The 57,671-nt window shown below is 58.7% G+C and carries 50 protein-coding genes and 1 pseudogene (1 of these 51 running past the window's edge); 32 read left to right on the forward strand and 19 right to left on the reverse strand.

From position 1 onward, the window contains the following. The first annotated feature begins 324 nt into the window (after window positions 1-324). From ppc to E3W21_RS05530, 7 genes are all read left to right on the forward strand, one after another. Entirely contained in the window at window positions 325-2,955 is a 2,631-nt protein-coding gene (gene ppc, locus E3W21_RS05500) for a phosphoenolpyruvate carboxylase (RefSeq protein WP_134418736.1), read from the forward strand. Between the two features lie 289 nt (window positions 2,956-3,244). Next, on the forward strand, window positions 3,245-3,895 hold the full coding sequence (adk, locus tag E3W21_RS05505; protein WP_134418737.1) for an adenylate kinase: 651 nt from the start codon (window positions 3,245-3,247) through the stop codon (window positions 3,893-3,895). 93 nt (window positions 3,896-3,988) lie between these two features. Then, on the forward strand, window positions 3,989-4,663 hold the full coding sequence (gene tsaB, locus E3W21_RS05510) for a tRNA (adenosine(37)-N6)-threonylcarbamoyltransferase complex dimerization subunit type 1 TsaB (protein WP_095128123.1): 675 nt from the start codon (window positions 3,989-3,991) through the stop codon (window positions 4,661-4,663). Between the two features lie 232 nt (window positions 4,664-4,895). Next, on the forward strand, window positions 4,896-5,201 hold the full coding sequence (locus E3W21_RS05515; RefSeq protein ID WP_008156859.1) for a hypothetical protein: 306 nt from the start codon (window positions 4,896-4,898) through the stop codon (window positions 5,199-5,201). Further along, window positions 5,198-6,058 carry a DUF72 domain-containing protein gene (locus E3W21_RS05520; protein ID WP_134418890.1) on the forward strand — a complete coding sequence of 287 codons (861 nt, stop codon included), beginning with the start codon at window positions 5,198-5,200 and terminating at the stop codon, window positions 6,056-6,058. The genes E3W21_RS05515 and E3W21_RS05520 overlap by 4 nt, the downstream gene beginning before the upstream one ends. A 33-nt stretch (window positions 6,059-6,091) precedes the next feature. Beyond that, the gene (locus tag E3W21_RS05525; protein WP_129441571.1) at window positions 6,092-6,913 is read left to right on the forward strand and encodes an oxaloacetate decarboxylase; all 822 of its coding nucleotides are present in this window, start codon (window positions 6,092-6,094) and stop codon (window positions 6,911-6,913) included. A gap of 2 nt (window positions 6,914-6,915) precedes the next feature. Then, window positions 6,916-7,611, forward strand: a complete 696-nt coding sequence (locus tag E3W21_RS05530; protein ID WP_134418738.1) for an extensin family protein — start codon at window positions 6,916-6,918, stop codon at window positions 7,609-7,611. 17 nt (window positions 7,612-7,628) lie between these two features. Here the strand turns inward: E3W21_RS05530 and E3W21_RS05535 are convergent, their stop codons facing one another. Next, window positions 7,629-8,249, reverse strand: a complete 621-nt coding sequence (locus E3W21_RS05535; protein ID WP_134418739.1) for an energy transducer TonB — start codon at window positions 8,247-8,249, stop codon at window positions 7,629-7,631. Between the two features lie 93 nt (window positions 8,250-8,342). On the opposite strand from E3W21_RS05535, the gene E3W21_RS05540 reads away from it, so the two are divergent. After that, window positions 8,343-9,125: a class I SAM-dependent methyltransferase gene (locus tag E3W21_RS05540; RefSeq protein ID WP_033056325.1), complete on the forward strand. Its 783-nt coding sequence runs from the start codon at window positions 8,343-8,345 to the stop codon at window positions 9,123-9,125. A 124-nt stretch (window positions 9,126-9,249) separates the two neighbouring features. On the opposite strand, the gene E3W21_RS05545 is transcribed toward E3W21_RS05540, so the two are convergent. Next, window positions 9,250-9,894 (reverse strand): TetR/AcrR family transcriptional regulator, encoded by a 645-nt coding sequence (locus tag E3W21_RS05545; protein WP_129441577.1) that lies wholly within the window; start codon window positions 9,892-9,894, stop codon window positions 9,250-9,252. Window positions 9,895-9,988: 94 nt separating this feature from the next. Here E3W21_RS05545 and E3W21_RS05550 point away from each other — a divergent pair, with 94 nt between their 5' ends. From E3W21_RS05550 to E3W21_RS05560, 3 genes are all read left to right on the forward strand, one after another. Further along, the gene (locus tag E3W21_RS05550) at window positions 9,989-11,089 is read left to right on the forward strand and encodes an efflux RND transporter periplasmic adaptor subunit (protein ID WP_134418740.1); all 1,101 of its coding nucleotides are present in this window, start codon (window positions 9,989-9,991) and stop codon (window positions 11,087-11,089) included. A gap of 6 nt (window positions 11,090-11,095) precedes the next feature. Then, complete coding sequence (locus E3W21_RS05555) at window positions 11,096-14,167, forward strand: efflux RND transporter permease subunit (protein ID WP_134418741.1); 3,072 nt, start codon at window positions 11,096-11,098, stop codon at window positions 14,165-14,167. 96 nt (window positions 14,168-14,263) lie between these two features. Continuing rightward, window positions 14,264-15,610, forward strand: a complete 1,347-nt coding sequence (locus E3W21_RS05560) for a Fic family protein (protein WP_134418742.1) — start codon at window positions 14,264-14,266, stop codon at window positions 15,608-15,610. A gap of 111 nt (window positions 15,611-15,721) precedes the next feature. Here the strand turns inward: E3W21_RS05560 and E3W21_RS05565 are convergent, their stop codons facing one another. The 4 genes from E3W21_RS05565 to plsB all read right to left on the reverse strand — a co-directional run bounded on the left by E3W21_RS05565 (window position 15,722) and on the right by plsB (window position 20,142). Then, window positions 15,722-16,411, reverse strand: coding sequence for a DUF4197 domain-containing protein (locus E3W21_RS05565; protein ID WP_129441585.1), 690 nt, complete (start codon window positions 16,409-16,411; stop codon window positions 15,722-15,724). Between the two features lie 29 nt (window positions 16,412-16,440). Then, window positions 16,441-16,839: a YbaY family lipoprotein gene (locus E3W21_RS05570; RefSeq protein ID WP_129441587.1), complete on the reverse strand. Its 399-nt coding sequence runs from the start codon at window positions 16,837-16,839 to the stop codon at window positions 16,441-16,443. Window positions 16,840-16,945: 106 nt separating this feature from the next. Then, a complete protein-coding gene (locus E3W21_RS05575; RefSeq protein ID WP_134418743.1) occupies window positions 16,946-17,572 on the reverse strand; it encodes a hypothetical protein in 627 nt (208 codons plus the stop codon). 86 nt (window positions 17,573-17,658) lie between these two features. Next, window positions 17,659-20,142, reverse strand: a complete 2,484-nt coding sequence (plsB, locus tag E3W21_RS05580) for a glycerol-3-phosphate 1-O-acyltransferase PlsB (RefSeq protein ID WP_134418744.1) — start codon at window positions 20,140-20,142, stop codon at window positions 17,659-17,661. Window positions 20,143-20,307: 165 nt separating this feature from the next. Here plsB and E3W21_RS05585 point away from each other — a divergent pair, with 165 nt between their 5' ends. Further along, window positions 20,308-20,517: a cold-shock protein gene (locus tag E3W21_RS05585; RefSeq protein WP_008146705.1), complete on the forward strand. Its 210-nt coding sequence runs from the start codon at window positions 20,308-20,310 to the stop codon at window positions 20,515-20,517. Window positions 20,518-20,652: 135 nt separating this feature from the next. Here the strand turns inward: E3W21_RS05585 and E3W21_RS05590 are convergent, their stop codons facing one another. The 4 genes from E3W21_RS05590 to E3W21_RS05605 form a co-directional block, all read right to left on the reverse strand. Further along, window positions 20,653-21,030, reverse strand: a complete 378-nt coding sequence (locus E3W21_RS05590; RefSeq protein ID WP_008146702.1) for a hypothetical protein — start codon at window positions 21,028-21,030, stop codon at window positions 20,653-20,655. An 84-nt stretch (window positions 21,031-21,114) separates the two neighbouring features. Beyond that, window positions 21,115-21,924: a putative RNA methyltransferase gene (locus E3W21_RS05595; RefSeq protein ID WP_134418745.1), complete on the reverse strand. Its 810-nt coding sequence runs from the start codon at window positions 21,922-21,924 to the stop codon at window positions 21,115-21,117. Next, the gene (dapE, locus tag E3W21_RS05600; protein ID WP_134418746.1) at window positions 21,924-23,075 is read right to left on the reverse strand and encodes a succinyl-diaminopimelate desuccinylase; all 1,152 of its coding nucleotides are present in this window, start codon (window positions 23,073-23,075) and stop codon (window positions 21,924-21,926) included. Before dapE ends, E3W21_RS05595 begins: the two co-directional genes overlap by 1 nt. Before the next feature lie 240 nt (window positions 23,076-23,315). Beyond that, window positions 23,316-25,907 carry a glycosyltransferase gene (locus tag E3W21_RS05605; RefSeq protein ID WP_134418747.1) on the reverse strand — a complete coding sequence of 864 codons (2,592 nt, stop codon included), beginning with the start codon at window positions 25,905-25,907 and terminating at the stop codon, window positions 23,316-23,318. Window positions 25,908-26,196: 289 nt separating this feature from the next. On the opposite strand from E3W21_RS05605, the gene tcdA reads away from it, so the two are divergent. Further along, window positions 26,197-27,015, forward strand: coding sequence for a tRNA cyclic N6-threonylcarbamoyladenosine(37) synthase TcdA (tcdA, locus tag E3W21_RS05610; RefSeq protein WP_371927044.1), 819 nt, complete (start codon window positions 26,197-26,199; stop codon window positions 27,013-27,015). A gap of 92 nt (window positions 27,016-27,107) precedes the next feature. On the opposite strand, the gene E3W21_RS05615 is transcribed toward tcdA, so the two are convergent. From E3W21_RS05615 to E3W21_RS05635, 5 genes are all read right to left on the reverse strand, one after another. Then, complete coding sequence (locus tag E3W21_RS05615) at window positions 27,108-27,515, reverse strand: SufE family protein (RefSeq protein ID WP_134418748.1); 408 nt, start codon at window positions 27,513-27,515, stop codon at window positions 27,108-27,110. Then, on the reverse strand, window positions 27,512-28,717 hold the full coding sequence (locus E3W21_RS05620; protein WP_134418749.1) for an aminotransferase class V-fold PLP-dependent enzyme: 1,206 nt from the start codon (window positions 28,715-28,717) through the stop codon (window positions 27,512-27,514). Before E3W21_RS05620 ends, E3W21_RS05615 begins: the two co-directional genes overlap by 4 nt. A 139-nt stretch (window positions 28,718-28,856) precedes the next feature. After that, on the reverse strand, window positions 28,857-29,891 hold the full coding sequence (dapD, locus tag E3W21_RS05625) for a 2,3,4,5-tetrahydropyridine-2,6-dicarboxylate N-succinyltransferase (RefSeq protein WP_123365799.1): 1,035 nt from the start codon (window positions 29,889-29,891) through the stop codon (window positions 28,857-28,859). Between the two features lie 33 nt (window positions 29,892-29,924). Continuing rightward, entirely contained in the window at window positions 29,925-30,287 is a 363-nt protein-coding gene (locus tag E3W21_RS05630) for an ArsC family reductase (protein ID WP_134418750.1), read from the reverse strand. 594 nt (window positions 30,288-30,881) lie between these two features. Continuing rightward, window positions 30,882-31,364, reverse strand: a complete 483-nt coding sequence (locus E3W21_RS05635) for a hypothetical protein (protein ID WP_256661530.1) — start codon at window positions 31,362-31,364, stop codon at window positions 30,882-30,884. 422 nt (window positions 31,365-31,786) lie between these two features. Here E3W21_RS05635 and E3W21_RS05640 point away from each other — a divergent pair. Then, window positions 31,787-32,113: pseudogene (locus E3W21_RS05640) on the forward strand (Na+/H+ antiporter); the annotation flags it as partial. A gap of 39 nt (window positions 32,114-32,152) precedes the next feature. Here the strand turns inward: E3W21_RS05640 and E3W21_RS05645 are convergent. The 4 genes from E3W21_RS05645 to map all read right to left on the reverse strand — a co-directional run bounded on the left by E3W21_RS05645 (window position 32,153) and on the right by map (window position 37,817). Further along, window positions 32,153-32,884, reverse strand: a complete 732-nt coding sequence (locus E3W21_RS05645; protein WP_134418751.1) for a M12 family metallopeptidase — start codon at window positions 32,882-32,884, stop codon at window positions 32,153-32,155. Between the two features lie 159 nt (window positions 32,885-33,043). Continuing rightward, complete coding sequence (gene dapC / locus E3W21_RS05650) at window positions 33,044-34,243, reverse strand: succinyldiaminopimelate transaminase (RefSeq protein WP_134418752.1); 1,200 nt, start codon at window positions 34,241-34,243, stop codon at window positions 33,044-33,046. Window positions 34,244-34,286: 43 nt separating this feature from the next. Further along, the gene (locus E3W21_RS05655) at window positions 34,287-36,989 is read right to left on the reverse strand and encodes a [protein-PII] uridylyltransferase (protein WP_134418753.1); all 2,703 of its coding nucleotides are present in this window, start codon (window positions 36,987-36,989) and stop codon (window positions 34,287-34,289) included. Window positions 36,990-37,034: 45 nt separating this feature from the next. Beyond that, window positions 37,035-37,817, reverse strand: a complete 783-nt coding sequence (gene map / locus E3W21_RS05660; RefSeq protein ID WP_123365851.1) for a type I methionyl aminopeptidase — start codon at window positions 37,815-37,817, stop codon at window positions 37,035-37,037. Window positions 37,818-38,190: 373 nt separating this feature from the next. On the opposite strand from map, the gene rpsB reads away from it, so the two are divergent. From rpsB to tilS, 18 genes are all read left to right on the forward strand, one after another. Then, window positions 38,191-38,928, forward strand: a complete 738-nt coding sequence (gene rpsB / locus E3W21_RS05665; protein ID WP_003219330.1) for a 30S ribosomal protein S2 — start codon at window positions 38,191-38,193, stop codon at window positions 38,926-38,928. Between the two features lie 192 nt (window positions 38,929-39,120). Beyond that, window positions 39,121-39,984 carry a translation elongation factor Ts gene (gene tsf / locus E3W21_RS05670; protein ID WP_129441615.1) on the forward strand — a complete coding sequence of 288 codons (864 nt, stop codon included), beginning with the start codon at window positions 39,121-39,123 and terminating at the stop codon, window positions 39,982-39,984. A gap of 210 nt (window positions 39,985-40,194) precedes the next feature. Then, the gene (pyrH, locus tag E3W21_RS05675; protein ID WP_003172271.1) at window positions 40,195-40,938 is read left to right on the forward strand and encodes a UMP kinase; all 744 of its coding nucleotides are present in this window, start codon (window positions 40,195-40,197) and stop codon (window positions 40,936-40,938) included. Then, on the forward strand, window positions 40,935-41,492 hold the full coding sequence (gene frr, locus E3W21_RS05680) for a ribosome recycling factor (RefSeq protein WP_033056300.1): 558 nt from the start codon (window positions 40,935-40,937) through the stop codon (window positions 41,490-41,492). Before pyrH ends, frr begins: the two co-directional genes overlap by 4 nt. Before the next feature lie 13 nt (window positions 41,493-41,505). Continuing rightward, on the forward strand, window positions 41,506-42,261 hold the full coding sequence (uppS, locus tag E3W21_RS05685; protein WP_129441617.1) for a polyprenyl diphosphate synthase: 756 nt from the start codon (window positions 41,506-41,508) through the stop codon (window positions 42,259-42,261). Beyond that, window positions 42,261-43,067 carry a phosphatidate cytidylyltransferase gene (locus tag E3W21_RS05690; RefSeq protein ID WP_129441619.1) on the forward strand — a complete coding sequence of 269 codons (807 nt, stop codon included), beginning with the start codon at window positions 42,261-42,263 and terminating at the stop codon, window positions 43,065-43,067. The genes uppS and E3W21_RS05690 overlap by 1 nt, the downstream gene beginning before the upstream one ends. Continuing rightward, window positions 43,064-44,254, forward strand: coding sequence for a 1-deoxy-D-xylulose-5-phosphate reductoisomerase (gene ispC, locus E3W21_RS05695; protein WP_129441621.1), 1,191 nt, complete (start codon window positions 43,064-43,066; stop codon window positions 44,252-44,254). Before E3W21_RS05690 ends, ispC begins: the two co-directional genes overlap by 4 nt. 53 nt (window positions 44,255-44,307) lie before the next feature. After that, window positions 44,308-45,660: a sigma E protease regulator RseP gene (rseP, locus tag E3W21_RS05700; RefSeq protein ID WP_129441623.1), complete on the forward strand. Its 1,353-nt coding sequence runs from the start codon at window positions 44,308-44,310 to the stop codon at window positions 45,658-45,660. Window positions 45,661-45,734: 74 nt separating this feature from the next. After that, on the forward strand, window positions 45,735-48,125 hold the full coding sequence (gene bamA / locus E3W21_RS05705) for an outer membrane protein assembly factor BamA (protein ID WP_134418754.1): 2,391 nt from the start codon (window positions 45,735-45,737) through the stop codon (window positions 48,123-48,125). A 45-nt stretch (window positions 48,126-48,170) separates the two neighbouring features. Further along, a complete protein-coding gene (locus tag E3W21_RS05710; protein WP_008028980.1) occupies window positions 48,171-48,674 on the forward strand; it encodes an OmpH family outer membrane protein in 504 nt (167 codons plus the stop codon). Window positions 48,675-48,676: 2 nt separating this feature from the next. After that, the gene (gene lpxD / locus E3W21_RS05715; protein WP_129441628.1) at window positions 48,677-49,732 is read left to right on the forward strand and encodes a UDP-3-O-(3-hydroxymyristoyl)glucosamine N-acyltransferase; all 1,056 of its coding nucleotides are present in this window, start codon (window positions 48,677-48,679) and stop codon (window positions 49,730-49,732) included. Between the two features lie 107 nt (window positions 49,733-49,839). After that, a complete protein-coding gene (gene fabZ, locus E3W21_RS05720; protein ID WP_128607522.1) occupies window positions 49,840-50,280 on the forward strand; it encodes a 3-hydroxyacyl-ACP dehydratase FabZ in 441 nt (146 codons plus the stop codon). Then, window positions 50,277-51,053, forward strand: a complete 777-nt coding sequence (lpxA, locus tag E3W21_RS05725; protein WP_134418755.1) for an acyl-ACP--UDP-N-acetylglucosamine O-acyltransferase — start codon at window positions 50,277-50,279, stop codon at window positions 51,051-51,053. Before fabZ ends, lpxA begins: the two co-directional genes overlap by 4 nt. Window positions 51,054-51,055: 2 nt before the next feature. Then, on the forward strand, window positions 51,056-52,186 hold the full coding sequence (gene lpxB, locus E3W21_RS05730; protein ID WP_134418756.1) for a lipid-A-disaccharide synthase: 1,131 nt from the start codon (window positions 51,056-51,058) through the stop codon (window positions 52,184-52,186). A gap of 11 nt (window positions 52,187-52,197) precedes the next feature. Continuing rightward, entirely contained in the window at window positions 52,198-52,824 is a 627-nt protein-coding gene (gene rnhB / locus E3W21_RS05735; RefSeq protein ID WP_161990825.1) for a ribonuclease HII, read from the forward strand. Window positions 52,825-52,907: 83 nt separating this feature from the next. Further along, on the forward strand, window positions 52,908-56,429 hold the full coding sequence (gene dnaE / locus E3W21_RS05740) for a DNA polymerase III subunit alpha (RefSeq protein WP_129441635.1): 3,522 nt from the start codon (window positions 52,908-52,910) through the stop codon (window positions 56,427-56,429). Between the two features lie 150 nt (window positions 56,430-56,579). After that, window positions 56,580-57,527 carry an acetyl-CoA carboxylase carboxyltransferase subunit alpha gene (locus tag E3W21_RS05745; protein WP_008154040.1) on the forward strand — a complete coding sequence of 316 codons (948 nt, stop codon included), beginning with the start codon at window positions 56,580-56,582 and terminating at the stop codon, window positions 57,525-57,527. 126 nt (window positions 57,528-57,653) lie between these two features. Beyond that, a protein-coding gene (gene tilS, locus E3W21_RS05750) for a tRNA lysidine(34) synthetase TilS (RefSeq protein WP_134418757.1) crosses the window boundary here: on the forward strand, window positions 57,654-57,671 show its beginning. Its footprint extends 1,311 nt past the window's final position; the window shows 18 of its 1,329 coding nt (coding positions 1-18); the start codon lies at window positions 57,654-57,656; its stop codon lies off the right edge, out of view.

Raw genomic sequence — 57,671 nt, forward strand, 5'->3', positions numbered from 1 at the left:
GCTTCCTTCCCACACTCGGTCGCCCTCATGCAGTTGCGCTTCGCTTCATTCGCTGTGGCCAGCTCAAGAGAGGACTTTCACCTCTAGGATGGCGCCCATGCTGGGCGCACAAGTGAGTCGCTGTAAAAGCGAAACCGTAATCAGCCATCACCGCAGAAACGGATATGTACCCACCAACCCCAATCCCCAATCCCCAATCCCAAAACTTTCTCAGGCGAACAGCATTCCCATCGTCGTCTGCTTGTAAGAACCGCTTTACAGCGGCACTCTCTAACTCAAGAGCATGGACACCAAGTCACCCGGATTTTCGCTGGAGAACTGCTGATGACCGATATTGATGCACGCTTGCGCGAGGATGTTCACCTGTTGGGTGAGCTGTTGGGCAACACCATTCGCGAGCAGTACGGGGACGGTTTTCTCGACAAGATCGAGCAGATCCGCAAAGGCGCCAAGGCCGACCGTCGCGGTTCGATGGACGCTGAACTGAGCGCCAGCCTCAACCAATTGAGCGAAGAAGAGTTGCTGCCGGTGGCGCGGGCGTTCAACCAGTTTCTCAACCTGGCCAATATCGCCGAGCAATATCAGCTGATTCACCGTCGCGAAGAGTCGCAGCCTGCACCGTTCGAGGCGCGGGTACTGCCGGAACTGCTCGCCCGCCTGAGTGCTGAAGGTCATGGCGCCGAATCCCTGGCCCGGCAACTGGGACGGCTGGAGATTGAGTTGGTCCTCACCGCTCACCCGACCGAGGTGGCGCGCCGCACGCTGATCCAGAAATACGACGCGATTGCCGCACAACTGGCCGCCCAGGACCATCGCGACCTGACCACCGCCGAACGCGAGCAGATCCACACGAAGTTGCAGCGCCTGATCGCCGAAGCCTGGCACACCGAAGAAATCCGCCGCACCCGCCCTACGCCGGTGGATGAAGCCAAATGGGGCTTCGCGGTGATCGAGCATTCGCTGTGGCAGGCGATCCCCAACTATTTGCGCAAGGCCGATAAAGCCCTGCATGACGCCACTGGCCTGCACCTCCCACTGGAGGCAGCGCCGATTCGCTTTGCCTCGTGGATGGGCGGTGACCGCGATGGCAACCCCAACGTGACCGCTGCCGTAACCCGTGAAGTCTTGCTGCTGGCGCGGTGGATGGCCGCGGACTTGTACCTGCGCGATGTCGATCGCCTGGCGGCCGAGTTGTCGATGCAGCAGGCCAGCGACGACTTGGGGGCCAAGGCCGGGGACAGCGCCGAACCTTACCGTGCGGTGCTTAAACAGCTGCGTGAACGCCTGCGCGCGACGCGTAACTGGGCTCACGCCTCCTTGACGACGACCACGCCGGCACCCGCCGATGTGTTGCAAAACAATCGCGAGCTGCTCGATCCGCTGGAGCTGTGCTACCACTCGCTGCATGAGTGCGGCATGGGCGTGATCGCTGATGGGCCGCTGCTCGATTGCCTGCGCCGGGCGGTGACGTTCGGGCTGTTCCTGGTGCGGCTCGATGTGCGTCAGGACTCGACGCGACATACCGCGGCGATGACCGAGATCACCGATTACCTGGGCCTGGGGCGCTACGAGGACTGGAGCGAGGAAGAGCGCATCGTCTTCCTGATGCGTGAGCTGAACAACCGCCGGCCGTTACTGCCGGCGTACTTCAAGCCATCGGCCGACACCGCTGAAGTGCTGGCGACCTGCCGGGAAATCGCTGCGGCACCGGGTGCATCGCTCGGTTCTTATGTGATCTCCATGGCCGGCGCCGCTTCCGACGTGCTGGCCGTGCAACTGCTGCTCAAAGAGTCTGGCGTGTTACGGCCGATGCGCGTGGTGCCGCTGTTCGAAACCCTTGCCGACCTCGACAACGCCGGCCCGGTGATTGAAAAGCTCTTGCTACTTCCGGGTTATCGCGCGCGCTTGCAAGGGCCGCAGGAAGTGATGATCGGCTACTCCGACTCGGCCAAGGATGCCGGCACTACCGCGGCGGCCTGGGCGCAGTATCGGGCGCAGGAGCGCTTGGTCGACATCTGCCGCGAGCAGCAAGTGGAACTGCTGTTGTTCCACGGTCGCGGTGGCACCGTGGGTCGCGGCGGCGGCCCGGCACACGCGGCGATTCTGTCGCAACCGCCGGGTTCGGTGGCGGGGCGTTTCCGTACCACCGAGCAGGGGGAAATGATTCGTTTCAAATTCGGCCTGCCGGACATCGCCGAGCAGAACCTCAATCTGTACCTGGCAGCGGTATTGGAAGCGACCTTGTTGCCGCCGCCGCCACCGGAGCCAGCCTGGCGCAATCTGATGGACGAATTGGCCGCCGACGGTGTCAGCGCTTATCGCGCCGTGGTGCGGGAAAATCCGCAATTCGTTGAGTATTTCCGCCAGTCCACTCCAGAGCAGGAACTGGGACGCTTGCCGTTGGGCAGTCGCCCGGCCAAGCGCCGCGCTGGCGGGATTGAAAGCCTGCGGGCGATCCCGTGGATCTTCGGCTGGACCCAGACGCGTCTGATGTTGCCGGCGTGGCTCGGCTGGGAAGCGGCGCTGAGCAAGGCGCTGGAGCGCGGCGAAGGCGAGCTGCTGGGGCAGATGCGCGAGCAGTGGCCGTTCTTCCGCACGCGCATCGATATGCTGGAAATGGTGTTGGCCAAGGCCGATGCCGATATCGCCCGGTCTTACGATGAGCGTTTGGTCGAGCCGGATCTGCTCCCTTTGGGGGCGCATTTACGCGACCTATTGTCGCAGGCGTGCTCGGTGGTCCTGGGGCTGACCGGTCAGTCGCAGCTACTGGCACATAGCCCAGCCACGCTTGAATTCATCCGCTTGCGCAACACTTACCTCGACCCTCTTCATCTATTGCAGGCTGAGTTGTTGGCGCGTTCGCGACAACAGGAAGTGGCACAGGGCAGTCCGGTAGAACAGGCGCTACTGGTGTCTGTGGCGGGGATTGCCGCCGGTTTGCGTAATACCGGCTAAGGTTTTCGTCGTGGGGCAAGGCACTCGGCGCGAGCGTCGAGTTGCCTGTGGGCGAGGGCTTGAAAAGTGCTGCCAGGCGACAGTTAGTGATGGGGTTGCGACTAGGGTTACCCCGACGAAAGGCCACATCAGGCGTGGGTTTCTCCGACTTTCGGCGGCTTGTGTGGTCCGGGCCTGCTGTGTATCTTGATCAGCCTTTGACCGTTTGGGCGGTCACGACCCTTTTATTGAGATTGGCCCCACGAGGCGAATCTGACGTTATCTATATAAAAAATTGAGGAGCACATCGATGCGCGTCATTCTGCTGGGAGCTCCCGGGGCCGGTAAAGGTACTCAGGCTAAGTTCATCACCGAAAAATTCGGTATCCCGCAAATCTCCACCGGCGACATGCTGCGTGCCGCGGTCAAGGCCGGCACCGAGCTGGGCCTGATCGCCAAGAGCGTCATGGACAGCGGTGGTCTGGTTTCCGATGACCTGATCATCAATCTGGTCAAGGAACGCATCAGCCAGGCCGATTGCGCCAACGGTTTCCTGTTCGACGGTTTCCCGCGCACCATTCCTCAGGCTGAAGCCCTGGTGAAAGCCGGCGTGGAGCTGGATCACGTGGTCGAAATCGCCGTCGACGACGAAGAAATCGTTCAGCGTATCGCTGGTCGTCGCGTTCACGAGGCCAGCGGCCGCGTGTACCACACCGTCTACAACCCGCCGAAAATCGCCGGCAAGGACGACATCACCGGTGAAGCACTGGTGCAGCGCAAGGACGACACCGAAGAAACCGTGCGTCATCGCCTGTCGGTTTACCATTCCCAGACCAAGCCTCTGGTCGAGTTCTACCAGACGCTGTCTGCTGCTACTGATGGCAAGCCGAAGTACAGCCACATTGCGGGCGTCGGCTCGGTTGAAGTGATCACCGGCAAGGTGCTTGAAGCACTGAGCTGAAAAGTCTGAATCGCTTCATCTTCTACGGCCCGCTTGCGGGCCGTAGTTGTTTATACTGGCGCACTTTTTCTGACCTCTCTTACGGAAACATCGATGAGCACCTTGCTGGCCCTGGACACCGCGACTGAAGCTTGCTCCGTTGCCTTGCTGCATGACGGCAAAGTCACGAGCCATTACGAGGTGATCCCGCGCCTGCATGCGCAGAAGCTGCTGCCGATGATTCAGCAGTTGCTGGCGGATGCCGGGACCACCCTGCAAGCGGTCGATGCCATCGCTTTCGGACGTGGTCCGGGTGCGTTCACCGGCGTGCGGATCGCCATCGGCGTGGTGCAGGGGCTGGCGTTTGCGCTGGATCGTCCGGTGTTACCAGTATCGAACCTGGCCGTGCTGGCGCAGCGGGCTTATCGCGAACACGGCGTGAGCCAGGTGGCGGCCGCCATCGATGCGCGCATGGACGAAGTGTATTGGGGTTGCTACCGCGAAACGGCGGGGGAGATGCGGCTGGTTGGCAATGAAGCCGTGCTGCCGCCGGAAGTGGCCGCGTTGCCGGCAGACGCCAGCGGTGAGTGGTTTGGCGCGGGCACTGGCTGGGGTTATGCCGAGCGAATCGCCGTCAGCCTGACCGGGCAGGATGCGGGCATGCTGCCTCACGCCGAGGACCTGCTGACCCTGGCGCGTTTTGCCTGGGCGCGTGGCGAGGCGATCGTGGCTGATGAGGCTCAGCCGGTTTATTTGCGGGATAAGGTTGCGACCCCGAAGGCGCGTTAATTCATTGCAGCGAGTTGGCCCCATCGCGAGCAAGCTCGCTCCCACAGGGTTTACGCTAACCCCTGTGGGAGCGGGCTTGCCCGCGATGGCGGACTGCGCAACGCAGCCAATCGTCACTTTATGCCCCAGCTTTTAAACCTTTTCGCTTTTATGTGTTCTAGTTATCACTCGGCAGTTTGCGAAGCGGGCCATGCGCCACTAAACTGCCACCATTGATCCCGGACATGTACTCATGCGTATAGACGGCGTTCCCTCCCAGTCCTACCCCATCAAACGCAAGCCTCGCAAAGGCCCTGTGGCGGATGACGACTACGTCGATATTGACGGCGAGCTGGAAATTCCATCCGAAGAGCAAATGGCTGCCCGCGCTGCCAAAGCCTCTGCACAACGCTTGAGCAATCTTCCCGCCCGTCAACAAGACATGCTTTATCACCGTGCCATGAGCAGCAGTGTCGCGAAGGCCCTGGCCAGCTACCTGAGCACCGCCGGTTTTGTCGATTGGGATTCGGATGTGCTGGGCCTCGACCTGTACATCTGATGCTGCCTTACTACCTGGGCTGTCCGTCCTGGAGTGAAAACGCCTGGCGCGATTATCTTTATCCGACAGACGCCAAACCCGCTGAGTTTCTGAATCTCTATTCCCAAGTATTCAACGCCGTGGAAGGCAATACGACCTTCTACGCGAGCCCGGCTGCGACTACTGTGCAACGTTGGGCCGAGACCATGCCCGAACACTTTCGCTTCACTGCCAAGTTCCCCGGTGACATCAGCCACAGCGGTGACCTGCGCGAACAATTGACCGCTGCCGAAACCTTCCTGCAATTGCTCAGCCCCCTCGGCGAACGGGTTTCACCGCTGTGGCTGCAACTGTCCAAAAGCTTTACGCCGCAGCGACTGTCGGAGCTTGCCGGTTTTATCGATGCTGTGGACCGGCCTCTGGCGGTTGAAGTGCGGCATGACGAGTTCTTCGCCAAGGGCGATGCCGAGAGAATGCTCAATCGCCTGCTACTGGATCGCGGTGTCGAGCGTATCTGCCTTGATCCCCGCGCGCTGTTCAGCTGCACATCGACCGATCCCTCGGTACTTCACGCCCAATCGAAAAAGCCCAGGGTGCCGCCCCGTCCGGCCGCCTTCACGCAATGTCCGCAGGTGCGCTTCATCGGCCATCCGCAGCTTGAGGCCAACGACCCGTTCCTGCTGCCGTGGGTCGAGAAAATCGCCGTGTGGATCGAAGAGGGTCGTACGCCTTATATCTTCCTGCACACCGCCGACAACCTGCTGGCCGCCAAACTGGCGCAACGTTTCCACGCAAAACTGATGCTGCGTTTACCTGGCCTGCCACCGCTGCCTGAGCTATACAGAGAGCCCGCTGCCGAGCAACTTGGCCTGCTCTGAAGCGGATTTCTTGCACTTTTCAGGAGCCTGCCAATGGATGCGCAAACCCTTCGAGCCCAAGCGTTCAAAGCACTGCACGAACGCGCGGGGGCTTTTGTCATTCCTAACCCGTGGGATGCCGGCTCGGCGAAAATGCTCGCCAGCCTTGGTTTCGAAGCGCTGGCGACCACCAGTGCCGGTTACGCCTTTTCCAACGCCCGCCCCGATGGCGCGCTGACGCTGGACGACACTCTGGCAAACGTTCGGGCGATTGTTGCGGCAACTGATCTGCCCGTAGCCGTCGATCTGGAAAACGGCTTCGCTGACGATCCAGCCGAATGCGCACAGAGTATTTTGCGTGCGGCAGAGGCCGGTGCGGTTGGCGGCTCTATCGAAGATGCCACTGGCCGTGCAGCAGCGCCGATCTACTGCTTCGAGCATGCCGTCGCGCGCATCGAGGCTGCCGTGGCAGCCGCTCGCAGCTTGCCGTTTCCCTTTATGTTGACCGCTCGCGCGGAGAACTTTCTGCACGGCAATCCTGATCTCGCCGATACCATTCGCCGCTTGCAGGCGTTTGCCGAGGCGGGTGCCGACGTGCTTTATGCGCCGGGTCTGCGCAGTGCTGAAGATGTGTTGGCGGTGGTCCGTGCCGTGGCGCCCAAGCCAGTCAATGTGCTGATGTCCGGTGGGCTCAAACTGACGGTCGAGCAGTTGAGCGAAATGGGCGTCAAACGAATTAGCGTCGGTTCGGCTCTGGCGCTGGCAGCGTATGGCGAGTTTTTCCGCGCTGCCGAAGAGATCAAGACGTCGGGCACATTCGGGTTCACGTCGCGGTCCATGCCGTACGCCCAGGCCAATCAATTGTTCAAAGGCTGACGATGCGGTTTCGGTGGTGGCTGCTGTTGATGCTGTTAATCATTGGCACGGCGGCGGTGAGCGTCTGGCGCGGCTGGATCTCACTGCCGCCGCAGTGGAATCCCTGGGCACCGCTGGACGTGAAGGCCGCGCCCAATTTTCTGACCCGCTATAAACTGATGCGTCTGAGCGATGATCCGCAGTTGTGCGATCAAGCCCTGAGCAGCTCTGGATTGCGCGTAACCCATCAGGCCGACAGCCCCGACGCGACGTGTCCGTTGATCAACACCTTGCGTGTGCAAGGCGGCGAGGTGGCGCTGAGCAGCAGTTTCCTCGCCAGTTGCCGCCTGGCGGTGTCGTTTGCCCTGTTCGAACACCACGCCCTGCAACCCGCCGCGCAAGCGGTCTACGGTCAAGCAGTAACGCGTGTCGACCATCTCGGCAGCTTTGCCTGTCGCAACGTCTACAGCCGCGAAAACGGCAGACGCAGCCAGCATGCCAGTGCCAATGCGCTGGATATCGCCGGTTTTCGCTTGGCCGATGGCCGATCCATCAACGTGCTCAAGGATTGGCCGAAGGATAATCAGGACGCACGGTTTTTACGTCAGGTTCGCTATAGCGCCTGCGACATGTTCAGTGTGGTCTTGAGCCCGGACTACAACGCCGCCCATCGCAATCACTTTCATGTGGATGTCGGGCCGTGGTGGGTGTGTCGCTGAAGGCCTGTTATTGAAGGTCAGGCGGCGATGCGCAGGTTTTGCAGGACGATCGGTCGAGCCCAGCCGTTATCGAAGTCGAGTTGTTTCTGTTGCTCCACCAGCTCTTCGGGCGAGAACGGCGGGAATGGCTTGTCCAGCAGATCGAGTTCGAACTCGGCGATCGGCAGGTGCAGCGGACGCGGTTGCGGGGCGGCGCCAGGCACTGGCAGCGGTAGACCGGCAGTGAGCACGATCGGGCGGACCCAGCGGCTTTCGAAGTCCTGTTGTTTCTGTTGAGCGACGATTTCTTGTGCCGGGAACGGTGGGAAAGGTTTGTCGGCCAGGTCCATTTCGAACTCGGCAATCGGCAGGAACAGTGGCTCGGGAGGGCGGACCTCGGTTTCTTTCACATCGCATTCGCGCTGGGAAATGATATGAGCCAGCAGTTCGCTGCCAACGGTGGGTTCGACCGGGCTGTCGAGATCGACCGGTGGAAAGTTGAGAGAAGCCGGTACGACATCGCCCGACTGATCGGCCAGGGCCTGGGCAAAGAAATCCTGCCACAGGTGACTGACGCCGCTCAGTGCTTGGGAGTTTCGTAGACCAAAATCGCCGTGGGGCGAGATGTAGCCTATCGATGTGCGTTGAATGTCTGACATTTCTCTCGGTCGACGCTCAGCTCTGGCAAAATGCTCGATAGTTTTGTTATCGGCCGTTTTTGCCGATCATTAATTTTTTGAGCGTGTTTTCCCATGATTGAGCAACCTGCGGCCTGCCGCATCCATGTCGAGGCCCTGGCCGCGACTTTTCAGCCACAGGCCGAACAATGGGCCGAGCGCCTGGGTTTGCCGATGCAGGTGGATGACGGTGAGTTTGCCTTGCAGGTCGGCGACCAGGGTTTGCAGCTACAGCAACTGGGCCCGGACGCACCGGGGCCGGTGCGGGTGGACTTTGTCGAGGGCGGTGCGGCCCATCGCCGCTTGTACGGCGGCGGTAGCGGTCAGATGATCGCCAAGGCGGTCGGGGTTGCCCAAGGCGTGCGTCCGCGCGTGCTGGATGCCACGGCGGGGCTGGGCAAAGATGCGTTCGTGCTGGCGAGTCTGGGCTGCGAGATGAGCCTGATCGAGCGTCAGCCGCTGATTGGCGCGTTGCTTGAAGATGGCCTGGCACGCGGCGCGGAAGACTTTGACGTGGCGCCGATTGTGGCGCGGATGCGCTTGCTCAAGGGCAATTCGATCGAGGTGATGCGCAATTGGGAAGGCGAGCCGCCACAGGTGATCTACCTCGACCCGATGTTTCCCCATCGTGAGAAAACGGCCTTGGTGAAGAAGGAAATGCGCCTGTTTCGGCCGCTGGTAGGCGATGACCCGGATGCGCCTGCACTGCTCGAAGCGGCGTTGGCATTGGCCAGTCATCGAGTGGTGGTCAAGCGCCCGCGCAAGGCGCCGTGTATCGAAGGGCCGAAGCCGAGTCATGCGCTGGACGGTAAATCGAGCCGGTATGACATTTACCCGAAGAAAGCGCTCAAGCCTTAAGACCGCGTCGCTCCCATCGCGAGCAAGCTCGCTCCCACATTCGACCGCGTTCCCTTGAGAAGACTCGGTCAAATGTGGGAGCGGGCTTGCTCGCGAAGGGGCCAGAACAGACAACCGAAACCTATCAGGCTGTCTCTGGTCGATACGCCCGCATAAACAACCCCACCACTTCCTGCACATGGCTCTCGGCCGCATCCCCGGTCAACGGCTCGCCACAGCCATAAAGCAGCCTGAAATTCCCCGCACCCTTGAGCAGGCAGAAGAAATGCTCGGCCGCATTGCGCGGTTTGTCGATGCTCAACGCGCCGCTCTGATCAACCTTGGTCAGCAACCGCTCCATGCCCTGCAGCATGCGCTCAGGCCCGGCCTCGAAGAAGATCAGCGAGAGTTTCGGGTCCTGGCTGCCCAGCGTCATCATCAGCCGGTGCAGATTGACCGATTCGTCACTGTTGATCAGTTGATGAAAGCCGCGCGCGATGTTCAACAGCACCGTTTCTACGGCAGTGCCGTCCGGCAATTCGAAAAACAACGTCGGCAATTGCTCTTCGCACTTGGCCATCACGGCGGCGGAGAACAGCGTCTCCTTGTCGTTGAAATGGCTGTAGACCGTCAGCTTCGACACACCGGCATCGGCCGCGACGGCGTCCATGCTGGTATTCGCATAACCCTTGCTCAGAAACAGAATTTTCGCCGCATCGAGGATCGCCTGGCGCTTGGCCAGATCCTTGGGACGGCCCGGACCGTTGGGTGCTGAAAGATTGTTCGACATTATTCGCTTTTAATACTGGACTGGTGAGTTTGCTATTAATAACATACCGCTCAGTATAATTATTCCAAGCACCATTAGCGAAAGGTCCTTCACCATGTTCCGCTATGCCTTGCCCCTCGCGTTGCCAGTCTGTCTGGCGTTTTTATTGTCTGCGTGTGGTCACGAAGAGGCGCCTCAAGTCACCGTTCGCCCGGCCATGGTCGTACAGCCAGAGCCGTCGTCCCAGGCGATGGAAAGTTTTCCCGGTGAAGTCCGCGCTCGCTATGAGCCAGACCTGGCGTTTCGCATTGGCGGTAAAGTCAGTCGACGACTGGTCGAAGAGGGGCAGCGGGTCAAGGCTGATCAACCTTTGGCGGAGCTCGATCCTCAGGACGTGCGCCTGCAACTGGAAGCCACCCGTGCCCAGGTCGCCGCTGCCGAGGCCAACCTGAGCCTGGTGCGCGCCGAACGTGATCGCTACAAGACCCTGATGGACCGTCAGATGGTCAGCCGTTCGCAGTACGACAATTCCGAAAACCTTTACCGATCCGGTGAAGCCCGCCTCAAGCAAATCAAAGCCGAATTCAACGTTTCGACCAATCAGGCCAGTTACGCCGTGCTGCGTGCGCCTCAGGATGGCGTGGTGGCTAAACGCGCGGTTGAAGTCGGGCAAGTGGTGGCGGCGGGGCAAACCGTATTTACCCTCGCCACCGATGGCGAACGCGAGGTGTTGATCAGCGTGCCGGAGCAGAGCTTTGGCCGCTTCAAGGTCGGTCAGCCAGTGTCAGTCGCACTGTGGACCCAACCCGACCAACGTTTCGCCGGGCGCATCCGTGAGCTGTCGCCCGCTGCCGATCCCAAATCGCGCACCTTTGCCGCCCGCATCGCGTTCACTGCCGGCAAGGTCCCCGCTGAACTCGGCCAGAGCGCCCGGGTGTTCGTTCAGACATCCGATGTGGTGCCGCTGTCGGTGCCGCTTTCCGCGCTGACCGCGGAAAACGGCGCGACCTACGTCTGGGGTGTCACTACCAACAACACCTTGAAGAAAACCCCGGTCCGGGTCGGTGCCTTCGGCGAGAAAACCGTACCGGTGCTCGAAGGCCTGAATGCCAGCGACTGGGTGGTGGCCGCTGGCGTCCATGTGCTGCTTGAAGGGCAGCAGGTGCGTCCGGTGGATCGCTCCAACCGCGTGGTCAATCTGGCGGACAAGGAGTAATCCCCAATGGGTTTCAATCTTTCCGAATGGGCGCTGCGTAATCGCCAGATCGTACTGTTCCTGATGCTCTTGCTGGCCATTGTTGGCGCACTGTCCTACACCAAGCTCGGCCAAAGTGAAGACCCGCCGTTCACCTTCAAGGCCATGGTGATTCGTACCAACTGGCCTGGGGCCACGGCGCAGGAAGTGTCGCGCCAGGTCACTGAGCGTATTGAAAAGAAACTGATGGAAACCGGCGAATACGAACGCATCGTTTCGTTCTCCCGTCCGGGCGAATCCCAAGTGACGTTCGTTGCCCGTGATTCCATGCACTCGGTGGAAATCCCGGACCTCTGGTACCAGGTTCGCAAGAAGATCAGCGACATTCGTCAGACCCTGCCACCGGGCATCCAGGGGCCATTCTTCAATGATGAGTTCGGCACAACGTTTGGCAACATCTACGCGCTGACGGGCGAAGGTTTTGATTACGCGGTGCTCAAGGACTACGCCGACCGCGTGCAGATTCAGCTGCAACGGGTCAAGGATGTGGGCAAGGTCGATCTGCTCGGGTTACAGGACGAGAAGATCTGGATCGAACTCTCCAACGTCAAACTCGCCACCCTCGGCCTGCCTTTGTCGGCGGTGCAGCAGGCCCTTGAAGAGCAAAACGCGGTGTCCACCGCCGGGTTCTTCGAGACCTCCAGCGAGCGATTGCAGCTACGCGTCTCGGGGAATTTTCAGACGGTCGAAGAGATCAAGAGCTTCCCTATCCGCGTCGGTGATCGTACGTTCCGCATCGCCGATGTGGCGGATGTGCGTCGGGGTTTCAACGATCCGCCAGCGCCAAGCATGCGCTTCATGGCGGAAAACGCCATCGGTCTGGCCGTGGCCATGAAGGACGGTGGCGACATTCTGGTGCTGGGCAAGGCGTTGGAAATCGAATTCGACCGCATCCAGAAAAATCTCCCTGCCGGTATGCAGCTGCGCAAGGTCTCCGACCAGCCCGTCGCTGTGAAAAGCAGTGTCGGTGAATTTGTTCAGGTGCTGGTGGAAGCACTGGCAATCGTCCTGCTGGTGAGCTTCTTCTCCCTCGGCGTGCGCACCGGCATGGTGGTCGCGTTGGCGATTCCTTTGGTATTGGCGATGACGTTCGCCTGCATGTATTACCTGGGAATCGGCCTGCACAAGATTTCCCTCGGGGCGTTGGTGCTGGCGCTGGGTTTGTTGGTGGACGACGCGATCATCGCCGTGGAAATGATGGCGATCAAAATGGAGCAGGGCTTCGACCGGATCAAGGCGGCCAGTTACGCCTGGACCAGCACCGCATTCCCGATGCTCACCGGTACGCTGATCACCGCTGCCGGCTTCCTGCCGATTGCTACTGCGCAATCGGGCACGGGTGAATACACGCGTTCGATCTTCCAGGTGGTGACCATCGCGTTGCTGGCCTCGTGGGTGGCCGCTGTTGTGTTTGTGCCTTATCTGGGGGAAAAACTCCTGCCGGATCTGGCGAAGATTCATGCAGCCAAACATGGCACCGGCGACGGTCAGCCCGACCCTTACGGCACGCCGTTCTATCAGCGCGTCAGACGCTTGGTTGAGTGGTGCGTACGGCGGCGCAAGACGGTCATTGTCCTGACGGCCGTGTTGTTTATCGGTTCTGTCATCCTGTTTCGCTTTGTGCCGCAACAGTTCTTCCCGGCATCGGGTCGTCTGGAGTTGATGGTCGATCTGAAACTGGCGGAAGGTGCCTCGTTGAGCAACACCCGAGATGAGGTCAAACGCCTCGAAGCACTGCTGAAGGATCACGCCGGTATCGACAACTATGTCGCTTACGTTGGCACCGGTTCGCCACGTTTTTACCTGCCCCTGGATCAACAACTTCCTGCAGCGAGCTTCGCGCAGTTTGTAGTCCTGGCTAAAACCATCGAGGAGCGCGAAACCCTGCGCACCTGGCTGATCGAAGCCCTCAAGGAACAATTCCCGGCCCTGCGCGCGCGGGTGACGCGTCTGGAGAACGGGCCACCGGTTGGCTATCCGATGCAGTTCCGGGTCACCGGTGAGCACATCGAGGAAGTCCGCGCGCTGGCCCGTAAAGTGGCCGCCAAGGTTCGCGAGAACCCGCATGTGGTCAACGTCCATCTGGATTGGGAAGAACCGAGCAAAGTCGTTTATCTGAACGTCGATCAGGACCGCGCCCGGGCGCTTGGCGTGAGCACCGCGAACCTGTCGAAGTTCCTGCAAAGCTCTCTGACCGGTTCCAGCGTCAGCCAGTACCGTGAAGACAACGAGTTGATCGAGATTCTATTGCGCGGCACGTTGCATGAACGTACCGAACTGTCATTGCTGCCAAGCCTGGCGGTGCCGACTGACAACGGTCGCAGCGTGGCGCTGTCGCAAATCGCGACGCTGGAATACGGCTTCGAAGAAGGCATCATCTGGCACCGCAACCGCTTGCCGAACGTGACGGTCCGCGCCGACATTTACGGTAAGGAGCAACCGGCGACGCTGGTGCAGCAGATCATGCCGACCCTCGATCCGATCCGCGCCGAACTGCCGGACGGCTACTTGCTGGAAGTCGGCGGCACTGTAGAGGACTCGGCTCGCGGGCAGAATTCGGTGAAGGCCGGTGTGCCGCTTTTCATCGTGGTGGTGCTGACATTGCTGATGCTGCAACTGCGCAGTTTCTCACGCACGGTAATGGTGTTTCTGACGGCGCCTTTGGGTTTGATCGGTGTGACCTTGTTCCTGATGGTGTTCCGTCAGCCGTTCGGTTTCGTCGCCATGCTCGGCACCATCGCGCTCTCCGGGATGATCATGCGTAACTCGGTGATTCTGGTGGACCAGATCGAGCAGGACATCGCTGCAGGGCTCAAGCCTTGGCAGGCGATTATTGAAGCCACGGTGCGGCGTTTCCGGCCGATTGTGTTGACTGCACTCGCGGCGGTGCTGGCGATGATTCCGCTATCACGCAGTGTGTTTTTCGGGCCGATGGCGGTGGCGATCATGGGCGGGTTGATTGTCGCGACGGCGTTGACGTTGCTGTTTTTGCCGGCGTTGTATGCGGCGTGGTTCAGGATCAAAAAGGACCCAGCCTAACGTCCTACGTGTATTTCAGATCCCTCTGATATTGAGTCAGAGAGATCTGAATGCTGTACTCAAAACTCAGTTTTACGAGTTTTTGAGACAGCAATAATGAAAAAGCCGCCCATTTTGAGGGGAAGGACCGACCCGGTATTCGACCTGTTGGGGAAGTCGCCCCACAAGGAACGCCTCTCGGATTACCTCGCCTTGCTCAAGCCGATGGACGATCAGGGGCGTTATCTGCCTTTCGATGAGTTGCGCTACCGCTGGGCGCCGGGGCTGGATTCGAATCTGTGCTGGGCGCTGGTGAAGAAAGCCCGGACTGCGCAGCACTCAAGTCTTTTGCCGCTAGGCGAGCCGCTTCAATGGGGCAACTTCGTGCTCACGCCGTTGGCGCAGAAAGCTATTTCCGCCGTCGATCGGCAAGCCACAATGGCCGCGCTGGAGTACATGACCAGTCAGATCGGTGAACACGCGCATTTCAGTTATCTGTTGAATGACTTGATCGAAGACGAAGCCATCAGCAGCAGCCAGCTCGAAGGCGCGGCGACCACCACGCGGGCGGCCAAGGACATGCTCAAGCGCAATCGCCTGCCGCGCACGCCGGATGAGCGAATGGTGATCGGCAACTACAAGATGATGAATTTCGCCTGGGAAAAGCGTTATGACGCCCTGAGTGTCGAACTGATTTCAGCCATGCACCGGGTGGGTGTCGAGGGCATTGATGACCCGCAATATTCGCCGGGGGAGTTCAGGGCCAACGATGATGTGGTGGTGCAGGACGGCGAGGGCAACACCGTGCATACACCGCCGCCCGCAGCAGGGCTGTTGTCACGATTGCGGGTGCTGTCGACGTGGATCAACCAGCTCCACAACGATCCCGATCAAGTGGATTACCTTCATCCACTGATCAAAGGCATCGCACTGCATTTTGCTCTGGGCTATGAGCATCCGTTCCGCGATGGTAACGGCCGGGTCGCGCGGGCACTGTTTTATTGGTTCATGTTCAAGAATGACTTCTCTGCCTTTCGCTACATTGCGATCAGCATTTTGCTGCGCAGTGCGCCGGTGAAATACGGGCGGTCTTATCTGAACACTGAGGCTGATGACCTCGACCTGACTTATTTCATCGATTTCCAGTGTTCGGTCATCCTGCGGGCTGTCAGCGGTTTTACCGATGCTTATCGGAAAAGTCTGGCGTATGCCGAAAGCTTTGATCGCTGGTTGTTGGAGTCCGGATTTTTTGACCGATTGACCGAGAAGCAACGAGCCGTATTCCAGGTTGCCAAGAGCGGGATGGCCAAGGAGTTTACGGCGGTCAATGTGAAGGAGAATCTGGACTGTTCTTACAACACCGCGTCAGCCACGTTGAATGGGCTGGTCGAATTGGAGGTGTTTGAGAAAAGGAAGATGGGACGCGAGTGGGTGTTCTTTCTGCGGGCTGCATCGACTGCTTGACCCTATGTGGGAGCGAGCTTGCTCGCGATGGCGGTGTATCAGCCACAGTTAATGTCGACTGACACGGCCTCATCGCGAGCAAGCTCGCTCCCACAAGGTCGGTGTTAAGGCTTAGAGCGTACCGAAGACTTTCTTCGCCAAACTCGTCGCTGCCGCCGCAGGATTCTGGCGAATGGCTTCTTCCTGTTTACCAATCATCTCGAACAGACCGTTCAATGCCTGCTCGGTCACGTAGCTTTCGATGTTGGCGCTCTTCGCATCCACCACACCCATCGTCGCGGCTTGCCCGGCGAACGAGTTGTACTGCTTGGCCAGGCCCACCTGGTCGGTGGCTTGCTTGACGATTGGCAGGAACTTGACGCGGATCTGTTCGCGGCTGGTTTTGCTCAGGTACTGAGTGGCCGAGTCCTTGCCGCCGCTGAGAATGCCCTTGGCATCCTCCACGCTCATCTTCTTCACCGCGTCCACCAGGATCGGCTGGGCTTGCGTCACGGCGGTTTCAGCCGCTTTGTTCATGCTGGTTTCCAGCTGGTCAACCTGGTCGCCCATGCCGAACTGTTTCATCTTGCTGGCGACTTTGCCCAGTTTGCCCGGCAGCTCGATTTTCACGTCCGGGTTGTTGCTGAACCCGCCCGGCGTGCCGAGTTGTTTCACGGCCAGCTGCGCGCCTTGGGTCAGGGCATCCTTGAGGCCGCCGGTGGCGTCCTTTTGCGACAGGTCGTTGAGCGACAGCGCCAGGGCGCTGGCGGAGATCATCAGGCCTGCGCACAGGCCGGCGAAGCGAAGGGTAGGGCGGAACATGGCAGCTTCCTTTGTTCAAAAAATGAGAGTTAGCGAGCGGCGTCGACGCGGATTTTCAGAGGCTGCGGGTCGCTTCCATCCAGCTGCACGGCGTGATGTTCGGTGGTGATGAACATCAGCTCGCCGTTGACTTCGATCCGAGCGCTGACCGAATAACGATGGCCCGGTTTGACCTGCGTTGGATCGTAACTCAGATGAAACGGCAGCGGCACCTGGCCTTTGACCGGGCCTTTCTGTTCGTCGAGGACCACGGCGGGCGCGTCGGCCAGGGAAACGTCCTGCAAGCTCACGCTTAACGTGGCGCTCGGCGGCAGGGCGATGCGTTGCAAGTAGAAGACTTCGCCATCGAGGCTGGTTTTGGCGGCAGGTTGTACGGTCTGGCAGGCTCCGAGCAAGGCAGTAAGCCCCAGAAGCGAGAGTTTTTTCATGAGTTGAATCCCTGTCGTTGGCGCCCGAAGTAGATGAACGCCGACGACAATTTAACGGATTTTTCCGGTTATTTCGCCCTATGGATCTTTTGATATGCGCTTTTTTTCAAATTCTACTAAAGGGTTTCAATACAACGGACCCGGGATATACCGCAATTGAATTGTGGTATTCATTTTCAGTGGCTGTCAGCGTATAGCGTTTGCCAGGTACGACAGTCTCCGGGTCGTATTCCAGATAGAACGCCTCGGCCATTTCTTCGCTGATATGTATTGGCGCCAGTTGCGCAGTCGTATCGTCGTGCTCGTGGACGACAACAGTGACGGCGTGTTCAGGTTGAACCGCTTGAGGCGCTTGCGCCTGCAGGTAGAGGCGGCCAACAGGGCTGAGATGCAGGGTTTGTCGGTGCGGCGCACGATGGACAATCACGAAGTAGTCCAGGTCAATTAGCAGTGGAACGCCGTTGTGGGTCATGCTGATCGTGACAAGGTATTTGACGCTGATATCGGAATAGTTGTGCATGAATGAGAAATTCCAACGCCCGCTATACAGTTCCGGTTTGCGGGATTGCGCAACTTTGATGGGAGTGGTTGAGTTGGCAGTTTGCACGCTTATATAGGTTTCGCCTTCGCCATCATCCGGGGGTAGAAAGTCTTCAGGCAAACTGAAAGTTAGAGTGACGTAGTTGCTGGTGTTTTCTAATGGGTTCATCGCGATATCCGTATCGGGATTCAAGTGGGCCTCTATTAATCCATAATTGACAGGTTATAAGAACATCCTTGTTCCTATGGTTATTGTCAGAAAGTTACAGCCAACTCCAACTAAGCCTGATCCGCCGCATCTTCACTGCGATGCAACGCGACCTGACGGATCGACAAGCGAATCTCCGCCGGCAACACCCGCTTGGCCGCGCCTTCGGCCAATTCGCCGAGCAGTTCGTGATAGCTCAGCTTGCCGGCTTCGTCGCGCTTGAGTACATCCAGATCCAGCATTGTCTGGATGAAATGGCGGAACAGGCTTTTGTCGAAGAACTCCGGGGCGTTGAGGCCATGGAGGATGGACAGGCGCTGGGCCATGACCGTGCACAGGTCTTCCAGCTCTTCGGCGCTGATGCTGTTCTGACCGCTATTGAGCAGCAGCGAGACCGTCATGTAGAAGCGTTGCAGGGTCTGGGCGATGCTTTTCGACAGCAGAGTCAGCAGCACGAAATGCCGCGAGCTCGGTGCCGGACGCAGGTAAACGTCATTCTCAAAACGCAGCAGACCTTGCTCGACGAAGGCTTCGAGCCATTGGTCGATCACCGCATCCAGCTCGTCCAGCGACCAGCGAATGAACAGCTCCGATTGCAGGTACGGGTACAGCGCGCGGGTGTAGCGCAGGATCTGTTCGCGGCTCATGCGCGAGGCGCTCTGGAAGAAGCTCGCCAGCAACGCCGGCAAGGCGAAGATGTGCAAAACGTTGTTGCGGTAGTAGGTCATCAGGACGGCATTCTGTTCGTCCAGATACAGAATCTTGCCCAGGGCATCGCTCTGCTCGGACAGAAGATCCATGTCCTTCACATGCTCGATCAACGCGCGGCAGTCACCTTCCGGCAGAGTGGTGTGCGGTGAGTACGGGACCTTGCGCAACAGCGCCAGGTACAGATCGAGCACCCGCGCCATAGCGCGATCATCCAGCGCGAGACGGCTGGTGGACAGCAGCGCCAGGGCCACGAGGTTGACCGGGTTGATCGCCGCCGCTTCGTTCAGATGCTGCGCGACTTTCTCGCCGAGGCGGTTGGTGGTTTCGTTGAGCCAGGCCGGTTTGAACTGTGGGCCGAGTTCCTGTTTACGCCAGTCCGGCTGTTCGCTGTCGAGGAATTCCGCCAGTTTGATCGGCTCGCCGAAGTTCACCGCCACTTGACCGAAACGCTGCTTGAGCGCGCCGATGACTTTGAAGATGTCGAAGATAGATTCTTTTTTCTTGCTCGCGCCACGCAGTTCGCCGAGGTAGGTCCGGCCTTCCAGCACACGCTCGTAACCGATGTAGACCGGGATGAAGACGATCGGCATCCGCGACGAACGCAGGAAGCTGCGCAAGGTAATCGCCAGCATCCCGGTTTTTGGTTGCAGCATGCGCCCGGTGCGCGAACGACCACCCTCGACGAAGTACTCCACCGGGAAGCCTTTGGTGAACAGGGTGTGCAGGTATTCGTTGAACACCGAGGTGTAGAGCGGGTTGCCCTTGAAGGTACGGCGCATGAAGAACGCACCGCCGCGCCGCAGCAGGCTGCCAATCACCGGCATGTTGAGGTTGATCCCGGCGGCGATGTGCGGCGGGGTCAGGCCGTTGCGAAACAGCAAATAGGACAGCAGCAGGTAGTCGATGTGGCTGCGATGGCACGGCACGTAGATCACTTCGTGACCCTGAGCGACCTTCTGCACGCCTTCGATGTGGTTGACCTTGATTCCGTCGTAGATCTTGTTCCAGAACCAGCTCAGCACCACTTCCAGAAAGCGGATCGCGGTGTAGGTGTAGTCGGAGGCGATCTCGTTGCCATAGCGCAGGGCTTGGGCCTTGGCTTTCTCCGGGGAAATGTTTTCACGCTCGGCTTCGTCGAGGATCGCTTGCTTGACCAGCGGCTGATTGAGCAGGCCTTTGACCAGGTTGCGGCGGTGGGAAATGTCCGGACCGATCACCGCTGCTTTCAGGTTGCGAAAATGCACCCGCAGAATCCGCTGGGCCATGCGCACGGTGCGCTCGTGGCCCTTGTTGTGGTCGATCAGCTCGCGCAAATGGATCGGTGCCGAGAACTGCACCCGGGTTTTGCGCCCCAGCACGATGATGCTCAACAACCGACGCAGGCGCCCGGTGACTGCCCAGCTGTCGGCGAAGAGCAGTTTCCACGGGCTCGATTCGCTGTCCGGCGACTGACCCCAGAACACGCTGACCGGAATGATCTGCGCATCTTCGGCGGCGTTCTGGCTCAGGGCGCTGACCAGGCGAGTCAAGGTCGGCGGTGCACCACGCTTATCCTGACGGCCGAGCCAATCGGGCTCTGGCGTCAGGTAAAAGAACGCGGCGGGTTCCTCCAGCGTACCTACCGAGACCGGCAACACCGGGCGGGGCAAACCCGCCTTGCTGCACTCGGTATCGACCACGGCCAGGTCGGTCAGCGAAGGGTTTTGCAGGACGTAGAACACCGGACGGCTGCGGTCGAGGTTGAGGGTGAACGACGACTGATTGATCGTCTCCGAGCGAACCCAGAGATACAACAGTCGGCGCAGGGTGCCAAACACAAGACGGCGGAGCGGGGAACGGGTCATACGGCTTCTGCATGAGTGAATAAAACCGAGCGTTTGCTCGGGCGGTCGATAGTGTGCCGTATTCGCCGAAAATCGGCAAAAAAGCGCCTAAGTAAACTTGAGTTGAGAGTTTTGGCGGCTGTCATATACTCGGCCGTTCAAAATAAAAACAAGGGGGGTACAGATATGGCTACGCGCGAAACCGGCAATGTGAAGTGGTTCAACGATGCCAAAGGTTACGGATTCATTCAGCGCGAGGACGGGGTGGACGTGTTCGTGCACTACCGCGCGATTCGCGGCGAGGGGCATCGCTCGTTGGCTGAGGGCCAGCAGGTTGAATACGGCGTGGTGACGGGCGAGAAGGGCTTGCAGGCCGAGGATGTGGTGGGGCTCTAAACCCACTCTTCAGATCACACAAAATCAATGTGGGAGCGGGCTTGCTCGCGAATGCGGTGTGTCAGTCGACATAAACTTTGACTGACACACCGCATTCGCGAGCAAGCCCGCTCCCACATTTGATCCGCTTCGTTTTTAAACAGTTTTCCAGGTGATCTCTTCTTCACCGTCAGCGCTGATGCGCATCCAGCGATCCGCTGTCTCTTCACCTTCTTCTTCGACCCAGCTACCCGGTGCGCAACGCACTTCGACGTTCAGCGCGGCAAAGGCGGCGCGGGCGCAGGCGATGTCGTCTTCCCACGGGGTCTGGTCGCTGTCCAGGAACAGGCTGTTCCACTTGCCCACGGCTTTCGGCAACCAGGTGACCGACACGTTGCCGGCCTTGCACTTGTAGGTCTGGCCTTTCTGGACCCAGTCGGTGCATGGGCCCAAAGCAGTGCCGAGCCAGGCTGCGACGGCTTTATAGTCGACGTCGGCGTCTTTCAGGTAAATCTCGATATCGGGTTGGCGCATGGATGTCCTCACTGCGGGTCTGAAAAATCCATTCGCGGATTTAGCCGGCCTACGGCAACTGCCGAAGACCAAAAAATTAAAGAGTTATTGAAGAACAAAGTAATCGTAGCGCATTGAAACAGTGACCTCGAACGGCTCGACCTGTTCGATGACCGACGCCCGGCGTTCGGCACTGGCGCGCCAGCCGTGGGGCGTCATGGCCAACAGGTTCGCACGGTCCTGACCCTTTTCCAGCGTCAGTTTGAACTCCAGAGTTTCGCTGTGTTGCAACGCCATGCCTTCCGGCACCAAAGCCAAATGCTTGTCGTCGGTGTATTCACGCACTTCGTCGTACAGACGCTCGCGCAATTCCATCAGATGGCCGCTGGTCGGCCCGACTTTCATCAAGCCACCACCGGGGCTGAGCAGACGTTTGGCTTCCTCCCAATCCAGCGGGCTGAAGACACTGGCGAGAAACTGGCAGCTGCCAGAGGCCAACGGCACCCGCGCCATGCTGGCGATCAACCAGGTCAGTTGCGGGTTGCGTTTGCAGGCGCGTTTGACCGCTTCCCGGGAGATGTCCAGCGCGTAACCGTCGGCGTTCGGCAAAGCCTCGGCGATTTGCGCGGTGTAGTAACCCTCGCCACAACCGATGTCCAGCCAGCGCTGAGGCGCGTATTGCGCCGCCAGTTCGGCCAGACGTTTGGCCACTGGTGCGTAATGACCAGCGTTCAAAAAGTCGCGTCGGGCTTCGACCATCGCCAGGTTATCCCCAGGGTCGCGGCTGTTCTTGTGCTGCACCGGCAACAGGTTCAGGTAACCCTGACGCGCACGGTCGAAACGATGCCCAGCAGGGCAGGCCACGCCGTTGTCCACCGCGTTCAGCGGTTCACTGCAGATCGGGCAGGCCAGCATCAGGCGAGCAACTTGATCAGGGTCTGGTAGTAGATTTCGGTCAGCACATCCAGGTCGGCAGCCAGCACGCGCTCGTTGACCTGGTGAATCGTCGCGTTGACCGGGCCCAGTTCAACCACCTGCGTACCCATGGTCGCAATGAAGCGACCATCGGAGGTGCCGCCGCTGGTGGACGCCTTGGTTTCACGACCGGTGATGTCCTTGATGCTCGACGCGACGGCATCCAGCAACGCACCCGGTTCGGTGAGGAACGGCAGGCCGGACAGCGCCCAGTCGATGTGCCAGTCCAGGCCATGCTTGTCGAGGATGTCAGCGACGCGCTTTTGCAGGCCTTCAACGGTGGATTCGGTGGAGAAGCGGAAGTTGAACACCGCCACCAGATCACCCGGAATCACGTTGGTCGCGCCGGTGCCGGAATTGACGTTGGAGATCTGGAAGCTGGTCGGCGGGAAGAAATCGTTGCCGTGGTCCCAATGCTCGGCGGCCAGTTCGGCCAGCGCCGGGGCGGCGAGGTGGATCGGGTTTTTCGCCAGGTGCGGATAGGCCACGTGACCCTGCACGCCGCGCACGGTCAGCTTGGCGCCGAGGGAGCCGCGACGGCCATTCTTGACCACGTCACCCACCAGGGTGGTACTCGACGGTTCGCCGACGATGCACCAGTCCAGACGCTCCTTACGGGCGGCAAGGCGTTCGATCACCGCTTTGGTGCCGTGGTGCGCCGGGCCTTCTTCGTCGCTGGTGATCAGGAAAGCGACCTTGCCCTTGTGATCCGGGTAGTCGGCGACGAAACGCTCGGCCGCCACGGTCATGGAAGCAAGGCTGCCTTTCATGTCGGCCGCGCCACGGCCGCAGAGCATGCCGTGTTCGTCGATCACCGCGTTGAACGGGTCGATCTGCCAGGCGGTGACCGGACCGGTCGGCACCACGTCGGTGTGACCGGCGAAGCACAGTACCGGACCGTCGTGTTTACCGTGGGTGGCCCAGAAGTTATCCACATCTTCGATGCGCATCGGTTCCAGCGTGAAACCGGCATCGCCCAGGCGCTGCATCATCTGCTTCTGGCAATCGGCGTCGACCGGCGTCACGGACGGACGGCGGATCAGGTCGATGGCGAGTTGAAGGGTCGGCGAAAGGTCGGCGTGGGCCGTCATGGAAAACTCCGGAAAACTTGAATATGGGCGCGGTCTAAATGTGGGAGCGGGCTTGCTCGCGAATGCGGTGTGTCAGTCAGCATAAAAGTTGATTGTTACACCGCATTCGCGAGCAAGCCCGCTCCCACAGGTTTTGAGTACGGTCAGAAAGACCGTATATCACGCCAAGGCCTGCAAAATGGCGGTTATCTTAAAGCAAAACGGCGGCCATTGGCCGCCGTTTAGTGCATCCGGAATGATTTAGACCGCCGGAGCCGTCTCGCCCTCGACCTCCGGTTTCGGCAGGGAAGACAAGAACGCCATGATCAGCGCCGCCAGGTACGGCAGCGACTGCACGAGCAACATCGTCACCCAGAAGCGCATGTCGTTGCTCGGCAGGCCGTTCACCAGGAAAATCCCCAGTGCCGCGCTCCACAACAGCAGCATGATGAACATTTCTTCGCGAGCTTCCGAAATCGCCACCCAGAAGCCGTGATTATCGGCGTTTTTCGGGGTGCGGAAGAACGGAATGCTGCTGGTGAAGAAGCCGTACAGCACCGCTTTGGCGATGGTGTGCGACAAAGCCAACCCTGCCAATGCCGCGCAGAACGCATCCTTCAGGTTGACCCCGACCGCACGGCGGTAGAGGAAGATGATCTTGCCCACCTTGAACACGAACAGCGCCAATGGCGGGATCGCGAAAATCAACAACGGTGGATCGACCCGCTGCGGCACGATGATCATCGCCGCCGACCACAACAAGGCGCCGACGGTGAAGAAGATGTTCATGCCGTCCGCCACCCACGGCAACCAGCCCGCGAGGAAGTGGTAACGCTGGCCCCGGGTCAGCTCGGTGTCCTTGCCGCGCAACAGGCTTGCGGTGTGACGCTTGATGATCTGAATCGCACCGTAAGCCCAGCGGAAACGCTGTTTCTTGAAGTCGATAAAGGTATCGGGCATCAAGCCTTTGCCGTAGCTGGTGTGGTAATACGCCGCCGACAGGCCTTTTTCGAATACGCGCAGACCCAACTCGGCATCTTCACAGATGCACCAGTCAGCCCAGCCCAGTTCCTCGAGCACCGAGCGCCGGGTCATGGTCATGGTGCCGTGCTGAATGATCGCGTCACGGTCGTTACGGGTGACCATGCCGATGTGGAAGAAGCCTTTGTATTCCGCGTAGCAGAGCTTCTTGAAGGTGCTTTCGTTCTGGTCGCGGTAATCCTGTGGCGACTGCACCACGGCGATTTTCGGATCGGCGAAGTGCGGCACCATGTGCTTGAGCCAGTTCGGGTCGACGCAGTAGTCCGAGTCGATCACCGCAATCACTTCGGCATCCTTGGCGGTGTGCGGAATCAGATAATTCAGCGCGCCGCCCTTGAAGCCGGCCAATGGCGCGACGTGGAAGAACTTGAAGCGCGGGCCGAGGGTTTCGCAATAATCGCGCACCGGTTCCCAGACCGCCGGGTCCTTGGTGTTGTTGTCGATGATCAGGACTTCGAAGTCCGGATAGTCGAGGTTGGCCAGGGCGTTGAGGGTCTGTTTGACCATCTCCGGCGGCTCGTTGTAGCAAGGCACGTGAATCGAGACTTTCGGTCGGTAGTCCGAATCGCCGACCACCGGCAGAAATTCACGCCGACGCTTGTGGGTCCAGACCGCTTCGGCCAGTTCATGCGCCTCGGTCAGCAGCACGATAAACACCCCGAGTGCGCCAAGGGCAAGCAAGAAGCCCACCGTCAGGCTGAACCAGGTGCTGTATTGCTGGCTGTAGTCGTAACCGATCCACACCAGCACCGAACCACAGAGGAACGCGATGAAGGTCAGGAAGGTGCGGCCGCGTTGACGCAAGGCCGAGCCGTCGATCATCAGCAGGGTCAGCGACAGCAGAGCCAACACCACCGAACCGATGGCCAGCACGCGCCATTGCGGGATCGCGACGACCGGGCCTTCAAAGTTGAATTTCTGCTGGCGCGCGGCGTTGAAAACGCCCCAGTAAGCGCCCACGGAACCTTCATCACTGGCCTTCCACGGTTGGTCAAAGGCTTCGATCACGAAGTAGTTGAAGCCCTGGCGATTGAGCTTGTTGACCAAGGTCCGCAGATAAATCGCCTGGTCTGCCGGCGACGCGTCGGCGCCACCGCGCATACGACCGTTGCTCGGCCAGCCGACTTCGGACAGCAGCAGCGGTTTTTTCGGGAACATCTTTTTCAGGTCACGGGCGCGGTCGAGTACGAACTGCCCGGACTGCTCCATCGGAACATGTTCCCAGTACGGCAGGACGTGGGCGGCGATCAGGTCGACGTGCTTGGCCAGGCTCGGGTTTTCTTCCCAGACGTGCCATTGCTCGGAGGTCGTCACCGGAACCTTCACTGCCGCTCGGACGCGATCAAGGATCACGCTCAGTTCGGCGGCGGTAATTTCCTTACGGAAGATCGCCTCGTTACCGACCACCACGCGAACCACGCTGCGGGAGGTATTGGCCAGGTCAATGGCGCGCAGGATTTCACGCTCGTTGCGTTCCAGGTCCGGGCTGATCCAGATACCCAACGTCACGCGCAAACCGAATTCTTCGGCGAGCTTGGGAATATCCCCCAGGCTGCCATCGACCGAGTAAGTGCGGATGTTGTCCGTCAGCTTGGTCATGATCTCCAGATCGCGACGCATTTCATCGTCGGTCGGATATTGCTCTTTTTGTGGGTACTGCCCTTGCTGGAACGGCGAGTACGAAAAGCCGGAGATCTGTTCAGGCCAGTTGGGGGCGGTGACCGGGCGATTGATCAGCGCCCAGAAGCCGGTAAACAAGGCAGCGATGGCGAGCACCACGACCAGGTTGAGTCCAAATTTACGCGATGACATAGCTTATTCAGGTTCCGGAGGCTGTGGAACGAAGGAACGGTCTGCGGCTGGCTGCTAAAGGGGCAGGGGGCGCGCATCCTACACCGGGCGTTCACTGACCGTACAGCGGACAGGGAAATGCCGGACGTTGGGCAATCCAACTCGGTTTAAGTTCTTTCGTTGGACCTTGTAGGTTAAATCTTGGTTCTGTGTAGGCTGATTAAAGAGGTAAAGACGCCCGTTCATAGCCCAAAGGTGCTCTTGGCCGCTGACGGCCCTATAATGCGCGCCGGTTTTTGGGGTAATGGTCATGAGTACAGAAGATCCGCGGTTTGCAGGCATCGCCCGTTTGTATGGCATCGACGGCCTGGAGCGTTTGCGCGCGGCCCACGTGGCGATCGTCGGCGTTGGTGGCGTCGGTTCCTGGGCGGCGGAAGCCGTCGCCCGTTGTGGCGTGGGCGAGATTTCGCTGTTCGACCTGGACGACGTCTGCGTCAGCAACGCCAACCGTCAGTTGCACGCGCTGGACAGCACCGTCGGCAAACCCAAGGTTGACGTGATGGCCGAGCGCCTGCGCGGGATCAACCCGGACTGCACCGTGCACGCGGTGGCGGATTTCGTCACCCGCGAGACCATGGCCGAATACATCACGCCGAACATCGACTGCGTCATTGATTGCATCGACAGCGTGAATGCCAAGGCTGCGCTGATCGCCTGGTGCAAACGCCGCAAGATCCAGATCATCACCACCGGCGGCGCGGGCGGGCAGATTGATCCGACGTTGATTCAGGTTTGCGACTTGAACCGGACCTTCAATGATCCGTTGGCCTCGAAAGTGCGCTCGACCTTGCGCCGGGATTACAACTTCTCACGCACCGTGACCCGCCACTACAGCGTGCCGTGCGTGTTTTCCACCGAACAACTGCGCTACCCGAAACCGGATGGCAGCATTTGCTTGCAGAAGAGTTTTGTCGGGGATGGCGTGAAGCTGGACTGTGCCGGCGGGTTTGGTGCGGTGATGATGGTGACGGCGACGTTTGGCATGGTCGCGGCGACCAAGGCTGTGGATAAGATTGTGGCCGGGGTTCGGCGCCCCGCGGATCGCATTAAACCTCAAGCTGAAACGTAAACCCGCGTAGGAGCTGCCGAAGGCTGCGATCTTTTGATCTTTAGCGTGACCACTGGCGCCGAAGATCAAAAGATCGCAGCCTTCGGCAGCTCCTACACGTCGCTCAGGCTCTGCATTCGCTGTAACACGGCATTAAGGCCATTACTGCGCGAAGGGGACAGTTGCCGGGAAAGCCCAAGCTGATTAAACCAATCCGGCAAATCCACTTGCTGCAGCTCAACCGCCGACAACCCGTTAACCCGCGCCAGCAGCAACGCCACCAGCCCGCGAATCAACCGCGCATCGCTGCTCGCGGCAAACTGCCAGTGACCATCCTGCAATTCACCCACCAACCACACCTGGCTTTCACAGCCATGCACGCGGTTGGCGTCGATCTTATCCACATCGCTCAATGCTGGCAGACGCTCCCCCCATTGCATCAACAGCCGCGCCCGTTGTTCCCAGCCGGCAGCATTCTGAAAAGTCTCCAGCGCGGTGGCCGCATCGGCAGGCAAGTTCATCGCAACAACTCCAGCGCCTGATCCAGCGCTTCAAAGAACCGCTCCAGGTCTTCGGAATCGTTGTACAGCGCCAACGACACCCGGATCGCCCCGGCCAGTTCAAAACGCTTGAGCAATGGCATGGCGCAATGATGACCGGCGCGCACCGCGATCCCCTGTTCGGTCAGCAAATGCGCCAAATCAGAGTTATGCACACCCTCGACGACAAAACTGGCCAGCGCCAGTTGCGGCTTGCCCAGCAATCGAATGCCGTTGCGTGCTTCAAGGCCTTTGAGCAAATAGTCATGCAGCGCTGCTTCGTGGGCGGACACGGCGTCCTGATCAAGCCCGGCCAGATAATCCAGCGTTGCCCCCAGACCAATCACACCGGCAATCGGCGGCGTACCCGCCTCAAACCCCAGTGGCGCCGGGCGAAAGCGAGCGGTGTGGTAATCCGCATCCAGCACCATTTCACCGCCGAATTGCCAATGGCGCAGTTGCTCAAGCGCTTCGTTGCGTCCGAACAGCACGCCCAGCCCATCGGGGCCGTAGAGCTTGTGACTGGAAAACACGTAGAAGTCGCAACACAGTGCCTGCACGTCGTGCCGGCCATGAACCACGCCTTGGGCGCCATCGACCACGGTCAGCGCGTTATGCGCCTTGGCCATCGTCAGGAGCGCGGGCAACGGCTGCCAGGCGCCAAGTACATTGGACAGCTGACTGACCGCCAGTAAGCGGGTTTGCGGACCGATCAGCTGCGCGGCAGCATCAAGGTCAATCAAACCGTCGGCGTCCAGTGGCAGGATCACCAGCTTCAGGTCGCGGCGGTGGGCCAGTTGCTGCCATGGCAACAGATTGGCGTGATGCTCCAGGGCGCTGATGACAACTTCATCGCCGGGATTGAAAAGATGTTCCAGGCCATAAGCCAGGAGGTTCAGCGCAGACGTTGCGCCATGGGTAAAGATGATCTGCCCGCAATCGCCGGCATTGAGCCAATGGGCGACTTTGCTGCGGCTGGCCTCGAACGCCTGGGTGGCGTGGGCGCCGGGCAGGTGTTGCGCCCGATGCACGTTGGCCGCGCCGTTGGCGTAGTAATGCGCCAGGGCATCCAGCAGGGCTTGAGGTTTTTGCGTGGTGGCGGCGTTGTCCAGATACGTCTGGTCTTGCCGTTGCAATGCGGCGATGGCCGGAAAATCGGCGCGCCAGGGAGAGGGAATCATCATGTGTTGAGCCCTGTGAACTTGGGCGGGTGTACACCGGACCTTGTGGGAGCTTGCTCGCGATGGCGTCCGTCAGGGCGCCAAAAAGCATCGCGAGCAAGTCGAATCGTCGCACCGTCGCTCCCACAGGTGCCTGCGGCACTTAGTTGTGAGCGTGCAGCGCTTCGTTCAGTTCGATCGCCGATTTGTGGGTTTTGCATTCCACAGCGCCGGTTTCCGAATTACGGCGGAACAGCAGATCCGGCTGACCGGCCAGTTCACGAGCCTTCACGACTTTGACCAGTTTGTTGTTTTCGTCCAGCAGCGCCACTTTGGTACCGGCGGTCACGTACAGGCCCGATTCAACGGTGTTGCGATCGCCCAACGGAATGCCGATACCGGCATTCGCGCCGATCAGGCAGCCTTCGCCGACCTTGATCACGATGTTGCCGCCGCCCGACAGGGTGCCCATGGTCGAGCAACCGCCGCCCAGGTCCGAACCCTTGCCGACGAATACGCCAGCGGAAACGCGGCCTTCGATCATGCCTGGGCCTTCGGTGCCGGCGTTGAAGTTGACGAAACCTTCGTGCATCACGGTGGTGCCTTCGCCGACGTAAGCGCCCAGACGAATACGTGCCGCGTCAGCGATACGCACGCCGGCCGGAACCACGTAGTCGGTCATTTTCGGGAATTTGTCCACCGAGAACACTTCCAGCAGCTCGCCACGCAGACGGGCTTCCAGTTGATGCTCGGCCAGTTCGGCCAGGTCGATTGCGCCCTGGCTGGTCCAGGCCACGTTCGGCAGCAGTGGGAACACACCCGCCAGATTCAGGCCGTGCGGCTTGACCAGGCGATGGGACAGCAGGTGCAGCTTCAGGTAGGCCTCAGGGGTGGAGGTCAACTGAGCGTCTTCGGCCAGAATGGTCGCGACCAGCGGCTTGTGGCTCTCGGCCAGACGGGTCAGCAAGGCAGCCTGGGCAGCGTCGACGCTTTTCAGGGCTTCAGCCAGTTGCGACGCCTGAGCGGTGGTGAACGCGATGGCCTGATTGCCTTCGGTGTAGCCCAGAACAGGCGCGATGGCAGCGACCAGTTCGGCCGACGGGTTGAGCAGTGGCTGCGCGTAAAACACTTCCAGCCATGCACCTTGACGGTTTTGAGTGCCGACACCAAAGGCCAGGCTGAACAGGGTAGTGGACATGTTGATACCTCTAACAAAATGGAACGGGCTGCCTTACTTGAGCGCTGCCGCGTAGATATCTGGCTTGAAGCCAATCAGGGTTCGGTCACCGAGATCGAGCACCGGGCGCTTGATCATCGAGGGTTGTGCGAGCATCAGTTCGATGGCTTTCGGCTGATCGAGATCGGCTTTGCGTTCGTCGTCGAGCTTGCGAAAGGTCGTGCCTGCACGGTTCAACACCACTTGCCAGCCGTGCTCGTTGCACCATTGGGTCAGGTGTTCACGGTCGATTCCGACCGTTTTGTAATCATGAAAGTTGTAGCTGACAGCGTGTTCATCGAGCCAGGTGCGCGCCTTTTTCATGGTGTCGCAGGCTTTGATGCCGAAAAGGTGCAACGTTTTACTTGAAACGGTCAAGGAATTGCCCCCTTTGCAGGTGCTGGAAATAAAAGGTGACGGATTATGCCATGACCGGACGGTTTCGCGTCGGTCGTGGTTGATATGCCACCGCAAAACCTGTGGGACCGAGCTTGCTCGCGATGGCGGCGCAGCAGGCAACCATGATGCTGAATATTATGGCCTCATCGCGAGCAAGCTCGCTCCCACAGAGATTGCGGTGTTTGCGGTGTGCGGCATTGGTACAACGGCCAGCCAGCAGTCTAAGCGGATAATATGGCACTTCCACTGCAGCCTGTTGCCTGAAGTGTGCCGCTTCGGCTGGGCAATACCTTAGTCTGAATAGATCTTGTGCATGCATCGCTGGTCAAGTTGGCGGGGTAACCGTATTGCATCCCTCCAGCCCGCCATCGATGGTGAAACTGTTAAATACTGAGTAATGCCTGAATAACTATTTGCTGTAAGCACTTTTACGTGTTTCGGTAATCATTTAAGTGCTGAGTAATTTTGAAGCTGTTTCTTTGTCTGGTCGCAGGGGAAGTGTCGGCGCAAGTACCTTGTCAGAGGGGGAACTGCCATGGTGAATAAGGGCGGTGTAACAGGCGTTTGGCTGGATTAGGGGTAAATTCGACGAATAAACGCGATGTCGGCTGCGCTGATATGTGGGTTTTCTGTTTGCTTCCAATCACCCAGGGTGTACTCGTTGGATATCTCATAGTGCATGACCGAATGTCGGTCATACGCCGCATAAGTCCGGCTGGCATCGCGGGGGAGAGGAAAGACGTTCAGGTCCACCTGCGCCCTCGACCAACCAAATTTTTGTCGATACAACTCGTAGGTTTTTTCCTTGTCCCAAGGAATGTTTGCCTCAGGATGTTGATGCGCGTGCATCAAACCCAAAGCGTGTCCGAACTCATGAATAGCGGTGAATTCAAAGCGGGGCGAGGAGTAGCTGGTTCCCAGTAACATGGTTGGACTATGAGCTTGAACCGCCAGAGCATCTGTTCCGATTTCCGACCTCCCAGTCCCATCATAGTGATGAGACAAGTAAACGCGGATATCCCCCTCGTATTCCATGTCGTTGTCAGAAAGCTCCACAAAATCGAACGTGAGGTTGACGTAGGGTAGCCATTTGCTGGCTGCAGCCTTTACTGCCTGGAAAAAATCCTCGTCATGTCGGGAGATTGCGATCTTTAATGTTCTGCCAGGTTTCCAGTATTTCGTGTGTTCAGCGACGCTTCTTTTTTTCGGTTTGATTTGTGTTGAGTGGAATTGTCGGGGCGTTCAGAAGTTGCTACTTCATAGGAAGCCAGTTCGTGAATGCTTTTGATGATGCTGCAGGGTTTAAAGTTTGGCATTGACAGTGTCCTTGTTGGCCGCTTCCGAGAAAGTTCGGAAGTTGCGGTAAAGTTTGAGGTTAGTCGTTGGAGGGTTATGGGGTAAGGTTGTGATTTCTTAGTGTTTGTTGCTGGGTGGTTAAGTTCGGCCTGCACTACGTTGCGCAGTGCTGGCGAGAACTAAAAACCGCACGAACGGCCATTCATGCGCTCGAAGCCGAAGAAGCCAATCCTCAGGGCGCCGCTCAGTCCACGCTGGCTGCAGAGCTCAAGGCGCGGATCATGTCCGATTATCGGCATTAACGGGAGGTGTTCAACGATTCGGCGGAGGCCCAGGCACTGGCGTTTCAGATGAACTTGCTGGAGCGACGACTGCGGTTGAAGGCGCTGCGAGCGCAGCGCCTGGAGTTGTACAAGCTCAGTCGTCATCACCAGATTGGGGATGACGTGTTACGAGAAGTATTGGGTGAGCTGGACTTGAGTGAGGCCAATCTTGGGCTAGCTAAATAGTCTAACCGTGCTCACTCGAATCTATGGGCCACTTGACTGCTAACGTTTGGGATAAAGCAACTTCATAAGTTTTTTATCTTTTTTACTGATCTTTCGATTAATAGGGATTTCCCAATCGCCCAGTGTCAGCGTGTTAGCCACCGGGTGGTGCATGATGGACTTTCTGTCGTAAGGCCTATAAATCGCTGCGATCGTATCGAAGGAAGCAAAGAGGTTTCTGTCGACTTGCTCTTTGGTCAGCGGATTCATCTCGCGATTCTGATAGAACGCATACACTTTCGGTTTATCCCAAGGGATATCAGCGTCGGGGTGTTGGTGTTCGTGCATCGCCCCTAATGCATGCCCGAACTCATGAATCACGATCACTTCAAAGTCGTGATGTTCAGGTTTGACACCCAGGTTCATGGTTGGCCAGTCCGGATGAATCAATAGAGAATCAGTGCCCAGCATTGAGCTGTTGTCATTGTTTTTTGTTGCGATTCTGATGTCACCCTCGAGCCCATCAACGAAGTCGAAGCGCAGATTGATATAGGGCAGCCACTGGCTAGCCGCATTGATGATCTTCTGTTTGTGTTCATCGTCGGGGCCGTCGATAAACGCGATTTTGAGTGTGCGTCCGTTTGCCCACAGTTTTGAATAATTGATCAGAGAGCGCTTGCGACGAGCGCCGCCGCCGGTGCCGGCATTCTCAGGGTTCTCGTTGATGGCGGCTTCGTAGGATTGTTGATCGTCGGGCCATTGGATAAGGGTGCAATCTTCAATACTGTTCATTGGCTACTTCTTCCTTGAAGTGAGGTTGTGTGAATACGCACGCTAATGCGCTGCACGAGAGTAAAGGGGACTATGCAGTTCGGTAAGCTTTGATTTCGGCTGAAGTGTTACCGGTTATAAAAGTGTACCCGCACTGCGTTGCACAGTGCGGGCGGGAGACTACTTGTTGCGGGTAATAAACGCGCGAATTCGTTCTGCGGCTTCGATGCATTCGGCTAACGGCGCGACTAAAGCCATGCGCACACGACCAGCGCCCGGATTAGCGCCGTCGACGTCACGGGACAGATAAGAACCCGGCACCACAGTCACATGCTCTTCGACAAACAGGTCGCGGCAAAACGCTTCGTCATCACCATCAACGCTCGGCCACAAGTAAAAGCCGCCATCCGGGCGCTGCACATCCATCACCGGGCGGAGGATCTCCAGCACCGCATCGTATTTCTCGCGGTACAGCGCACGGTTGGCACGCACGTGCACTTCGTCATTCCACGCGGCAACGCTGGCCAGTTGGGTCTGAACCGGCATCGCGCAGCCGTGGTAGGTGCGATAGAGCAGGAAGCCTTTGAGAATGTCGGCATCACCGGCCACAAAACCCGAGCGCAGGCCCGGCAGGTTGGAGCGCTTGGACAGACTGTGGAACACCACGCAACGCTTGAAGTCCTTGCGGCCCAGTTCCACGCAGGCGCTGAGCAGCCCGGCCGGCGGGGTTTGTTCGTCGAAATACAGTTCGCTGTAGCACTCGTCGGCGGCGATCACGAAGTCGTATTCGTCGGCCAGGGCGATCAGCTTCTTCAGGGTCTCGACGGGGATCAGTGCGCCGGTCGGATTGCCCGGCGAGCACAGGAACAGGATCTGACAGCGTTTCCAGATGTCAGGGGAAACGGCGTCGAAATCAGGGTTGAAGCCGTTTTCGTCCAGGCACGGCAGGTAATGCGGCTTGGCCCCGGCTAGGAAAGCGGCGCCTTCATAGATCTGATAGAACGGGTTCGGGCTGACCACCAGTGCATCGTCGCCACGGTTGACTACGGTCTGGGTGAACGCGAACAGCGCTTCGCGGGTGCCATTGACCGGCAGCACGTTGCGCGCCGGGTCGAGCCAGCCTTTTGGAACGCTGAAACGACGTTCGCACCACGCGGCGATGGCTTCACGCAGGACCGGGATGCCGAGGGTGGTCGGGTACACGGCCATCTGATCCAGATTGCTTGCCAGGGCTTCGGCGACAAAGCTTGGCGAACGGTGTTTCGGCTCGCCGATGGACAGTGCGATGGCACGTTTGTCCGGGTTTGGCGTGACGCTGCCGAGCAGGGCGCGGAGCTTCTCGAACGGGTAGGGCTGCAATTGGTTAAGAGCGTTGTTCATCGGTGCGGGGTCTCGTTCAAAGCGGCTGAATCCTGGCGCGCAATCAGATGCTGATGCGCGACAGTTTGATATCGGGTTCGTTACTGACGGTCAGCTGTTCGACGATTGCATCCTGCAAGCGGCTGCACAGCAATGGGTCGGACAACGGCTGGTTGTTCGCGTCGGTGATGAAGAACACGTCTTCCACGCGCTCGCCGAGGGTCGCAATCTTGGCGTTCTGCAGCGATAGATCGAATTCGAGGAAAATCGTGCCGATCCGCGCGAGCAAGCCAGGGCGGTCGGGGGCGCTGAGTTCCAACACGGTCACCGGACGCTGGGCGTCGTTGTGGATCGTCACCTGTGGCGCAAACGCGAAATGTTTGAGCTGGCGCGGTACCCGACGCTGAATGATGGTCGGGTAGTCGTCCGGGTTGCGCAGGGCTTCGGTCAGGCCTTCGCGAATCTGTTTGACCCGCGCCGGGTTATCGCCGATCGAGTCGCCGTCGGTGTCGAGCACGATGTAGGTGTCGAGGGTGAACTGGCTGCTGGAGGTGATGACCCGGGCGTCGTGAATGTTCAGGTTGAGCTGGTCCATTGCCGCCACGGTCACGGCGAAGAAGTCGTGCTGGTCCGGCGCATAGATAAAAATCTGCGTGCCGCCTTCGAACTCGCGCTGGGTGGTTTCCTTGATCAGCACCAGCGGCCCGCCATCGGCCGGCTGCTGGAGGATCGCGTCACTGTGCCAGGCCACGTCGCCGGCGGTGTGGCGCAGGAAGTAGTCATCGCCCAATTGCGCCCACAACTGCTCGACGTCGTCCGGATCGGTGCCGCCGCGTACCAGAATGTCCAGCGCTGCGCTCTGGGTCTGGCGAATCTGCTCTTCGCGGTCCACCGGGTTTTCCAGGCCACGGCGCAAGGCACGCTTGGTCTCGGTGTAGAGCTGGCGCAACAGGCTGGCGCGCCAGGAATTCCACAGCGTCGGGTTGGTGGCGTTGATGTCGGCGACGGTCAACACGTACAGATAATCGAGGTGAGTTTCGTCGCCGACGATTTGCGCGAAATCGTGGATGACCTGCGGGTCGGATAAGTCCTTGCGCTGGGCGGTGGTCGACATCACCAAATGGTTCTGCACCAGCCAGACGATCAGGCGGCTGTCCCACACCGGCAACTGGTGGCGTTGGCAAAAGGCTTCGGCATCCACGGCGCCGATTTCCGAGTGGTCGCCATGCCGGCCCTTGCCGATGTCGTGGTACAGGCCGGCCAGGTAGATCAGCTCGGGTTTGGGCAATTTGCCCATGAGCTTGCTGGCCAGCGGGAATTTTTCCGACACCTGGGTGTACTGCAACTTACGCAGGTGCTTGATCAGGTTCAGGGTGTGAGCATCGACCGTATAGATGTGAAACAGGTCGTGCTGCATCTGCCCGACGATGAAGCCGAACTCCGGCAAGTAGCGCCCGAGGATGCCGTAACGGTTCATCCGTCGCAGGTTGCGGTGGATGCCGATCTTGCACTTGAACAGTTCGATGAACAGGCTGGTGTTGCGAATATCGTTGCGGAAATCGTCGTCGATCAGGTGACGGTTTTCTCGCAGCAGACGAATGGTGTCGGCGCGCACACCTTTGATTTCCGGCTGCTGGGCCATCAGTACGAAGATTTCCAGCATGGCGAACGGAGTTCGGCGGAACACGTTGTCGTTGCGCGCCTCGATGTAACCGTCGTGCAGTTGGAATCGCGAGTTGATCGGCTGCGGCGGCGCTTCGTCTTCCGGCGCGAGGATGACTTCCTCGAAGTGCTGGATGATCAGGTCGCTTAGCTGGGCAATGCTCATGACCACCCGGTAATACTGCTGCATGAAGTTTTCGATGGCTTGCTTGGCGTCATCGCCTTTGAAGCCCAGCAGCCCGGCGATGGTGCGCTGGTGATCAAACAGCAAGCGGTCTTCGGAACGGCCGGCGAGCATGTGCAGGGCGTAACGAACCTTCCACAGGAATTCCTGGGAGGAGGCCAGCAGGGCGTTTTCGCTCTCGACCAGGAAACCTTCGCCGGCCAGGGCCCGCAGGTTCAGGGTGCCGTATTCACGACGGGCCACCCACAGAATCGTCTGAATATCCCGTAGGCCGCCGGGCGAGCCTTTGACGTTGGGTTCCAGGTTGTATTCGGTGTCGTTGTATTTGTGGTGACGGGCCTTCTGCTCGGCGCGTTTGGCCAGGAAGAAGTCCTTGCTCGGCCACATGTGTGCGGTGCTGGTGACATCCAGCATGCGCTGGCGCAAGCGCTCGGGGCCGCAGATGGTACGGCTTTCCATCAGGTTGGTGACGACCGTCAGGTCGGCGCGGGCCTCCTGGACGCACTCGTCCACGGAGCGAACGCTCTGGCCGACTTCAAGGCCGATGTCCCACAACAGCGTCAGAAAACGCTCGATGGAATCTCGGAAAACTTCGTGATCGGCGCTGTCCAGCAGGATCAGCAAATCGATGTCGGAATAAGGGTGCAACTCGCCGCGACCGTAGCCGCCGACCGCGACCAGCGCGATGTTGGCTTCGGAACTCAAGCTGAACTGCTCCCAGGCCTTTTGCAGGATGTTATCGACGAACCAGGCGCGATCCTCGATCAACCGGCGAATGTCGCGGCCGCTGCGAAAGCGCTCGTCGAGCACCTCGCGGGCCTGGCGAATCGCCTTCTTGAAGGCCGCGATCGGGCTTGCCTTCAGGGCCAATTCAGCCTGGAACTGGCCACGGTCGAAGAGTTCGGGATCCACCTGCGGCATCGATTGGCTTTCCTGTCTATAAGGCTGAGGAGCTGCGCGCCCGGATCAGGCCGAAACGCGCGGGATGGTGTCGTCGGCGCGCAGGGTGAAGATCTCGTAACCGGTTTCGGTTACCAGCAGGGTGTGTTCCCACTGTGCCGACAGCTTGCGGTCCTTGGTGATCGCGGTCCAGCCGTCGCCCAGTACCTTGGTGTCGGCTTTGCCTTGGTTGATCATCGGCTCGATGGTGAAGGTCATGCCGGCTTTCAGTTCCATGCCGGTGCCGGCGCGGCCGTAGTGCAGGATCTGCGGCTCTTCATGGAACACCTTGCCGATGCCGTGACCGCAGAATTCGCGAACCACGGAAAAACCGTTCTTTTCAGCGTGCTTCTGAATGACTTCACCGATGTCGCCCAAGCGGCAGCCGGGTTTGACGATTTCGATGGCCTTGTACATGCATTCCTGGGTGATTTGCGACAGGCGCTCGGCCCAGACCGGCACGGTGCCGACATGGAACATGCGGCTGGTGTCGCCGTGGTAGCCGTCCTTGATGACGGTGACGTCGATGTTCAGCGTGTCGCCATCCTTCAATGGCTTCTCGTTCGGAATGCCGTGGCAGACCACGTGGTTGATCGAGGTGCAGATCGACTTCGGGAAGCCCTTGTAGTTGAGCGGGGCAGGGATGGCTTTCTGCTCGTTGACGATGTAGTCGTGGCAGATGCGGTCCAGTTCTTCAGTTGTAATGCCCGGCTTGACATGTTCGGCAATCATTTCCAGCACATCGGCGGCCAGTTTGCCGGCGATGCGCATTTTTGCGATGTCCTCTGGGGTTTTGAGGGTGACGGTCATACAGGCTCTCTCTGCGCTCGATGGCGCCTTCTAAAACGGAATGGGCGTTGCGCGGTCGATCTTCGCGGCCCTGAAAAACGCGATTCTAACAGACGAGCAGCGCAAATCTGAGCCTCTGTGCATCGCTTCTCCTTATAGAATGGCGCATTCTTGGAGGATTCCAAGGGCTGGAACCAAAGCACGCACCAGGATTTAACAATCCGGGTTCCGTTTTTTTCAGCCTTGTGATATAAAATGCGCCGCTTTCCGGGGATCCCCTGAAAAGCCTAAATCCACACACGTGTCGACACGATGACCTGGGTGCCTTCAGCTGATGCTGCTGGTTGGTCATTGGGATACGTGGAGGCCAAACCCGACTTATTAAGGAACTATCATGTCCCAAGTCAACATGCGCGATATGCTGAAGGCCGGTGTGCACTTCGGTCACCAGACCCGTTACTGGAACCCGAAAATGGGTAAATACATTTTCGGCGCGCGTAACAAGATCCACATCATCAACCTTGAAAAAACCCTGCCAATGTTCAACGAAGCTCTGACTTTCGTAGAGCGTCTGGCCCAGGGCAAAAACAAGATTCTGTTCGTCGGCACCAAGCGTTCCGCTGGCAAGATCGTTGCTGAAGAAGCAGCACGTTGCGGTTCGCCGTACGTCGATCACCGCTGGTTGGGCGGCATGCTGACCAACTTCAAAACCATCCGTGCTTCCATCAAGCGTCTGCGTGACCTTGAAGTGCAAGCCGAAGACGGTACTTTCGCCAAGCTGACCAAGAAAGAAGCGCTGATGCGCACTCGCGATCTTGAGAAGCTCGATCGTTCCCTGGGTGGTATCAAGGACATGGGCGGTCTGCCAGACGCTCTGTTCGTTATCGACGTTGATCACGAGCGCATCGCGATCACCGAAGCCAACAAGCTGGGCATCCCGGTTATCGGCGTAGTCGATACCAACAGCAGCCCGGAAGGCGTTGACTACATCATCCCAGGCAACGATGACGCAATCCGCGCTATCCAGCTGTACATGGGTTCGATGGCTGACGCTGTAATCCGCGGTCGCAACCACGTTGCTGGCGGCACCGAGCAGTTCGTTGAAGAAGCTCCGGTAGCAGCAGCTGAGTAATTGACGCCTTGGCGTTGACTCAGTAAGCAAAAAGGGGGCTTGGCCCCCTTTTTGCCACCTCGAAAACCGTTTGTCGGTAGCGCAGTTGCATTGTCTGTAGCATGCAGCGACCCGCAGCGGTGGTTCGGGAAGAATTGATCGCCCGTTCGATCGGGTGGAATGGTTGAAAACCTATCCAAGAGGAATTTTGAAATGGCAGAGATTACTGCAGCGTTGGTCAAAGAACTGCGCGAGCGTACTGGCGAAGGCATGATGGACTGCAAAAAGGCCTTGACCAAGGCTGGCGGCGACATCGAGAAAGCCATTGATGACATGCGTGCTTCGGGCGCCATCAAGGCTGCCAAGAAAGCTGGCAACGTTGCCGCTGAAGGCGCGATCGCTCTGAAGGAAGACGGTAAATCCGCCGTTCTGCTGGAAGTGAACTCGCAGACCGACTTCCTGGCTCTGCAGGACGACTTCAAGGCATTTGTTGCTTCCAGCGTTGAAAAAGCGTTCGCTGACAAACTGACTGATGTCGCTCCGCTGATCGCAGCTCAAGAAGCCGATCGCCTGGTTCTGGTCGGCAAGGTTGGCGAAAACGTCAACATCCGTCGCCTGGCTCGCGTTGAAGGTGACGTTGTTGGTGGTTACCTGCACGGCAACAAGATCGGTGTTGTGGTTGCCCTTAAAGGCGGCACCGTTGAGCTGGCCAAGGACATCGCTATGCACGTAGCGGCCACCAACCCTGAATTCCTGCTGCCATCGGAAGTTTCCGCTGAAGCGGTCGAGCGTGAGAAAGGCGTGTTCCTGACCCTCAACGCTGACAAGATCGCCGGCAAGCCGGAAAACATCGTTGAAAACATGGTCAAAGGTCGTATCAGCAAGTTCCTGGCTGAAGCGAGCCTGGTTGAGCAGGCGTTCGTCAAGAACCCTGAAATCAAGGTTGGCGAACTGGCCAAGAAAGCCGGTGCTGAAATCGTTTCCTTCACCTACTTCAAAGTAGGCGATGGCATCGAGAAGCCGGTTGACAACTTCGCTGAAGAAGTTGCTGCCCAGCTGGCTGCCGCCAAGCAATAAGACGGTTTTTTAACTGTCGCCCTGAAGAGGCTGCCCGCTCACGCGCGCAGCCTCTTTTCAGATGGGGCACCAATTTTTAATTGGTTTCCCTTTGGAGCTGGCTTACAAAGCCATGTTCCGATGGCGCTGAAGCAGTGCCAAGTTAGAGTGAACGCCAGCTGTAAACAGCTCGCAAAGAATTTTTAAAATACGCCGCAGGAGAGATTCGCAATGGCTCAGCAGGGCAGTGGTTATCAGGCTCGCTATAAACGCATTCTACTCAAGCTTAGCGGCGAGGCCCTGATGGGCTCGGAAGAGTTCGGGATCGATCCGAAAGTTCTGGATCGCATGGCGCTGGAAGTCGGCCAACTGGTCGGCATCGGTGTTCAGGTCGGTCTGGTGATCGGCGGCGGTAACCTGTTCCGCGGTGCAGCGCTGAGCGCGGCCGGCATGGATCGGGTCACCGGCGACCACATGGGCATGCTGGCCACTGTGATGAACGCCTTGGCCATGCGCGATGCGCTGGAACGTGCCAATATCTCGGCCATCGTGATGTCGGCCATTTCCATGGTTGGCGTAACCGATCACTATGATCGCCGCAAAGCCATGCGCCACTTGAACGCCAAGGAAGTCGTGATTTTCGCGGCCGGTACCGGCAATCCGTTCTTCACCACGGATTCGGCAGCGTGCTTGCGTGCAATCGAAATCGATGCCGATGTCGTGCTCAAGGCGACCAAGGTCGATGGCGTCTACACCGCTGACCCATTCAAAGACCCGCATGCCGAGAAGTTCGATCATCTGACTTACGATGAAGTGCTGGATCGCAAGCTGGGCGTGATGGATCTGACCGCCATTTGCCTGTGCCGCGACCACAAGATGCCGTTGCGCGTATTTAACATGAACAAGCCCGGCGCCCTGCTGAACATCGTGCATGGCGGCGCTGAAGGGACCCTGATCGAGGAAGGCCAACAATGATCAACGAAATCAAGAAAGACGCTAAAGAGCGTATGCAGAAATCCGTCGAGTCGCTGATGCACAACTTCGGCCGTATTCGTACTGGCCAGGCGCATCCAAGCATTCTGGAAGGCGTGATGGTGCCGTATTACGGTTCCGACACTCCGATCAAGCAGGTGGCGAACATCACCGTCAAAGACGCCCGTACCCTGCAAGTCGTTGCCTTTGAGCGCAACATGCTGGGTGCCGTCGACAAAGCCATCGGTAGCGCGGGTCTGAACCTCAACCCGACCAACCTGGGTGAATTGCTGCTGATCTCCATGCCGGCCCTGACCGAAGAAACCCGTAAGGGCTTCACCAAGCAGGCTCGCGATGTCGCTGAAGATGCCCGTGTTGCGGTGCGCAACATCCGTCGTGATGCGAACAGCCAGCTCAAGGATCTGGTCAAGGAAAAAGAAATCAGCGAAGACGAAGAGCGTCGCGCCACTGGCGAGATCGATGACCTGACCAAAAAGTTCGTGGCTGAAATCGACGCGAATTTGGCACAGAAAGAAAAAGACCTGATGGCCGTATAAGGGTCGCGTTTTAATGGATAAGACCAAGCAGACTGCGCCGTCCGCGGTGCCGCGCCATGTCGCGATCATCATGGATGGGAATAATCGCTGGGCGAAAAAGCGCTTTATGCCGGGTGTCGCCGGTCATAAAGCGGGCGTGGATGCGGTTCGTGCGGTGATCGAGGTGTGTGCCGAGGCCGGGGTCGAAGTATTGACCCTGTTCGCCTTCTCCAGCGAGAACTGGCAGCGTCCGGCCGACGAGGTCAGCGCCTTGATGGATCTGTTCTTCAAGGCATTGCGTCGTGAGGCCAAGCGCCTGAACGAAAACAACATCAGTTTGCGCATCATTGGCGACCGTTCGCGCTTTCATCCAGAGCTTCAGGCTGCCATGCGTGAAGCTGAGGCAATGACGGCGGGCGCCAATCGCTTCGTTCTGCAGATCGCTGCCAACTATGGTGGACAGTGGGATATCGCGCAGGCCGCACAGCGTCTGGCTCGGGAAGTTCAGGCCGGGCACCTGCGTCCGGAAGACATTACCCCGGAACTGTTGCAAACCTGTCTGGCTACCGGCGATTTGCCGTTGCCGGACTTGTGCATCCGTACCGGTGGCGAGCACCGCATCAGTAACTTCCTGCTGTGGCAACTGGCTTACGCCGAGTTGTACTTCTCCGACCTGTTCTGGCCGGACTTCAAACACGATGCCATGCGTTCCGCGCTGGCCGATTTTGCTTCTCGGCAGCGCCGCTTCGGTAAAACGAGCGAGCAGGTCGAGGCTGGAGCCCGGGTTTAATGCTTAAACAACGAATCATCACCGCGCTGATCCTGCTGCCGATTGCCCTGTGCGGGTTTTTTCTGCTCGAAGGCACCGGTTTTGCGCTGTTCATCGGGCTGGTCGTGACCCTCGGTGCATGGGAGTGGGCTCGCCTGGCGGGCTTCACTGAGCAGCCGATCCGCATTGCCTATGCAGCGGTGGTCGCGTTGATGCTGTTTGTCATGCATATCGTGCCTGGGCTCGCGCCTTGGGTATTGGGCGCTTCGGTGCTTTGGTGGGGCGTTGCAACCTATCTGGTGTTGACGTATCCGCGCTCCAGCGAACTCTGGTCCAGCGCTGCCTGCAAGCTGGTGATCGGTCTGCTGATCCTGCTGCCCGCCTGGCAAGGTCTGGTTCAGATCAAGCAGGAGTCTTTGGGCAACTGGCTGATCATGGCGGTGATGGTGCTGGTCTGGGGTGCTGATATCGGTGCTTACTTCTCTGGCCGGGCCTTTGGCAAGCGCAAGCTGGCGCCACAGGTCAGTCCCGGCAAAAGCTGGGAGGGCGTCTACGGCGGCCTCGCGGTGAGTCTGGTCATTACTGTCATTGTCGGTCTGTTTCGAGACTGGACGGTGGCGCAGCTGTTCAAAGGTCTGATTGGTGCAGCCATCATCGTGTTCATCTCGGTGGTAGGTGATCTGACTGAAAGCATGTTCAAGCGTCAGTCCGGGATCAAGGACAGCAGTAATCTGCTGCCGGGTCACGGCGGCGTGCTGGACCGAATCGACAGCCTGACTGCAGCGATTCCAGTGTTTGCCGTGCTGCTGTGGATGGCGGCGCCGTGAGCCGCCCGCAGCAGATTACCGTCCTGGGGGCGACCGGTTCGATTGGTCTGAGCACGCTTGACGTCATCGCTCGCCATCCCGAGCGTTATCAGGTTTTCGCCTTGAGCGGTTTCACCCGTCTGAGCGAGCTGTTGGCGCTGTGCGTTCGCCATACGCCGCGGTTCGCCGTGGTGCCTGAGGCGGGTGCTGCCCGAGGCTTGCAGGACGACCTGCGCGCCGCAGGCCTGCCGACCCGCGTGTTGGTGGGTGAGGAGGGCCTGTGTCAGGTTGCTTCCGATCCTGAGGTCGATGCGGTCATGGCGGCCATCGTTGGCGCTGCGGGCTTGCGACCGACTCTGGCGGCGGTCGAAGCCGGCAAGAAAATCCTCCTGGCCAACAAAGAAGCGCTGGTGATGTCCGGTGCGCTGTTCATGCAGGCGGTGCGCAAGAGTGGTTCGGTGTTGCTGCCGATCGACAGTGAGCACAACGCGATTTTCCAGTGCATGCCACAGGATTTCGCTCGTGGACTGAGTGCCGTCGGGGTGCGTCGGATTTTACTCACGGCCTCTGGCGGTCCGTTCCGACAGACACCTATGGCTGAACTGGTGCATGTTTCCCCTGAGCAAGCGTGTGCCCACCCGAACTGGTCCATGGGGCGCAAGATTTCGGTGGATTCGGCCAGCATGATGAACAAGGGGCTGGAGTTAATCGAAGCCTGCTGGCTGTTTGATGCCAAGCCGTCCCAGGTCGAAGTGGTGATTCATCCTCAAAGCGTGATTCATTCGCTGGTCGATTACATCGACGGTTCGGTATTGGCCCAGTTAGGTAACCCTGACATGCGCACGCCGATCGCCAACGCGTTGGCCTGGCCGGAGCGAATCGACTCGGGTGTTGCGCCGCTGGACCTGTTTGCAATTGCGCGGCTGGACTTCCAGGCGCCTGATGAAGAGCGATTCCCGTGTCTGCGCCTTGCGCGTCAGGCGGCTGAATCCGGCAATAGTGCGCCGGCCATGCTAAATGCGGCGAATGAAGTGGCGGTCGCGGCCTTTCTCGACGGGCGGGTTCGCTACCCGGAAATCGCGAGTATCATCGAAGAAGTGTTGAATCTCGAGCCCGTGGTTGCGGTTGACGATCTCGAGGCAGTGTTCACGGCCGACGCGAAAGCGCGAGTACTGGCCGAACAATGGTTGAGTCGTCACGGGCGGTAAGTGCTGCAATACGTTGACCCATGCGGCACTGGACAGGATTGCGGAGAAAGTAGATGAGCGCGCTCTATATGATTGTCGGCACCCTGGTGGCTTTGGGTGTGCTGGTCACCTTCCACGAATTCGGCCATTTTTGGGTCGCACGTCGCTGTGGGGTCAAAGTGCTGCGTTTCTCCGTAGGCTTCGGTATGCCGTTGCTGCGCTGGCACGACAAGAAAGGCACTGAGTTCGTCGTCGCCGCGATCCCGCTGGGCGGTTACGTGAAAATGCTCGACGAGCGCGAAGGCGAAGTTCCGGCCGATCAGCTCGATCAGTCCTTCAATCGCAAATCCGTCCGCCAGCGTATCGCTATCGTATCGGCGGGTCCGATTGCCAACTTTTTACTGGCGATGATTTTTTTCTGGGTGCTCGCCATGCTCGGCAGCGAGCAAGTGCGCCCGGTCATTGGTGCAGTCGAATCCGGCAGTATCGCTGCCAAGGCTGGTTTGAGCGCGGGCCAGGAAATCATTGCCATCGATGGCGAGCCAACTTCCGGCTGGGCCGCGGTGAACCTGCAGTTGGTCCGTCGTCTTGGGGAGAGCGGTTCCCTGCAGTTGCTGGTCCGTGATCAGGGTTCCACAGTGGATTCGCCCCGTGAACTGATGCTGGATAAATGGCTCAAGGGTGCCGATGAGCCAGATCCGATTCGTTCGCTGGGTTTACGCCCTTGGCGTCCGGCGCTGCCACCGGTCCTGGCCGAACTTGACCCGAAAGGCCCGGCACAGGCTGCTGGCCTGAAGACCGGTGACCGACTGTTAGCTCTGGACGGCAAGTCGCTTGATGACTGGCAGCAGGTGGTGGACACGGTCCGTATGCACCCTGATACCAAAATCATGCTGCGCGTCGAGCGTGATAGTGCTCAAATCGACGTCCCTGTGACGCTGGCCGCTCGCGGCGAGAAGAAGGCACCCAGTGGTTATCTGGGCGCTGGGGTGAAAGCAGTTGATTGGCCGCCAGAGATGATTCGCGAAGTGAGTTATGGTCCTGTGGCCGCGATTGGAGAGGGCGCTCGACGCACCTGGACCATGAGCGTACTGACCCTCGATTCGCTCAAGAAAATGTTGTTCGGTGAGCTCTCGGTAAAAAACTTGAGTGGACCGATAACCATTGCTAAAGTGGCGGGCGCTTCTGCCCAGTCGGGTGTCGCTGATTTCCTGAATTTCCTTGCTTATCTGAGTATTAGCTTGGGAGTTCTGAATTTGTTGCCCATTCCTGTACTGGATGGGGGGCATTTGTTGTTTTATCTGATCGAGTGGGCGCGTGGTCGCCCCTTGTCGGATCGGGTGCAGGGTTGGGGGATACAGATCGGTATCAGTTTGGTGATCGGGGTGATGTTGCTTGCTCTGGTCAATGATCTAAGTCGACTGTAACGCTTCGCTGAATTGCGAATCTGCCGCATTTTGCGGCAGTTTGTTTATTGCCAGTTGGAATAAGAAAGGACTTCATGAAACGTCTGCTGCTAACTGCGGTTCTCACCGTATTGATGATCGCCGAAGTTCACGCCGAGTCCTTCACTATCTCTGATATTCGCGTCAATGGCCTCCAGCGGGTCTCCGCGGGTAGCGTCTTTGGTGCTTTGCCGTTGAACGTCGGTGAACAGGCGGATGATCGTCGCCTGGTGGAATCCACTCGTGCGTTGTTCAAAACCGGTTTCTTTCAAGATATCCAGCTGGGCCGCGATGGCAACGTCCTGGTCATCACGGTAGTCGAGCGCCCGTCGGTCGCCAGTATCGAGATCGAGGGTAACAAGGCGATCTCCACTGAAGACCTGATGAAAGGCCTCAAACAATCCGGTCTGGCCGAAGGCGAGATCTTCCAGCGCGCCACCCTCGAAGGTGTGCGTAACGAGCTGCAGCGCCAATACGTCGCTCAGGGGCGCTACTCGGCTACCGTCGACACTGAAGTGGTGCCGCAGCCGCGTAACCGCGTTGCGTTGAAGGTCAATATCAACGAAGGCACCGTTGCTGCTATCCAGCACATCAACGTGGTGGGTAACACCGTCTTCCCTGATGAAGACCTGATCGACCTGTTTGAACTCAAGACCACCAACTGGCTGTCGTTCTTCAAGAACGATGACAAGTACGCTCGTGAAAAACTTTCCGGTGACCTGGAGCGTCTGCGCTCCTACTACCTGGACCGTGGCTATATCAACATGGATATCGCTTCGACCCAGGTGTCCATCACCCCGGACAAGAAACACGTCTATATCACCGTCAACGTCAACGAAGGCGAGAAGTACACCGTCCGTGACGTCAAGCTGAGCGGCGACCTGAAAGTCCCTGAAGACCAGGTCAAGTCTCTGCTGCTGGTCCAGAAAGGCCAGGTGTTCTCGCGCAAGTTGATGACCACCACGTCCGAACTGATCACCCGCCGTCTGGGTAACGAGGGTTACACCTTCGCCAACGTCAATGGCGTGCCTCAGCCTCACGATGAAGACCACACCGTCGACATCACGTTCGCCGTCGATCCGGGCAAGCGAGCTTACGTGAACCGCATCAACTTCCGTGGCAACACCAAGTCCGAAGACGAAGTGCTGCGCCGTGAAATGCGTCAGATGGAAGGCGGCTGGGCTTCGACCTACCTGATCGACCAATCCAAGACTCGTCTTGAGCGTCTGGGCTTCTTCAAGGAAGTCAACGTCGAAACACCGGCCGTGCCGGGCGTCGACGACCAGGTAGACGTGAACTACAGCGTTGAAGAACAGGCTTCCGGTTCGATTACCGCCAGCGTCGGTTTCGCCCAGAGCGCTGGTCTGATCCTCGGTGGTTCGATCACCCAGAACAACTTCCTGGGTACGGGTAACAAAGTCAGCATCGGTTTGACCCGCAGTCAATACCAGAGCCGCTATAACTTCGGTTACGTCGACCCGTACTGGACGGCTGATGGCGTGAGCCTGGGTTACAACGCGTTCTATCGCACCACTGACTACAAAGACCTCGACGTCGACGTAGCCAGCTATGCCGTGGACAGCCTGGGTGCAGGCGTTAGCGTCGGTTATCCGATCAGCGAGACTTCGCGTCTGACCTTCGGCTTGACCGCGCAACAAGACAAGATCAAGACCGGTCAATACACCGTTGACGAGATCTTCGACTTCGTTAACAGGGAAGGCGATAGCTACCTGAACTTCAAGGCTTCGGCCGGCTGGTCCGAATCCACACTGAACAAAGGCGTATTGGCGACCCGTGGTCATTCCCAAAGCCTGACACTGGAAACCACCACGCCTGGCAGCGACCTGTCGTTCTTCAAGCTTGATTACCGTGGCCAGTTGTTCCAGCCATTGTCTGAAAACTACACCATGCGCCTGCACACGGAACTGGGCTATGGCGATGGTTATGGTTCTACCGATGGCTTGCCGTTCTATGAAAACTACTATGCTGGTGGTTTCAACTCGGTTCGTGGCTTCAAGGACAGTACCCTCGGTCCTCGCAGTACCCCAAGTCGCGGTGCGGCTGTGACGGGTAACACCGGCACGCTGGCCGACCCGGACCAGGATCCGCTGCCGTTCGGTGGTAACGTTTTGATCCAGGGTGGTGTCGAGGTGCTGTTCCCCCTGCCATTCGTCAAGGATCAGCGTTCCCTGCGCACTTCCGTATTCTGGGATGTGGGTAACGTATTCGACTCCAAGTGCGATAAAACGACGAACGCAAATGTCGGTTCAACCGCTCAAACAGCGTGTAACGACATCAGCCTGAGCAACATGGCCAGCTCCGTCGGTGTCGGCGTGACCTGGGTTACCGCACTGGGTCCTTTGAGCTTCGCGTTGGCCATGCCAGTCAAGAAACCGGATAACGCTGAAACCCAAGTGTTCCAATTCTCCCTCGGCCAGACGTTCTAAGCGTCTGACCCAAGATAACGACAATGGATTTTGTAGGAGTGCATCGTGCGTAAGTTGACTCAATTGGTTCTCCTGGCGACCGTACTGGTAGCAGGTCCGGCTTTTGCCGACATGAAAATCGCCGTTCTGAACTATCAGATGGCGCTGCTGGAATCCGACGCGGCCAAGAAGTACGCCGTGGATGCCGAGAAGAAGTTCGGCCCACAGCTGACCAAGCTCAAGACTCTGGAAAGCAGTGCCAAAGGTATCCAGGACCGTCTGATGGCTGGTGGCGACAAGATGCAGCAAGGCGAGCGTGAGCGTCTTGAGCTGGAATTCAAGCAAAAGGCCCGTGACTTCCAGTTCCAGTCCAAGGAATTGAACGAAGCCAAAGCCGTTGCTGACCGTGAAATGCTGAAGCAGCTCAAGCCGAAACTGGACAGCGCTGTGGAAGAAGTCATCAAGAAAGGTGCTTTTGACCTGGTCTTCGAGCGTGGCGCAGTGATTGATGTCAAACCGCAGTACGACATCACTCGCCAGGTTATCGAGCGCATGAATCAGCTGAAGTAACCATGACAGCGACTATAAAGCTCGGCCAGTTGGCCGAGTTCCTCGGCGCCACACTGCGTGGCGACCCGGAGAAAGAAATTACTGGGCTAGCCACTTTGCAAGAGGCTGGCCCAGCTCAGTTGAGCTTTCTCGCAAACCCCCAATACCGTAAATACCTGCCTGACAGTCGGGCCGCAGCCCTGTTGCTGAAAGCCGCTGACGCTGAAGGTTTTGCAGGTGATTCGCTGGTGGTGCCTGATCCCTATCTGGCCTACGCGCGGGTTTCCCATCTGTTCGATCCCAAGCCAAAGGCGGCTGCCGGTATTCATCCGACAGCAGTGGTGGCAGCGGATGCAGTGGTCGATCCAGCGGCGAGCATTGGTGCTTTTGCGGTGATCGAAAGCTGCGCACGTATTGCTGCGGGTGTGACCGTTGGCGCGCACTGCTTCATTGGTGCCCGCTGCGAGATTGGCGAGGGCGGCTGGCTGGCCCCGCGAGTCACGCTGTACCACGATGTTCGCATCGGTAAACGGGTGGTGATTCAATCGGGTGCCGTACTCGGTGGCGAAGGTTTCGGTTTTGCCAACGAGAAAGGTGTCTGGCAGAAAATCGCTCAGATCGGTGGTGTGCTGGTCGGTGACGACGTGGAGATTGGCGTGAATACCGCTATCGATCGCGGTGCGCTGGCCGATACCGTTCTGGGTAACGGGGTGAAACTCGACAACCAGATTCAGATCGCCCACAACGTCCAGGTCGGTGATCACACCGCCATGGCCGCGTGCGTGGGGATCTCCGGCAGCACCAAAATCGGCAAGCATTGCATGCTCGCCGGTGGCGTAGGGCTGGTGGGGCATATCGAAATTTGCGACAACGTTTTCATCACCGGGATGACCATGGTGACCCACTCGATTACCGAAAAGGGTTCCTATTCTTCCGGTACAGCCATGCAACCGGCAGCCGAGTGGCGCAAAAGCGCGGCACGCATCCGTCAGCTCGACGACATCGCGCGGCGGTTGCGACAGCTGGAAAAGCGTGTAGGGGAAGTGACCCCTGACGGTAATGCTTCATCAGATGGCTGATACCATTTCCATATCAAGTGTGCACAGCCGCTAGACTGCCTCCTTGATTTGCTAGAGGGGTGCGCGTCAGTCGCGCCTCCCAATCTTTACATAGGCTTCCCCCCGAAATGATGGACATCAACGAGATTCGCGAATACCTGCCCCACCGTTACCCGTTCCTGCTGGTGGACCGAGTCGTGGAACTGGATGTGGAAGGCAAGCGCATTCGCGCCTACAAGAATGTCAGCATCAACGAACCCTTCTTCAATGGTCACTTCCCCGCGCATCCAATCATGCCGGGCGTATTGATCATCGAAGCGATGGCTCAGGCTGCCGGGATCCTTGGTTTCAAAATGCTCGACGTGAAACCGGCCGACGGCACCCTTTATTACTTTGTTGGCTCCGACAAGCTTCGCTTCCGCCAGCCGGTGTTGCCAGGCGACCAACTGATCCTGGAAGCCAAATTCCTGAGCTGCAAGCGTCAGATCTGGAAGTTCGAGTGCCAGGCTTCGGTCGATGGCAAGCCAGTCTGCTCTGCTGAAATCATCTGCGCGGAACGCAAACTATGAGTTTGATTGACCCTCGCGCAATCATCGATCCGACGGCTATCCTGGCCGACGGCGTCGAGGTCGGCCCTTGGTCGATCATCGGTGCAGGTGTGGAAATCGGCGAGGGGACAGTGATCGGGCCGCATGTGATTCTCAAAGGCCCGACCCGAATCGGAAAGCACAACCGCATCTACCAGTTTTCTTCGGTAGGCGAGGACACGCCCGATCTGAAATACAAGGGTGAAGAAACCCGTCTGGTCATCGGTGACCACAACGTCATCCGTGAAGGCGTGACGATTCACCGTGGGACCGTTCAGGACCGTTCTGAAACAACCCTGGGCGATCACAATCTGATCATGGCCTATGCCCACATCGGCCACGACAGCGTCATCGGCAACCACTGCATCCTGGTCAACAACACCGCGTTGGCCGGCCATGTGCACGTTGAAGACTGGGCGATCCTGTCTGGTTTTACCCTGGTTCATCAGTATTGCCATATCGGCGCCCACAGCTTTTCCGGTATGGGCACCGCCATCGGCAAGGACGTCCCAGCGTACGTCACGGTGTTCGGCAACCCGGCCGAAGCTCGCAGCATGAACTTCGAAGGCATGCGTCGTCGCGGTTTCAGCGAAGATGCGATCCACGCGCTGCGTCGTGCCTACAAGGTGGTTTATCGCCAGGGTCTGACGGTCGAGCAAGCGCTCACCGAACTGGCCGAGCCTTCTGATCAGTTCCCGGAAGTCGCGGTGTTCCGTGATTCCATCCAGTCTTCGACCCGCGGCATCACTCGTTAATCATGGCTAATCTGCGTATTGCGCTGGTGGCGGGTGAGGCTTCCGGCGACATTCTTGGCGCGGGTCTCATGCGCGCACTCAAGGCTCAGCACCCGGCAGTCGAGTTCATCGGTGTCGGCGGTCCGCTGATGCAGGCCGAAGGCCTGACCTCGTATTTCCCGATGGAGCGTCTTTCGGTCATGGGTCTGGTGGAAGTGCTGGGCCGATTGCGTGAGCTGATGGCTCGTCGCAAGAAGCTGGTTGCCGACCTTATCGCCGAGAAGCCGGATGTGTTCATCGGTATCGATGCCCCGGACTTCAACCTCAATATCGAACTCAAGCTGCGTCAGGCCGGGATCAAGACCGTGCATTACGTTAGCCCGTCGGTTTGGGCGTGGCGGCAGAAACGGGTACTGAAGATTCGCGAAGGCTGCGACCTGATGCTGACGCTGTTCCCGTTCGAAGCGAAATTCTATGAAGAGAAGGGCGTGCCGGTGCGGTTTGTCGGACATTCCCTGGCTGACGCCATCCCTCTGGAGGCAGATCGCGCCGCCGCGCGGGCTGAACTCGGCTTGCCCGACGGGCCGCTGGTTGCTCTGATGCCGGGCAGCCGTGGTGGCGAAGTTGGCCGTCTCGGTGCGTTGTTCCTCGATACGGCCCAGCGTCTGCGAGCCCTGCGCCCTGGTGTGCGGTTCGTCATGCCTTGCGCCGGCCCCGAGCGCCGCAAGCAACTTGAAGAGCTGCTGGCGGGCCGAGATCTGCCGCTGACATTGCTCGATGGCAAATCCCATCTGGCCCTGGCAGCCTGTGACGCTGTGCTGATCGCGTCCGGAACGGCGACGCTTGAAGCGTTGTTGTACAAACGGCCGATGGTGGTCGCGTACCGCTTGGCGCCGCTGACGTTCTGGATTCTCAAGCGCATGGTGAAAAGTCCTTACATCTCCTTGCCGAACCTGCTGGCCCAGCGCCTGTTGGTGCCCGAGTTGTTGCAGGACGATGCGACCGTTGAAGCCTTGGCCCAGACGCTGTCGCCACTGATCGAAGGCGGTGAAGAACAGACCCGCGGCTTCGATGAAATTCACCGTACCTTACGTCTGGACGCCTCCAATCAGGCGGCGGACGCGGTACTGAACCTGATCGGCAAAACACAATGAGCAAAGCAAGCATTCAGATGGGCCTGGACTTCACCCTGGTCGCCGAAGTTGAAGATTTGGTCGCTGGCGTTGACGAAGTCGGTCGCGGCCCACTTTGTGGTGCAGTGGTGACAGCCGCGGTGATCCTCGATCCGAACCGTCCGATTCTGGGCCTGAATGATTCGAAGAAGCTCACCGAAGCACGCCGCGAAAAACTCTACGACGAGATCTGCGAAAAAGCCCTGAGCTGGTGCATCGCCCGGGCTGAGGTCGAAGAAATCGACGAGCTGAACATTCTCCACGCCACCATGCTGGCCATGCAGCGCGCCGTCGAAGGTCTGCACATCACGCCGAAACTGGCGATGATCGATGGCAATCGTTGCCCGAAGCTGTCGATGCGCGCCGAAGCAGTGGTGCAGGGCGATGGTAAGGTACCGGCCATCGCGGCAGCGTCGATTCTGGCCAAGGTCAGCCGCGACCGCGAGATGGCAGCGTTCGAATTGATTTACCCGGGTTACGGCATCGGTGGCCACAAAGGCTACCCGACGCCGGTTCATCTGGAGGCGCTGGCCCGCTTGGGGCCAACGCCGATTCACCGCCGCTCGTTCGCCCCGGTACGCCTGGCTTACGAGGCGCGGGAAAACCTGATCGAGAGTTAGTCGCAAGGCTGATGTTTTTGCCAAGGCCCGGTACAATCCGGGCCTTGTTGTCTTCACGTTTCTAGTTTCTAGACAGGATCACTATGCCGGCTTCATTCGTTCATCTACGCCTGCACACTGAGTATTCCCTGGTCGACGGTCTGGTGCGGATCAAACCGCTGGTCAAGACCCTGGTCGGCATGAACATGCCTGCCGTAGCGGTCACGGACCAGAACAACATGTGTTCCCTGGTCAAATTCTATAAAGCCGCCATGGGTGCCGGGATCAAGCCGATCTGCGGCGCCGACCTCTGGCTGTCGAACAAGGATCCGGATAACGCTCTGAGCCGGATCAGTCTGTTGGCGATGAACGCCGTGGGTTATCGCAACCTCACCGAACTGATCTCCCGCGGCTTCATCGACGGCCAGCGCAATGGGTCGGTCATCATCGAGCGCGAGTGGGTGGCCGAAGCCAGCGAAGGCTTGATCATGCTGTCGGCGGCGAAAGAAGGCGAGATCGGTTTGGCGATGCTCAGTGGCAACCCGGCCGAAGCGGAAAACCTGGCACGTGAATGGATGGCCGTGTTCCCGGATCGTTTCTATCTGGAGATCCAGCGCACCAACCGCCCCAACGACGAAGAACAGTTGCACGGTGCCGTAGCCCTCGCTGAAAAAATCGGTGCGCCGCTGGTCGCTACCAACGACGTGCGCTTCATCAAGCAGGAAGACTTCGCCGCTCACGAAACTCGCGTTTGCATCGGTGAGGGCCGTGCCCTCGATGATCCGCGGCGTTCGAAAAATTACAGCGATCAGCAATACCTCAAAAGCGCCGAGGAAATGGCCGAGTTGTTCAGCGACATTCCCGAAGCGCTGGAAAACACCGTCGAGATTGCCAAGCGCTGCAACATTGAAGTGAAGCTGGGCACTCACTTCCTGCCCAACTTCCCGATCCCCGATGGCATGACCATCGACGAGTATTTCCGCAAGGTTTCCTTCGATGGTCTGGAAGATCGCCTCAGCGTTCTGCTGCCCAAGGACACCACCGAAGACTACGAAACCAAGCGTCAGGTCTACGTCGACCGGCTGAATTTCGAGCTGGATATCATCATCCAGATGGGTTTCCCCGGTTACTTCCTGATCGTTATGGACTTTATCCAGTGGGCCAAGAGTAACGGCGTGCCGGTAGGTCCAGGCCGTGGATCGGGTGCCGGGTCGCTGGTGGCCTACGTGCAGAAGATCACCGACCTTGACCCGCTGGAATATGACCTGCTGTTCGAACGTTTCCTTAACCCGGAACGGGTATCCATGCCCGACTTCGACGTCGACTTCTGCATGGACGGTCGCGACCGTGTAATCGACTACGTGGCCGAGAAATACGGCCGCAACGCGGTAAGCCAGATCATCACCTTCGGTTCCATGGCGGCAAAGGCTGTGGTCCGTGACGTGGCGCGGGTACAGGGCAAGTCCTACGGTTTGGCGGATCGTCTGTCGAAGATGATCCCGTTCGAAGTCGGCATGACCCTGGAAAAGGCCTACGAACAGGAAGAAATCCTGCGTGACTTCATCAAGGTCGATGAAGAAGCCGCCGAAATCTGGGAAATGGCCCGCAAGCTTGAAGGCGTTGTACGTAACGTCGGCAAGCACGCCGGTGGTGTTGTTATTGCCCCGACCAAACTGACTGACTTCTCGCCAATTTATTGCGATGAGGCCGGTGATGGTCTGGTCACCCAGTTCGACAAGGACGACGTTGAAGCCGCTGGCCTGGTGAAGTTCGACTTCCTCGGTCTGCGGACCCTGACGGTCATCGACTGGGCGCTGAAAACCATCAACCGCGATCGCGCCAAGGTTGATGAGCCGCCGCTGGATATCGCGTTCATCCCGCTGGATGACAAGCCGACTTACCAGTTGCTGCAAAAAGCTGAAACGACTGCGGTGTTCCAGCTTGAGTCGCGCGGCATGAAAGAGCTGATCAAAAAGCTCAAGCCCGACTGCCTGGAAGACTTGATCGCATTGGTGGCCCTGTTCCGTCCGGGCCCGTTGCAATCGGGCATGGTGGACGACTTTATCAACCGTAAGCACGGTCGCGCCGAACTCGCGTACCCGCACTCGGACTACCAGTACGAAGGCCTCAAACCGGTTCTGGCACCGACTTACGGCATCATCCTGTATCAGGAACAGGTGATGCAGATTGCTCAGGTCATGGCCGGTTACACCCTCGGCGGTGCGGACATGCTGCGTCGAGCCATGGGTAAGAAAAAACCCGAAGAAATGGCCAAGCAGCGCGGCGGTTTCATTGAAGGCTGCACCGCTAACAATATCGACGCGGACCTTGCTGGTAACATTTTCGACCTGGTGGAAAAATTCGCCGGTTACGGCTTCAACAAATCTCACTCGGCTGCTTATGGCCTGGTGTCGTATCAGACCGCTTGGCTGAAAACCCATTACCCGGCGCCGTTCATGGCTGCGGTACTGTCGGCGGATATGCACAACACCGACAAGGTCGTGACCTTGATCGAAGAAATTCGCACCATGAAGCTGCGTCTCGACGCGCCGGATGTGAATACTTCGGAGTTCAAGTTCACGGTGAATGACGAAGGCCGGATTATTTATGGCCTCGGCGCGATCAAAGGTGTGGGCGAAGGTCCGGTTGAGGCGATCACCGAGGCGCGTCAGGCCGGTCCGTTCAAGGATCTGTTCGATTTCTGCGCCCGTGTCGATCTCAAACGTATCAACAAGCGCACCCTGGACGGTTTGATCCGCAGCGGTGCGCTGGATCGTCTGGGCCCTTACTTCCATGACGAGCAGAAAGCCTATCAGGCCAATATCGACCGCAACCGCGCGGTCTTGCTGAACGCCATGGAAGGGGCGATCAAGGCGGCCGAACAAACCGCGCGTACCAAAGACAGCGGTCACGTCGATCTGTTTGGCGGCTTGTTCGTCGAAGAAGACGCCGATGTCTACGCCAATCACCGCAAAGCCAAGGAACTGACGCTCAAGGAGCGCCTGAAAGGCGAGAAAGACACCTTGGGTCTGTACCTGACCGGTCACCCGATCGACGAATACGAAGGTGAGATCCGCCGTTTCGCCCGTCAACGCATCATCGACCTGAAACCGGCCCGTGATACCCAGACCGTCGCGGGCATGATCATCGCCTTGCGGGTGATGAAGAACAAAAAGGGCGACAAGATGGGTTTCATCACCCTCGACGACCGCTCCGGGCGGATCGAAGCCTCGCTGTTTGCCGAGGCGTTCCATTCCGCGCAATCGTTGTTGCAGACCGACGCGATGGTGGTGGTCGAAGGCGAAGTCAGCAACGACGATTTCTCCGGTGGCTTGCGGCTGCGGGTCAAGCGGGTGATGAGCATGGAAGATGCGCGCACCAACCTGGCCGAAAGCCTGCGCTTGAAGCTGCAGACCCAGGATTTGAAAGGCGATCAGCTACGCTGGCTCGGTGAGTTGTTCAAGCGCCACCGCGGGGCGTGCCCGATCACCATGGAATACACCAGTCCCGATGCGAAGGCCTTGCTGCAGTTCGGCGAGACCTGGCGGATCGACCCGGCGGATGCCTTGATTCAAGCCCTGCGTGACCAGTTCGGGCGAGACAACGTCTTCCTCCAATACCGTTGACGGTCAGGTGCCGCTCTTCCAAAAGGGAGCAGCTCTGATCTCGACCCAATTTTTAATCTCGACCTGAACGCGCCTCTCCCTTAAGGTAGGGCGCGAATAGACAACCGGCCGGCCCAAGCTCTCTTGGAGGTCGACCCAAGACGGACGCCTATGAACCCGAATTTTCTAGATTTCGAACAGCCGATCGCCGACCTGCAAGCCAAGATCGAAGAGTTGCGCTTGGTCGGTAACGACAATTCGCTGAATATTGGCGATGAGATCTCCCGCCTGCAGGACAAAAGCAGCACGCTGACCGAAGACATCTTCGGCAAGCTGACCAGCTGGCAGATCGCGCGTCTGGCGCGTCACCCGAAACGTCCGTATACCCTGGACTACATCGAACACATCTTCACCGAGTTCGACGAACTGCACGGCGACCGTCACTTCTCCGACGACGCTGCGATCGTCGGCGGCATTGCCCGTCTGGACGACCAGCCGGTGATGATCATCGGTCACCAGAAAGGCCGCGAAGTGCGCGAGAAAGTTCGTCGCAACTTTGGCATGCCGCGTCCGGAAGGCTACCGCAAGGCGTGCCGTCTGATGGAAATGGCCGAACGTTTCAAGATGCCGATCCTGACCTTCATCGACACCCCGGGCGCTTACCCTGGTATCGACGCTGAAGAACGCAACCAGAGCGAAGCGATTGCCTGGAACCTGCGCGTCATGGCACGCCTGAAAACCCCAATCATCGCCACCGTGATCGGTGAGGGTGGTTCCGGTGGTGCTCTGGCGATCGGCGTTTGCGATCAACTGAACATGCTGCAGTACTCGACTTACGCAGTGATTTCGCCGGAAGGTTGCGCCTCGATTCTGTGGAAGACCGCCGAGAAGGCGCCGGACGCTGCCGAAGCCATGGGCATCACTGCAGAGCGCCTGAAAGGCCTGGGTATTGTGGATAAAGTGATCAGCGAGCCTTTGGGCGGCGCACACCGTAATCCGGCCGCTGCAGCTGCATCGATCCGTGCCGAGCTGAGCTCGCAGCTGGCGATGTTGAAGAAGTTTGATAACGAAGCGCTGTTGGCTCGCCGTTACGAGCGTCTGATGAGCTACGGTCTGTAACTCTACTCGCTACACCCCTGTAGGAGCTGCCGAAGGCTGCGATCTTTTGATCCTGAAAATGCAAGATCAAAAGATCGCAGCCTTCGGCAGCTCCTACAGGGGATTTATGTGGAATGATCGATCTCTATGAGTCCTTCCAATATC

Source organism: Pseudomonas sp. F01002, from assembly GCF_004402115.1.
In the GTDB taxonomy this organism is placed as follows: Bacteria; Pseudomonadota; Gammaproteobacteria; order Pseudomonadales; family Pseudomonadaceae; genus Aquipseudomonas; species Aquipseudomonas frigoris.

Excerpts from the sequence above, each read along its gene's own strand:
- ppc (WP_134418736.1), top strand. The coding sequence starts at position 325 with ATGACCGATATTGATGCACGCTTGCGCGAGGATGTTCACCTGTTGGGT.
- adk (WP_134418737.1), top strand. The coding sequence starts at position 3,245 with ATGCGCGTCATTCTGCTGGGAGCTCCCGGGGCCGGTAAAGGTACTCAG.
- tsaB (WP_095128123.1), top strand. The coding sequence starts at position 3,989 with ATGAGCACCTTGCTGGCCCTGGACACCGCGACTGAAGCTTGCTCCGTT.
- E3W21_RS05515 (WP_008156859.1), top strand. The coding sequence starts at position 4,896 with ATGCGTATAGACGGCGTTCCCTCCCAGTCCTACCCCATCAAACGCAAG.
- E3W21_RS05525 (WP_129441571.1), top strand. The coding sequence starts at position 6,092 with ATGGATGCGCAAACCCTTCGAGCCCAAGCGTTCAAAGCACTGCACGAA.
- E3W21_RS05530 (WP_134418738.1), top strand. The coding sequence starts at position 6,916 with ATGCGGTTTCGGTGGTGGCTGCTGTTGATGCTGTTAATCATTGGCACG.
- E3W21_RS05535 (WP_134418739.1), bottom strand. The coding sequence starts at position 8,249 with ATGTCAGACATTCAACGCACATCGATAGGCTACATCTCGCCCCACGGC.
- E3W21_RS05540 (WP_033056325.1), top strand. The coding sequence starts at position 8,343 with ATGATTGAGCAACCTGCGGCCTGCCGCATCCATGTCGAGGCCCTGGCC.
- E3W21_RS05545 (WP_129441577.1), bottom strand. The coding sequence starts at position 9,894 with ATGTCGAACAATCTTTCAGCACCCAACGGTCCGGGCCGTCCCAAGGAT.
- E3W21_RS05550 (WP_134418740.1), top strand. The coding sequence starts at position 9,989 with ATGTTCCGCTATGCCTTGCCCCTCGCGTTGCCAGTCTGTCTGGCGTTT.
- E3W21_RS05555 (WP_134418741.1), top strand. The coding sequence starts at position 11,096 with ATGGGTTTCAATCTTTCCGAATGGGCGCTGCGTAATCGCCAGATCGTA.
- E3W21_RS05560 (WP_134418742.1), top strand. The coding sequence starts at position 14,264 with ATGAAAAAGCCGCCCATTTTGAGGGGAAGGACCGACCCGGTATTCGAC.
- E3W21_RS05565 (WP_129441585.1), bottom strand. The coding sequence starts at position 16,411 with ATGTTCCGCCCTACCCTTCGCTTCGCCGGCCTGTGCGCAGGCCTGATG.
- E3W21_RS05570 (WP_129441587.1), bottom strand. The coding sequence starts at position 16,839 with ATGAAAAAACTCTCGCTTCTGGGGCTTACTGCCTTGCTCGGAGCCTGC.
- plsB (WP_134418744.1), bottom strand. The coding sequence starts at position 20,142 with ATGACCCGTTCCCCGCTCCGCCGTCTTGTGTTTGGCACCCTGCGCCGA.
- E3W21_RS05585 (WP_008146705.1), top strand. The coding sequence starts at position 20,308 with ATGGCTACGCGCGAAACCGGCAATGTGAAGTGGTTCAACGATGCCAAA.
- E3W21_RS05590 (WP_008146702.1), bottom strand. The coding sequence starts at position 21,030 with ATGCGCCAACCCGATATCGAGATTTACCTGAAAGACGCCGACGTCGAC.
- E3W21_RS05595 (WP_134418745.1), bottom strand. The coding sequence starts at position 21,924 with ATGCTGGCCTGCCCGATCTGCAGTGAACCGCTGAACGCGGTGGACAAC.
- dapE (WP_134418746.1), bottom strand. The coding sequence starts at position 23,075 with ATGACGGCCCACGCCGACCTTTCGCCGACCCTTCAACTCGCCATCGAC.
- E3W21_RS05605 (WP_134418747.1), bottom strand. The coding sequence starts at position 25,907 with ATGTCATCGCGTAAATTTGGACTCAACCTGGTCGTGGTGCTCGCCATC.
- tcdA (WP_371927044.1), top strand. The coding sequence starts at position 26,197 with ATGAGTACAGAAGATCCGCGGTTTGCAGGCATCGCCCGTTTGTATGGC.
- E3W21_RS05615 (WP_134418748.1), bottom strand. The coding sequence starts at position 27,515 with ATGAACTTGCCTGCCGATGCGGCCACCGCGCTGGAGACTTTTCAGAAT.
- E3W21_RS05620 (WP_134418749.1), bottom strand. The coding sequence starts at position 28,717 with ATGATGATTCCCTCTCCCTGGCGCGCCGATTTTCCGGCCATCGCCGCA.
- dapD (WP_123365799.1), bottom strand. The coding sequence starts at position 29,891 with ATGTCCACTACCCTGTTCAGCCTGGCCTTTGGTGTCGGCACTCAAAAC.
- E3W21_RS05645 (WP_134418751.1), bottom strand. The coding sequence starts at position 32,884 with ATGAACAGTATTGAAGATTGCACCCTTATCCAATGGCCCGACGATCAA.
- dapC (WP_134418752.1), bottom strand. The coding sequence starts at position 34,243 with ATGAACAACGCTCTTAACCAATTGCAGCCCTACCCGTTCGAGAAGCTC.
- E3W21_RS05655 (WP_134418753.1), bottom strand. The coding sequence starts at position 36,989 with ATGCCGCAGGTGGATCCCGAACTCTTCGACCGTGGCCAGTTCCAGGCT.
- map (WP_123365851.1), bottom strand. The coding sequence starts at position 37,817 with ATGACCGTCACCCTCAAAACCCCAGAGGACATCGCAAAAATGCGCATC.
- rpsB (WP_003219330.1), top strand. The coding sequence starts at position 38,191 with ATGTCCCAAGTCAACATGCGCGATATGCTGAAGGCCGGTGTGCACTTC.
- tsf (WP_129441615.1), top strand. The coding sequence starts at position 39,121 with ATGGCAGAGATTACTGCAGCGTTGGTCAAAGAACTGCGCGAGCGTACT.
- pyrH (WP_003172271.1), top strand. The coding sequence starts at position 40,195 with ATGGCTCAGCAGGGCAGTGGTTATCAGGCTCGCTATAAACGCATTCTA.
- frr (WP_033056300.1), top strand. The coding sequence starts at position 40,935 with ATGATCAACGAAATCAAGAAAGACGCTAAAGAGCGTATGCAGAAATCC.
- uppS (WP_129441617.1), top strand. The coding sequence starts at position 41,506 with ATGGATAAGACCAAGCAGACTGCGCCGTCCGCGGTGCCGCGCCATGTC.
- E3W21_RS05690 (WP_129441619.1), top strand. The coding sequence starts at position 42,261 with ATGCTTAAACAACGAATCATCACCGCGCTGATCCTGCTGCCGATTGCC.
- rseP (WP_129441623.1), top strand. The coding sequence starts at position 44,308 with ATGAGCGCGCTCTATATGATTGTCGGCACCCTGGTGGCTTTGGGTGTG.
- bamA (WP_134418754.1), top strand. The coding sequence starts at position 45,735 with ATGAAACGTCTGCTGCTAACTGCGGTTCTCACCGTATTGATGATCGCC.
- lpxD (WP_129441628.1), top strand. The coding sequence starts at position 48,677 with ATGACAGCGACTATAAAGCTCGGCCAGTTGGCCGAGTTCCTCGGCGCC.
- fabZ (WP_128607522.1), top strand. The coding sequence starts at position 49,840 with ATGATGGACATCAACGAGATTCGCGAATACCTGCCCCACCGTTACCCG.
- lpxA (WP_134418755.1), top strand. The coding sequence starts at position 50,277 with ATGAGTTTGATTGACCCTCGCGCAATCATCGATCCGACGGCTATCCTG.
- lpxB (WP_134418756.1), top strand. The coding sequence starts at position 51,056 with ATGGCTAATCTGCGTATTGCGCTGGTGGCGGGTGAGGCTTCCGGCGAC.
- dnaE (WP_129441635.1), top strand. The coding sequence starts at position 52,908 with ATGCCGGCTTCATTCGTTCATCTACGCCTGCACACTGAGTATTCCCTG.
- E3W21_RS05745 (WP_008154040.1), top strand. The coding sequence starts at position 56,580 with ATGAACCCGAATTTTCTAGATTTCGAACAGCCGATCGCCGACCTGCAA.